Source organism: Mesorhizobium sp. WSM4810 (genome assembly GCF_055811235.1).
The window spans coordinates 1-40,801 of the sequence record NZ_JBVVQV010000042.1; the positions used below are offsets into that span (position 1 = coordinate 1).

Here is a 40,801-nt window from a genome sequence, read left to right on the forward strand (position 1 = left end):
AGAGAGCGATGCAGGAAGCTGCCTAGGTAATCGGCGCTTCGACGGAATCAATGAGCACGTCATGAACAATAGAGAGACCGCGCCTCCGGACGACGGTGGCGCGCCTTTGTCGCCGGTGCCGGCCGGCCAGGCGCCAAGCCTGCGGCAACTCCTGTTCGAGCCTAACATCTCGGTCAACGGTCTGATCGACGACGGCACTGTCGTCTTCTTTCTTGGTCGCCTGGAAGCCGTACGCCAGAGCGGCGACGACCTCATCATGGAGCTCAACACCAACGGCGGGGATGCCGATGCGGCCCGGCGGATTGCCCTCGAAATTCGGCTGTTTGGGCAGCATTCAGGCCGGAATGCGTACTGCGTCGGCAAGACGAAAGTGTATTCGGCGGGGGTGACTATCTTCGCGGCTTCCCGAAGCCGTTCCGCTTCCTCACCACGGACGCGGTTCTCCTGGTGCATGAGCGGTGTATGCAGACGAGTGTCGAACTGAATGGCCCGATGAAATCTTCCATTCAGATCGTGCGCGAGCAGCTTGCGCTACTTGAGACAGCGGAGCGACTGGAAATGGACCGGTTTTAAGGAACTCGTTGAGGGCAGTTCGCTTAGCATTGACGAACTCTACCGCCGAGCGACAACGAATTCCTACATCCACTCTGAAGAGGCCCTCGACCTGGGGATAGTCGCAGATCTGCTGCGCTAGCATAGCCGTTCAGGCGAGATATCCGCGGCGATATCCGGAGTATCGGATTGACAATGCAAATCCCGCGCTTCTTGGGAGAGAGCACGGGCCACGAGTATCGACTGCACTTGGCGGGCGATCGGAACCAACGGTGGGTGGCGACGTTGCGATGGCAGTAAAACTAATGCTGACCCAACGGAGACCAACATGACAGAGCCCAAGGAACGTCTGGTGCAGTGGCTTCGCGACGCTCACGCCATGGAAGAACAGGCCGAGACCATTTTGAGCGGCCAAATCGAGCGTCTGGAAAACTATCCCGAGATTCGTGACCGGATGAACACGCATCTCGAAGAAACGAGGCAACAGGCGAAACGTCTCGAACAATGCCTCGACCGGATTGGCGATGGATCTTCGACCCTGAAGGATGCCGGGGGTAAGATAATCGCCTTCGGACAGAATATCAGCGGCATTTTTGCAGGCGACGAGGTGATGAAAGGATCGCTAGCCAGCTACACGTTCGAGCATATGGAAATCGCCAGCTACAAGATGCTCATTGCCGCAGCCGACGAGGTCGGCGACCTCGAGACCCAAAGCGCGTGCAAAGCAAATTTGCGCGAAGAAGAGGCGATGGCCGACTGGTTGGAAAACAGGCTCGGCACAGTCACCAGCGAGTTTCTCAGACGCGACGAGCGGGACTCTGACACCGCGAAACGATGACGTGCAGAGGCGCCGCTCTATTTGCGCTTAAGGGCGAGCTGTCGCGACCCATACGCGGGGGAATGGCGAGCCCTTCACCTGCTACGAGCCTATTGCTCCGGAACCGCGGAGGTCTGCGGATGATTTCGCGCGGCCTCGGCAATCTCGGGGATGTATTTGGTCGCGGTGCAGCTTCGGTTCGTGTTCGAGCGCGCATCGAACACCTCTTTTTCGCAGACCCGCTCAGCGAGCTCGATGGGAACATGCACAGCCAGAGGCACCTCAGTCTCAGAGATTCCGAGCTTGGCTGCGATTTTCTGTTTCACCTCTTGCCTACCGAGCGAAACGTCAACGCCGACGTCTTGCGGGTCCTGAGAATCTTCCGTCGTCGGCGATGCGCCTTGCCCGGGTAGATCGTCTCGCTGCCCAGTCTGAGCAAATGTCTGAACGGTAAAGAGCAGACATGTAATCACAGCCGGCAGCAATAATCGGTGGGGGAGTGTTTTCATGCCCAGCCTCCTGCAGGTGCCTTGAACAACGGGCAAAGTGGTCGAAGCGTTCCAGAGGAGCGGCGTGCGCTTTGGGGAGCCGATGCAGCCCGCCGTGCCGAAGAATGTGGCAATTTTTGTGCTGTGCTGTTGGAACCTGATTTGGCGACAATTTCAGTGCCGCAACACGCGCTGTGCTGTCGGATCGGGGAGAACAATGCGGCAAAAGGCAAGCATTCACCGACAAAGAAAAACAAGACAGAAAGGAGCGCACGCCGGATGCTGCGCGGGAATTGATCGAGGTCGAGCGCGCGGCACGAAATGCAAAGACGGCTCGGCTCCGGCAACAACGACTGAGAATTGAAACCGCTCTTGCTGGGGCACCGGCACCGCAACCGAAGAGGGATTGGAAGGTGAAGAGGTGGTAGTAGGCACGCTGCACGTGGCGCTCTCCAATCATCCGCGGCGGTGCCGGAAGGCGCCGGCTTCCTGCGCCGCCTGGCCGGCGGCGAGATTCGGCGTGCGCCAAAAGAAGGGCTTGGTGCAGCTCACGCAAGCTTTGCCGCCTCAGACCTCAGCATAGGAATTAATGTACGGGAATTACCAAGCCGTAGCCGCCACGGAACTAACAATCCGGCTCAAACTTACTTTAGCGATCCGGGTCCCTCACTCGGATCACCGGTCACCTCGATCGGATTGGCCCGTCCTCGTACCTGGGCGGGCCATTGTCGCCGGGCGACCTGACTGACAGGAGTGAACAACAATGTTTGCAGATGAGATTGCGGCAGGGCGTCTGAAATCCCTAGTCGACCACTATATGGAGACCAGGAAAAGGCGGCACGATGTGGTTTCCACATCGAGGGCTGAAACCGCCATACGGGAAGTCCTCCCCAATTGCCCTGTGTCCGGCAAAGCCCTTGATGACATGATTGCCGCCTGTGCCGTCGAGCATGGTCTCGGCGTGCTGTTCGACAGGTCAGAAGTCACCGACAGCGTCAGATGACCGCTGGCCTGCGAAGGCGCTCAAGGCAGTCCGACACGTCGAGTGTCCGGTTCATATATCCCCCGGTTGGTACGTTTCCGACACTATCCGTGAGCCTCCATGCATCTAGATAGCCATGGAGGTGGAGTGAGCATGCCGAGATATTTTTTCCATATCCGGAGCGAGGACGGGCACCTGGTGGAGGACCTCGAGGGGCAGGAATTCGCGGATATGGCGCAGGCTGAGGAGAACGCGATGGCCTCCGCCAAGGAGATCCTGGCGGAAGGACTGCTCAGCGGGAAGCCAGTGCTGACAGGCGCGGTCTTTGAGATATGCAACGACAAACACGCATTGGTGTTGCGATTTCCTTTCTCGGATGCCGCTACAAAGCCCGGTGCCCGCCCTTAATGCCTAAGTGACTGGCTTTCGGACTTTAGCACCCCATATGTAGTTTCATCGTTCGCACGTTGTCACGGGCGCGAACGGCTGGGAGATCGGAAAGCTCTTGCCCTACCGAGGGTGGAGTCATGTTTAACCAGCCCAATACGCTCTATCAAAATAATTTACTGCGGCGACTTTTCCCTAGCGATCTGGCATTGCTCGAACCCCACATGGAACGGGTAGCGCTGCCGATGCGGACCCAGCTTGAGTCGGCGAAGTCCGTTATCGGACACGTGTATTTCCTAGAAGAGGGCATCGCGTCGGTCGTCGCCAAAATACCTAAGGGCCGGGATACCGAGGTCGGCCTGATCGGCTTGGAAGGCATGACCGGAGCCTTACTGGCCCTAGGTGGCGATCGCGCCGCACATGACACCTATATGCAACTGGCGGGAAGCGGCTTGCGAGTTCCAGCCCCGGCACTGTCGTCTGCTCTGTCTGAGAGCACTACGCTGAAGGCTCTTCTGCTTCTCTATGTCCAGACCCTCTATATTCAGACCAGCTACACCGCCCTGGTAAACGCACGGTCGAAGTTGGACGAACGTTTGGCTCGCTGGCATCGTCATCAGGGATCGTGATGGTCTGTTCCAGTTGGCCGATGGCACCTACAGCGAGCCGGAGCGGGAATATGAGCGGTTGCTGGGGAAAACCGACTAGCCCCTATAATCGGCGGCTTCGGCGAAAGTCGCGGTAGCGACGAGCGCCACCGTCATCGGCAATTCAACCGACGCCTCGCGCTGGCGCTCCCCACCGCCTAACCCTTTCGCCATCCATATTCTTCACGGCATAAATCGCTTTCGCGAACCGGCACTTGCATGATCTGGGACTTCGCTACCCAGCGGCAGTTTGCGTGTGCACTTCGCCGAAGTTGGACCCAGGAAGGTGCCCATCCGGCGTCCAGGCAGCCTTGTGTTCTCAAGTTACATTCTTATCAATATTGTGGGAGCGCTCAGAGACCGGCGGCTCGCTGTTTCCGCTCGAAAGTTCTCATGGCCCGATGGATGTTCCGGAGAGCTTGGCTGGAATCGTGCCACCCTTCGAATTCGATCTGCTTGTCGGTGCCGGACACCGACGCCAGGAAAAACTGCTCGATCTCGGATCGCAAACGATCCGGAATATTCTCGCCAAGGAGAGACTCGCTATGCGCATCTTGCTTGTGCGGGAAAAATACATAGCGATCGTTTCTCACGGTCTCGCCGTTCTCCGTTTGCATGACACGAAGGGCCGCCAGCAGATCGCACTTGATGACAACACCGGGAGCGCTGGCTGCCTCATGGATGACTAGACCGTCGAGGGCGTCGCCATCGTCGCCCAGCGTAGAAGGCAGAAAGCCCCAGTCGTAGGGGTAGGCTAGGCCTGCTGGAAGCGGCCGCGTATATTCGAAAAGCTTCTTCTTGGGTTTGTAAGTCAACTTTGCTTCGGTGCCACGCGGTGTTTCCACGACTACCCTGATCCGACCCTTCGATGTAGTCGTAGGCAGTGTCAGATAATTCGCCACGTTTGGTCCTCGCCAGTCCATCCCAATGGCCCTAGACTTCTCTAAGCGGCGGATGGCGGATTTGTTCCGAACGTGCCTATCCGCGTCTTCACAAAAACCGGTGCGGATTGGACGCGCAAATACACTGGGCTCATCGAAGCCGCCAGAGAGCTTGAGGTCGAGAATGCGATCATCGACGGCAAGGCTTCAGGGACACGCCGGTCCACTGCCCAAAGAGTTGAAGAAACGGCCGGCGAAGCAGTGGGCCAGAGGCGGTGAAGCTGCATATCGAGCACCTCCGCGGCGAGCACGGTTATATCCGACACGGTTCCGTGCTGGGAATCAGCGACGAATGGGAACCGAGGTAGTTGGGAGCATTGGCTGGCTGAAAAGGTGCGGCAGCTCTACATACGTCCTTGGCCCATAGCTTCACGTATTCGGCGGCTGCTGCCGATGGCGCTCAGCTTCGGCTGCATGCCATTCTCGGTCGATGGAGCCTTCCTCAGCCTTGTGGAAGTACTGCGAGCAAACAAGCCAGCCTTTGAGCGGTCTTAGCAATGCAACACACGCGCCAACGGTGAGGGGTAAGGTTGTGATCACATGCATCCAATAGGACGGCTCATACGTGAACTGAAACCATAGTGCGAAAGCCAGCGCCGGGAATGCCACAATCGACATGGAAAAGAAGGCCGGGCCATCAGCCGGATCGGCGAACGAGAAATCCAATCCGCATACATCGCAATTCTGCGCCAGCTTGAGATAGCTGCTGAACAGATGCCCCTGTTGGCAGCGTGGGCAACGCCCCTTGATACCGGTTAGGACGGGGTTGGTCGTTTCATTGTAGTAGGTAGGCATCCTGCAAAACCACATCGCCCCGGCATTGGTTCCGAGGCAGGCTGCGTCCTTGTTGGGGTTTCGGCGTCGAGGAGTAACTGGTTTTGCTCGCGCCAATGTCGCGTAGATAGCGCAGCTTAAGGAATCTAGCAAAACCCCTAGCTCCGCTCGCCGAACTCTGTCCCGTTCCAGGCGTCCAGCGACGATCGTCGGGTGGAATCTGGATGCCTGGTGCGGCCGAACTCACGGCCAATTTGAAATCCCGCGTAAATGAACAGCCGCTGGGTTCGAACAGCGCGTAATAACCGATGGCAGGCGTCGAACGTGCGAACATTTTGGCGCGGCAAGCTTCCGTTCCTATAGGCGGGAAATTCAATCAATTGCAGGAATCGAGCGGTAGCTGTTCGCCTACCTCAGTGGACGCAGACAGTGGCCACCAACAGCACTGCAGGATCCATGTTGAAACACTCTCCAGATCGCTGCCGAATAGCTGGAGCCAAGCGTCCTGCGCGCGGTAGGCGATAACTTCGCGCTGAGCTCGGCCGCTGAAATGCGAACGATGAACTCTGACGCCGATTCAGTGCGCCAAGCACGATCTGGGTGCTTTTGGTCTCAACGAGATTGCGATAGGCGGCAATACATGGGATCGCGGTTCTGGCGTCATTCCCTCATAGCGGTAGCAGCTCGTACATGAGCGCGGATGGCAGTGGCGTCTCTGATCTCCATTCGGAGTTGGGCGATCTCACCGCGCAAGACGACCATTCGCACCCGATGATGCGTAAGGCTGGCACGCAGAACCCGCGCTAGCTCGGTCTCGTTAAATGGGTAAATTTCGCCCATGTAGCACGGCTTGTCGGGTATCTGCTAATTGGGTCTGTCAAAGGCGGCGCTCGTCAGCTTTGTTTTCATCGCGTCGCCTTCCGCCAGCGGCCGATCGCGCCCCGGCCTCGCTGCAAAACCACCGTTCACCTTTTGCTCGAGGTAATCAGCGTCTCATTGTAATATTCTTGGCCTGGTACACGGTAGATATGCTCACCAGAGTTCACGCCGATGTTGCCTTTAAAGTTGCAACCTGAACCGAGAAGGCTGACGCCCGTCGATGACTCGCGGACCGTCTGCAGGAATAAAGCTTCGGCCCTAGATCACGGCGCAAGAGACGCGCTTCTCTCAGGATCGAGGCACGATCAAGTCCGATCAGCGATACAATGCCGCGTATTTGCTGCTCGGTGGCACCTGTTTCCTGCGCAAGTGAGCGTACATAGTCGTCTGTCAGGCGGGCCCGCCCTGCTTCTTCTGCCATCAGACAATGCCTTGCGTTCGGGGCAGGAGTCCGATGGTCGCTCCCAAGCGTCAGCGCCCATTGTGTGTGGCTGGCGATCTCACACTGTACCGACTTGCCTAGGTTTTATCCAGATGGAAGCGTGCTCGCCAGCCGCGGATGCCCTGGCCATCGAACTCGCCAAAGCTACGAGCACGGAATCGTCGGCAGGTTTCTCGACAAAAGTTCCGGCCTTGAAGGCCTCACCTCGGCCCTCGATGTCCGTGGCACTATAAATCACAAAGGGGATGTTGCGGGCCACGAGTTCTTCAGCAACCGAAGAGCTGACGCCGTCCTGCAAGAGCACGTCCAGTATAACGACGTCCGGCTCAACCAGGGCCAAAATTTGTCTTGCACGAACGCAACTCGGCTCCGAGGCTACCGCAAAGCCAGCCTGTTTAAGGGAGGCCTCGATCTCAACGACGATCATCGGCTCGTCCTCAACAATCAGTGCTAGTGGCTTTCTCATGTGCTCCTCCTGCTGGGCAGGAGCACGACGTGCGCTGAGACCACGGCAATCAGTTCATAAGCCTGTCCGGACCAGAGTGCATGCTCATTTGTTAAAGCGAGCGAAAACACATCGCGCCAAGAGACATGGAGCCAGGCTGTCATGCGATCGTCGACTGCATGCTGGATGCCGGACGGGTACGTCGGGAGATCATGCGCTCGCTCCGGCCGATCGCCGCAGTGCAATGATCACTGCCGGGCCGGCCTATTTGAGTCACGACCGGTCTCAAAAGGCGTACACTTCACAGGTCGCCCACACTTCCGCGGCAAAGGGGCCGGAGATCGACAACCCGACTATTCGTCTTTCTTCAACTCTTCAGCTTCGTCCTTCAGCCGCTGCCAGTCCGCGCCGTGCTTGCGAAGCAATGCCCGCGCCTGTTTGGGCGTCACATCTGTCACCTCCGCCAGGTGCTCAACTTCGAGTTCTGCACCCTTCTTAACTCGGCTCGTGTCGCTCGTCCTCTTGTGCGCCATCTGTTGCGTCCTCCTGACCCACGGTCAGTGCAACGGATGTTCAACGTTGTGGTTCCGCCCCTGTGGAACTAACTGCCGGCCGTGTAGTTTTACCGCCGAATGAGATCCCAAATGCTTCGGTTCTTAATCGGTCTTGGCGCGCTGTATGCGGCATTTCAAATCGGCCGGGAGTTTGGCCGCACAGACGCGGAGGTCATCCAGACTCCACCCGACGATCGTCGCACGACGCCTGGAAACGGGGCAGAGTTCGGCGAGCGGAAATAGGGGTCTGGTAACTCCTCAAGCTTGCGCTATCTACGCGCGACATTGGCGCGATTACGCACTTATTCGGTTCTCGGCGATCGGCTTACATTAGCCAGAGTGAACGGAACGGGTTCCGCTGGGCCGCGGCAACGAAAGTTGGTCGTCGGCGTTGCGCTTGTTCGCCCGAGGAGGAAATAACTTGTGCCAAGCCTGGATGCGAAGCCCCGCCAGTTTCCCACGCTCGCAGGCATTCTGTTTGGCCTTGGTTTGGGCGGCTTTTTCGACGGCATCGTCTTTCATCAGCTGCTCCAGTGGCACCACATGCTAACCAGCGCCGGCTATCCCGCCGACAGCGTCGAAAACCTACGATTCAACACGCTCCTCGATGGCCTGTTCCACGCCGCCACCTATCTGTTCGTTGTGCTTGGGCTGCTCCTGCTCTGGCGCGCCGCGCATCAATCGCACCTTTGGTGGTCGGGAAAGATGCTGGTCGGCACAATGCTCATCGGATTTGGCTTGTTCAACCTCGTCGAAGGGCTGGTGGATCACCAGATCCTGGCCATCCACCATGTCAACGAGACCGTCCCGCGGGAGCAATGGATCTACTGGGATTTGGGTTTCCTGCTTTGGGGTGCGCTGATGTTGGTCGGCGGGTGGAGGCTGTGGAGGCAGGGCAGGCGTGCCTCGCGAGGCTAGTTGCGTTGAGGTGCCTGCCTAGTAGCGCGATCGCCGCGCAGATGCCAGATGCGCAGCTTCATCTCGGGCGTGTCCACCTCTTATCCGCATCAGCAGCGTGGAACATCTGAGGCGAATGCAAGTTCGGCCGGTAACACCCACGGAGGTAACCAAGTCCTTGTGTCCAGCTTTCTCCTCGGACGTGCTCATCCGCAAGCTGCGTGGCATCGCTGAGATCAGCGATGATGACGCCGCAGCCTTAGGAGGCCTCACGATTCAGGAGAAGGATGTTCCGGCTAACAGGGATATCCTCATAGAAGGCGATCGGCCAACCAACTCATTTGTCGTCTTGGACGGCGTGGCATGCTCATACAAGCACACTGGTGCGGGAAAGCGGCAGATCACCAGCTTCTTTGTCGCAGGCGATCTCCCGGATCTGCACGGCATCCATCTGGCAGTCATGGATTGCAGCTTCTCCAGCATGACGCCGGGCAGATTGGGGTTAATCCGCCACAGCGCTCTTCGCTCGATTTGCGAACAGCGCCCGCGCGTTGCAGCCGCGTTCTGGCGATCGACCCTGATTGACGCTGCAATCTACCGGGAATGGGTCACCAACGTCGGGAGACGGGACGCCTACGCTCGTATGGCCCACATGTTATGCGAACTCATTGTGCGGTTAAGGTTTGCTGGACGCATTGAGGACCACGTCGCGGATCTGCCGATCACCCAGGCAGCATTTGGTGATGCGGTGGGTTTGTCCGTGGTTCACGTGAACCGCACGCTTCAGGCGCTACGAGGCAACGGGCTGATCGCGATGTCAGGTACAAAGTTCCGTGCCGTCGATTGGCCGGGTTTGGTTCAGGCAGGGGACTTTGATCCGACTTACCTGCACCAGAAGGACCCGGACGTGGCATTCTAATGACGGAAGCCAATATGCCAAGGTATTTCTTTGATAGCGGCGATCGCCAGCATCTCGTGGAAGACAATACGGGTCTGGAATGCGAGGGGATTGAGGCAGCGCGCAATGCAGCCGTCGAAGGATTGACCGAGCTGGCAAAGGACGAACTGAAAGGTCTCGATGGGCAGCAACTCATCATGGATATCAGGGACGAGAGTGGCAGAAAGGTTCTGAGGCTTAGCCTGTCGCTGGTGATCGAACCGCTTGAGTAAATGCCGTCTCGCCGACATCCAACAAAGATGAACCTCGACGTCGCGGTTGAACATGCGGCGCACCAGCCGCTCGTAGCTGTGCAGTGAACGAGGACCGGGCTTTTAGCCGACCTCGCGGATCAAGGCGGTGCGGGCTTTGCCGAGCGATACGAACAGCCGATCTAAAAGGCCTTCGTCCACTTCGGAAGCCAGGCCGAACCGCCGGTCGTGCTCAACGATCCTGTCTTGGATCGACACGAGGATTTCATACCGAGCGACAAGGCTCGTCAGGACTTCCTGATGTTGGGAGGTCAACGCTTTTCTTTCCGCGCTACAATCGGGCATAGAGTCGAAGGCGTTCATAAAGAACTGCCGTCTCGTCAAATTCGCCATCTGAGAAGAGTTCCATTGCGCTAACGCTCAGGCGCTCAGCCTGCTCGCTACCGACGGGAACACCTTCCTCAACGCAAACACGATCAAAGACCTGCTTCAACAAAGTCAGGTCACTAGGAAAGGCAATGCCACTCTTTGCAGACTTAAGGCCGACCATATGCCTTTCCTCTCATTGGGGCGGAATCGCGTTAGTCGCTAACCGCGGGCGGTACCCGAGAGTGATTAGCGCCGATCGGAAGAGGGTAAGGCAATGGGCGCAGAGAGTCTTGAAAAACGTTTGTACGTTTTTATCAAATGCCGTGGCTCTTAGAAACCAAGTGCGACCTTCCGATGTCTCGGCATACAGGAGACGGCCGCCGTGACCGTTGCCCTGAGATCATGTGGATGCCGGATCACCGATCAAGCGGGCATACTCTGCCTCCGGCTGCCCATATGAGCCGTCTGCCAAGGCGATGAGCCCATCTCGGTCGCGGACAATAACCTCTCCACGATTTGACCTGATCAGGCCGCGGCCCTCCAGCAACTGAAGTGCCACGGTGACGCCCGGCCGTCGTACTCCCAACATGACTGACAGGAACTCATGGGTAACCGGCAGCCGTTCGCCTTCGATGCGGTCGTCGCACATGACCAGCCAACGTGCCAGCCGTTCTTCTATTTTCAAGCGCGCATTGACCAGGGCGGTGTAGCTCGCCTGGATATGCGCGTAATGCACATAGCGCAGCAGAAACAGCCGCAGCGTCGGGCTGTCGGAAAGCGCTTCATTGAATGGCTCGGCGTCCATGCTGAGAACCTCGGCCTCCACCTGAATGTAGCAGTCGTGCGGGGATCGATCGCTACCCATGATCAGCGCCGAGCCAGTCATGCCCTCGAAGCCGATGAGGCGAACCTCGGCATCAATCACCGGACGAAGCTTCGCCACCACCGAGCCGATTCCAGCCTCAAAGAAGTGGACGGCCTCGATCGCGGCGTTTGCGGTTTCGAGCTGAGTTCTCAGAGGCAGAAAGCTGCTTTGAAGGTGAGGCCTCAGCAATCGCAGGTCGGCCGGAGCCATGCGTCGCAGCAAATGATTTCTATATGCAGTTTCTGGGCGGCGAGTTGGCTGCGGGCGGGCGCGGTCCTTTGAAAGGACGAGGCCAATTTTTGAGGTGTTGGGGCTGCTCATAGCTCCCTCCCGAATTGGGGCGGAAGCACGATGCTCGCTCACAGCCAGCGATGCCCGTGAAATCTATCGCCGATAAGAGAAACCTACGCCGATCGGCGCGGAGAGTCGATGCTGTCTGACTGGTCGACACCGATGGCTTTCGTGGATGCCTCATGCTGCCGGGAAACGGCACGATGAACCTTTAACTGTCCAGGCAAGCAGTGCGACGCCGATGGCTAGGAAACCAGAACAACCGCCAACCCGGCCCAAGGCCTGTGTCTGCCAAAGCGGCCACTCGCTGAGAAGTCGCTTCATGCCGGCGAACGCACACGCCTGGTGTTCCGTGCGGGCAATAAAGCCCGCGCCCCTGGAGGGAGAGGACGCGGGCCGATCGGTGCATCGGGCCGATCTGCAGCCGTTCATTGGGAGGGAACAATAGCTGCACGTGCCGAACTTTCGTGTCGAGCATGTGTTCCTGAAGTAGGGCAAAAAACTTGCGAATAATTAGGATCGCAACGTACAATACTCGCGAGGCCGGCACACACCGCGTCCGCAAAAGTATTGGAACCGTTACAGGGATTGCGCATTACAACCGTAGCGGTCGATCCCTCGCCAGGATATAGCCGCGAAGGTGCTCCTCAAAGGCCCGCTGCGGTCCCCTCCCGCGGCGGGCTTTCTTGTTGCCGATCGGGTGCCTCTTCGGTTTGCCACTATTGCAGCAGGACGATCGGATTTAGCCTTAAGTCGTTGCTCTCGCAACCGAGTCGCCTTCGCATCTCTTGCGCCGCGCTCAACCTGTGAATGCCCGTGCAGCATCCGTGGTGCGCTCCTGTCTGTCGTGTTTTTCTTTGTCCGTTACGCCTCTTCTTTCCCGCTGGTTTGTCCTCCGATCTGTCGGTACAGGCGCCTTTTGGCGAGCGGTTAGGCCGCACTTGCTGAGCCGGCGGATGGCGCATTGTCGGAGGCCCTCGCTCTTGACAGCGCCTCCTGAAGCCGAGCTTCCTGTTCGGGTGAGAGTGAGGAGCGGATGATGCGCCCTTTGAACCGGGAGAGCTCCCGGCGCACCGGAACTGCGCCCGCACCAAGCGCCGTGACCATGGCTGACAATCCGGGAAATCCGATTTGGTAGCCTCTTATCGAGGCTCTTCCCGCTGCATAGAACGGATGTCGGCCGCAAGATCGTTGCACTCTGCGCTCGCAGCATGCGAAGCAGCCTCCGCCAGGGCTTCGTTCCAGACTGGACGTGCGACGCGATCCGTTTTGAGCAACTCCTGAACATCGACTGCACCGATCCGAAGCGGCGGGCGGATCGCTCGCCGGAAAGGACTCCAGGCTTGCCTCGTAGACGGGATCGTCGACAAACTGCTCGCTATCTTTTCCTGCCATCTCGCATCCTCTTCTTGTGCGTTAGCTCAACAAGGGCCGGAGGTTCCTCGCCTTACCTACGGGTGCGTTGCATCTGCTCGGATCGGCAATGGTGCGACCCGATTTCTATGCTGCGCGGTCATGGTTGGGATCCCTTTCGGTGCCAAACGTCTTAACCTGCGTCCCACTCAAAGTTCCCCTTTGAAAGCTCAGACGAGCGGAAAACTAGCTGAACCTCTTCAGGAGGAACAACTGACGATCAGGTGGGTTAGGCTGCCGCCGAGAAATCGGAGCTATTCAATCAGAGAGCAAAGATGCACTTGGTAAGCGGCGCGCCGACATGCGCGGCAGTTCGGCAACAGCAAGGCATGTCGAGAGTGGTAACGTCTGTTCACATTGCGCGCGGTGGCCGCTAGTGGTCCGCGGCACTCATAAGGCAACAGCAGCCGCCATGCTGCTTGGCGCCGGGTTGGCTGGCCTGGCGTTGTACAACGGCGCGCGCGCCAAACGCGCGCTTTTCTCGCATCTGTCGGGGCGCTTCGTCGAGGCGGCAGGAGTACGCCTGCACGTCCTTGAGCAGGGCAGCGGGATGCCGTTGATCCTGCTGCACGGAAACGGCTCGTCGGCGGAGGATTTCAAGACCAGCGGCATCTTCGACGCGGCGGCTAGGAAATACCGGGTACTCGCCTTTGACCGGCCGGGCTTCGGCAGGAGCGCGCGGCCGCGAGGCAAATGGTGGACGGCGGCCGCGCAAGCCGATCTCATTCATGCCGCCGTCGCACAGCTTGGGATCGAAAGATATCTCGTTCTAGGACATTCCTGGGGTGCGTCGGTGGCTATCCAGCTGGCGCGCCTTCGTCCCGCCTCGGTCGCCGGCATCGTGCTTGTTTCCGGCTCCTATCATCCACCGCCGCGCCTGGGCCTCGCACTGGCGGCGCTGCCGGCCTTGCCTGTCGCCGGTGGTGTTGTCCGCCACACTTTGCTGCCGCTGCTTGTGCGGCTTACCTGGCCGCTGGCCATGGCCAAGATATTCCGCCCCGGCATAATCTCTGCAGAGTATGCTTCATCGGCAAAGGACGTCGCCAGCCGTCCCTCGCAACTGCGCTCGATCGCTACGGAGTCGGCATTGATGCTGGTCGCAGCACTGGCCGGCGGCCGCTCCGCCCGGTACAATGAGCTGTCGCTGCCCACCGGTATTGTTGCCGGCGCTGGCGACCGGCTGTTCGACGCCCAGGCCGAGGCTGTTCGACTGCAAGCCGAGATTCACGGTTCCTTTGCCGATATCATCCCGCAGGCCGGCCACATGGTCCACCACGCTGCACCGCAAGCTATTCTCGCCATGATTGACAAGGTCGCCGCTGCGGGCGGCGGGGACCCTGCATGATCTACTTCACCGCCGACACGCATTTCAGCCACCCGCGCGCGGACCACGCCGGCAAGATGCGCAGGAGGTTTTCGGCGAAGTTCAGGCTGGCGTCGGGGAAGAAGCGAGCGTGGAGCATAACATCGCCGTTGATGAGATCGCGTGGCCCGGGCTGTCCAATCACGCCGCAATAATCCCAGACGGCAGACCAGAAAGTGCCGCGTTCATCGATTGACCATTGATGAAACGCATCATGGTCGGGTAGATCAGCCTTGTAGGTACAGGTGCAGAATTCGCGAAACCTCGTGATTGCGCTCGTGCGAATCTCGTCTGTGCTGGGCTGAAATAAGGGTGAGTCGATCATCGACGAGTTCCTTTGAACCAAATGTTATGCGGCCGCGGTGTAGATAACAGGCCGATGCGTCGCAGGCGCCCAACACCACCAGATTTCGCCTTAGTGCCACTAGGTGCCTTCTCGGCGTTTAACCGAACAGATTAACGCCCGCGTCCCGCGGCTCGCCGCTTCCCACAGCTGATGCGCGACCATCTCCCTTGCAATCCTTCGGCCGATAATCCGCTTTGTCGGCTACCTCGAGGCGGCGCCCGGCGCGAACGGGGGTGCTGAAGGCGGCCGGACACCACCGCACTGAGCTGGGCCAGCTCTCATCGACCTCATGCTGATCGAGTAGCCTGCTCATCCATCGGGGCGCGCATCGCTTCGGCGAGTTCAAAACCCGCCGCGAACAATCTCATACTCCTGAATGATTCTTCCAATTTTAATTGGTTTTCTGCGCGATCAGAACATTATTACGGCTCTATTAGCTCAATTCATAATATCCAGCAGTAAACAATGAAAGTACATTTCAGCCGCTGTTCGTTAATATCCATGCCATCCTGCGCCTTCGCGGCGGCAGGAGAGACGTCCGTGTGGTCAGATCGACGGGCTCAGTCGATGAAGGAGAAATGAAATGGACAAAGATGAAACCTCGAAGAAAGCTGCAATGACCCGACGCGAGGCGATGCTGGCCGGAGTAACTGCCTCCGCCGCGGTGCTGACCGCCAGCATAGCTGCGAACGCACAAGAAAAAGCCGCTGCGCCCAAGCTGGTTGGCAAATATCTGGCGGTCGAACCTGGTGTCGATCTCTACTACGAAGAGGCAGGCGAAGGCCCTGTGATCGTCTTCGTGCCGGGCTGGACGTTAACCACCAGGGTCTTCGAGCATCAGTTCGCACATTTCGCCGCGACCAACCGGGTGATCTCATTCGACCCGCGCAGCCACGGCCGTTCGACCGTAACGCTGCAAGGCAACAACTATGCGACCCACGCACAGGATCTGGCTGCGCTGCTCGATCAGTTGAAAGTTGAGAAACCCGTCCTCGTCGGCTGGTCCGCCGGCGTGCTGGCTGCATGGCACTATGTGAGGAACAACGGCACCGACAAGCTCGCCGGCTTCGTCAACATCGACATGCCGCCGGTCGGCACGACGACCGAACCCGGCGTCTGGATCGAAGGCGGCTTCAAGGATCTCGCTGGCTTCTTTGGTGGCGTTCAATCCCAGAAGGGATTGCGTGACGTCATCGTGTGGTATGCCGACAACGTAATGATCCAGAAGGATCTCACGCCGGAAGTCACGGCATGGCTGCTCGAGCAGTCAAATGCAGTGCCGGCTCTGATCGCGGCGAACCTCATCGCCGATGTGTCCTTCGCCAACTACCTGGCCGAGGCCAAGCTGGTGGACAGCAAGATCCCCTCGCTGCATGTCGCCGCTGAGCACTGGTCGGCGGTCGCCAAGCCGTTCATCGCCGCGAACTGCCCGAAGTCAACGTTCGAGTCATTCGGCGGCCACATGATGTTCTGGGAGTATCCCGAGAAATTCAACGCAATCCTGTCGAAGTTTGTGAAAAAGACCTGATCGGTCTCATCGTACCTCCTGGTCAAGTCAGAACGAAAGGCGGGCGTTCTCCTTGACCTCCTTCATGACGAAGAAGGTGCGCGTCTGCCGGACGCCCGGCAGCGCGATCAGCTTCTGGCCGTGCAGCTTGTTGAAGTCCGCCATGTCGCGGACTCTGATCTTCAGGAGGTAGTCAAAATCGCCAGCGACGAGGTTGCAGTCCAGTACGTCCTTCATCTCGAGCACGGCGCCTTCGAAGGCGGCGAAACTCTCCGGCGTCGAGCGATCGAGCACCACGCCGACCATGACCAGAGCGCCGAGACCGACCGCCGCGGGCGCGATATCGGCGCGCACACCGGTGATGTAGCCGTCTTCGAAAAGTCGCTGCGTGCGCCGGTGGCAGGTGGCCGCGCTGACGTTGACGCGCGTCGCGAGCTCGGCATTCGTCAGACGGCCATCATTGTGCAGCGCGCGCAGGATTTTGACGTCGATACGGTCCAAAGCGCCTGAGACAGAATCTTCCACTTTCAGGCCCATCGCTAAGGTGAACTTTCGGACAATCTATCAGAGCGCTGGTAAATATGGAATACAGAAGCCAAATTTCGAGAGCACCTTCCGCGAAGAAATGTCTACAGTTTGCTCACAAATTCACGGAGACGAGCCGATGTCCCTTCTCGACAGATTCGATCGCTATCCTCTGACTTTCGGCGCGACGCCGATCGAGCATCTACCACGCTTGACAGCGGCGCTGGGCGGCAAGGTCGAGATATATGCCAAGCGCGAAGACTGCAACTCCGGTCTCGCCATGGGCGGCAACAAGTTGCGCAAGCTGGAATACATCGTGCCGGATGCCATCGAATCGGGAGCCGACACACTCGTGTCCATCGGCGGCGTGCAGTCGAATCATACCCGTATGGTGGCCGCGACCGCGGCGAAGATCGGCATGAAGTGCGTCGTTATCCAGGAGAAGTGGGTGCCCCACTACGACGCCGTCTACGACCGCGTCGGCAACATTCTGATGACCCGCCTGATGGGCGCTGACAGCCGCCTCGTCGACGACGGCTTTGACATCGGCATCCGCAAGAGCTGGGAAGACGCCATCCAGTCGGTGAAGGATGCCGGCGGCAAGCCCTATCCTATCCCGGCCGGCGCCTCTGTGCACAAATACGGCGCGCTGGGCTATGTCGGTTTCGCCGAGGAAGTGGCCGAGCAGGAAAAGGAACTCGGCATCAAGTTCGACTACATCGTCGTATGCGTCGTCACCGGCTCGACCCAGGGCGGCATGATTGTCGGCTTCGCCGCGCAGGACAGGGCCGACCGCGTCATCGGCATCGATGCGTCGGGCACGCTTGATCAGACCCGCGCGCAGGTTCGCTCGATCGTCGACAAAACGGCTGACCTGATCAGTCTCGGCCGCAAGGTCCGGGAAGACGAGATCGTCATCAACCCCGACTATGCCTATCCGGCCTATGGCGTGCCGTCCGAAGAGACTAACGAGGCGATCCGGCTTGCCGCGCGCACCGAGGCGATGATCACCGACCCGGTCTATGAGGGCAAATCGATGCAGGGCATGATCGATCTCACCCGCAAGGGCTTCTTCCCGGAGGGCTCGAAGGTGCTCTACGCGCATCTCGGCGGCGCCCCGGCGATCAACGGTTACAGCTATTATTACAAGGAAGGCTGACCCCCCGCCCTGGGAATCGCCCATACCGGTATCGCAGTTGGCATCGGAGTACAGATGACGTCTTCTCAGCGACAGCACCTCAAGACCATCGAGCAGCGGCATCTGTGGCTGTCGCATTGGATGATCCACAACGCCAATCATATCCGCCCCAAGGTGGATGGCATCAAGATCGGCGGCCATCAGGCGAGTTCGGCCTCGATGGTGTCGATCATGACGGCGCTCTACTTCTCAGCACTCAAGCCTGATGACCGCGTCGCGGTGAAGCCGCATGCATCGCCGATCTTCCATGCGATCCACTATCTGATGGGCAACCAGACGCGGGAGAAGATGGAGAACTTCCGCGGCTATGGCGGCGTTCAGAGCTATCCGAGCCGGACCAAGGACATTGACGATGTCGATTTCTCCACCGGCTCGGTCGGGCTCGGGGTCGGCATCACGGCGCTGGCCTCCATCGTGCAGGACTTCGTGAAGGCGAAAGAGTGGGGCGCGGACTTAAAGCTCGGCCGCATGGTCTCGCTGATGGGCGATGCCGAACTGGACGAAGGCAACATCTACGAGACGCTGCAGGAAGGCTGGAATAACGACCTGCGTAATTGCTGGTGGATCATCGACTATAACCGCCAGTCACTCGACGGCATTGTGCGCGAAGGCCTGTTCGAGCGCATCGAGAAGATTTTCGACGCCTTCGGCTGGGATGTCGTGAGGGTAAAATACGGTGCCTTGCAAAGCGCGGCGTTCGACGAGCCGGGCGGAAACAAACTGCGCGACTGGATCGACCGCTGTCCCAACCAGGAATACGCAGCGCTGACCTTCATGGGTGGCGCCATCTGGCGCAAGCGCCTAATGGACGACCTCGGCGACCAGGGCGACGTGTCGGCGCTCATCGATCACCGCAGCGACGCCGAACTCGCCGCGCTGATGGAAAACCTCGGCGGAAACTGCGTGGAGAGCATGGCCGACGTGTTCGCCTCAATCGACCACGACCGGCCGACCTGTTTCCTGGCCTACACCATCAAGGGCTGGGGTACGCCTATCGCCGGTCACAAGGACAATCACGGCGGTCTAATGAACAACAAGCAGTTCGCTGACTGGCAAGCCCATATGGGCATCGCCCCGGGCCAGGAATGGGAGCCATTCGCCGGCGTCAAGGATGTCGCCGGGCTGAAATCCTTCCTGGCCGACGTTCCGTTCTTCTCGAAACGACGCCGCCGCTATGACGACGCCCGTCTCGACGTGCCGTTGATCGAAGTCGACACGTCGCGCGAAGTGTCCACTCAGACCGCCTTTGGCAAGATCCTCGACGACCTCGCCAAGGGAAAGAGCGTGCTGGCCGAACGCATTATGACGACGTCGCCAGACGTGACCGGCACGACGAGCCTCGGGCCATGGGTCAATCGGCGCAAGCTGTTCGCACGCCAAGCAATGGCCGACGCCTTCATCGAGCATCGCATTCCTTCGACCGCAAAATGGGAATTCACGCCGACGGGCCAGCATGTCGAGCTCGGCATCGCCGAGATGAACTTGTTCCTGCTGCTCGGCGCCGCCGGCCTCAGCCATTCCCTCTTCGGCAAACGACTGATCCCCATCGGCACGGTTTACGACCCGTTCGTGTGCCGTGGTCTAGATGCTCTCAACTATGCCTGCTACCAGGATGCGCGTTTCATTATCGTTGGGACGCCTTCCGGCGTGACGCTGGCACCAGAAGGCGGCGCGCACCAATCCATCGGCACGCCGCTTATCGGCATGAGCCAGGACGGCCTTGCCGCCTTCGAGCCGGCCTTCGCCGACGAGCTTGCCGTCATCATGGAATGGGCCTTTGACTATCTGCAGCGCGACGGTGAAGGCAACCGCGATGAGCGCACCTGGTTGCGCGACGAGACCGGCGGCTCCGTCTATCTGCGGCTGACCACCAAGCCGTTGGAGCAGCCGGTGAAACGCGTCGACGATGCGTTCCGTCAGGGTGCAGTCGATGGCGCTTACTGGCTGCGCAAGCCAGGGCCGAACTGCTCAGTCGTCATCGCCTACCAGGGTGCGGTTGCCGATGAGGCCATCGCCGCCGCCGGCATGATCGGCGAGACGAGGCGCGACATCGGGGTGCTGGCGGTGACATCGGCTGACCGGCTCAACGCCGGCTGGACCGCTGCGCAGCGCGAGCGGGCGCGCGGCAATGCCAATGCGAAGAGCCATATCGAGACGCTGCTCGACCCGCTCCCAGGCAATTGCGCAATCGTCACCGTCATTGACGGCCACCCGGCGACACTGTCATGGCTTGGCGCTGTCGTCGGCCGCAAGACGATCCCACATGGCGTGGAGCATTTTGGCCAGACAGGCACGATCGGCGACCTCTATAGCCACTTTCGCATCGATCGCAACGCGATCATCGCATCGGTCAATGCACTCACTGAGGGGCGACCAGCGAAATTTGATCCGTTGGTGCTGTCTTTTCCATAAAACTTTACAATGTCGAAAACGGCCTAGAGCTGCCGGTGCGGGGCTATCTGCTGTCCAGCATCATCGGCGTATCCAGCCAGATAATAAGGCAGGATCGGTGATGCGAGAAGCGGAACCACAGCGATTGCCGGTATGTTTGCCGGCCGTTGCCAACGAGCTTCTGTCGTCCTGGATCGGTCGGCACGCTGCCTTTCACGCGGTTCCACCACTCGCGATGCTTCGACATTGCTTGCCGGAGGTCTCCTCATTGCAAGCAACCGATCTCCATCTGAACGGTGATCAGGAAATCCGCCTCGCCAACATGTTCGCCACCGAGCCGGCCGTGGTGCGTCGAATGACCTCCACAAATGTCGCGCAATCATCGCATCGGCTCATCAAGCACGGTCCCCAAGACGCGCTGATCTTCCGTGGTGGTGAGGACAAGATGAGCTATCGCTGGAGCTGGGATCAGCTCCATTCCACCGTATCCAAGCTACAGCAAGCCTTCCGCGCGATGGGCATAGGCAAGGGCGACCGTATCTCGGCCATGATGCCGAACATGCCGGAGACAATCGCCTGCATGCTGGCCACCGCCTCGATTGGTGCCATCTGGTCGTCCTGCTCGCCCGATTTCGGCGAGCAGGGCGTGCTCGACCGCTTCGGCCAGATCGAGCCGGGGCTATTCATCACCTGCGATGCCTACTGGTAAAACGGCAAGCTGCAGGACGTCTCCGACAAGGTCCGGAACGTCGCGCCCAAGCTCGGCTGCCCCGTCATGGTCTGGGTTACGCCGGCGACGCCGAATCGCTGGCCGCATCGCTCCGCCGATGGCCGCATGATGGATGCCGCGACCATCCCCTTCACCGCGAGGCCCGTGGAATACGAGCCGCTGCCATTCGCCCACCCGCTTTATATCCTGTTCTCCTCGGGCACGACCGGAGTGCCGAAATGCATCGTTCATTCTGCTGGCGGCACGCTGCTGCAACACCTCAAGGAATACCGCTTCCATTCCGGCGTCGGCGATGGTGATCGCCTCTTCTAGTTCACGACCTGCGGCTGGATGATGAGGAATTGGCTGGCCTCGGGTCTGGCGAGCGGCGCCACGCTCGGCTCGCCCTTCGCGCCCTCGGGCAATATCCTGTGGGACTATGCAGCCGAGGAACGCTTCGCCATCTTCGGCACCTCGGCCAAGTATATCGATGCGGTGCGCAAGGGCGGCATCGAGCCGCTCAAGACACACGATCTCTCCGACTTGCGCCTGATCACCTCCACTGGCTCGCCGCTTTCGCCGGAAGGTTTTTCATTCGTCTATGAAGGCATCAAGCCGGACGTCCAGCTCGCCTCCATCTCCGGCGGCACCGACATCGTCTCCTGCTTCGTGCTCGGCAATCCGATCAAGCCGGTCTGGAAGGGCGAGATCCAGGGGCCGGGCCTCGGCCTCGCAGTCGACATCTGGGACGATGAAGCAAACCGGTCCGTGGCGAGAAGGGCGAACTGGTCTGCACCAAAGCCTTCCCCTCCATGCCAGTGGGTTTCTGGAACGACCCTGATGGCGCCAAATACCGCGGCTTATTTCGAGCGCTTCGACAATATCTGGTGCCAGGGCGATTTCGCCGAATGGACCGAACACGGCGGCCTGATCATCCCGGCCGCTCGGATGCGACCCTCAATCCCGGCGGCGTGCGCATCGGTACCGCCGAGATCTACAACCAGGTCGAACAGCTCGATGAAGTCGCCGAGGCCATCTGCATCGGCCAGGACTGGGACGACGACGTCCGGGTTATCCTCTTCGTCCGTTTGGAACCGGGCCTGACGCTCGACGCCGATCTCGCAAACAAGATCAAGACCAAGATCCGTATCGGTGCGTCACCGCGTCATGTACCGGCCAAAGTGATCCAGGTCGCCGACATTCCGCGCACCAAGTCCGGCAAGATCGTCGAGCTCGCCGTGCGCGAAGTCGTCCACGGCCGGTCGGTGAAGACCAAGGAGGCGCTGGCCAACCCGGAAGCGCTGGAGCTCTATTCCGGGCTGGAAGCACTCTGCAGTGATTAATAAGCGGTCTGGCGCAAACATCATGGCCACTCGAATGTATTTCGGCATCACGAAGCAAGTAACGACGGGGTTGTAGCAGCGGAGTGGCGCCCGCCTACGAATTCCGTTTCCTTATCAGAAGCAATCTCACTTTGCAGATTGCAAAGCCTATGCCCGCGTCTCGACCATCGGCCAGACGGTTTGACAACCAGATCTTGGAATCCCAGTCGGCGGGGCTTCCATGTCGAATCCCGTCGCATCGTCTCCGAAACCACCTCCGGCAGCACTGCCATTGCCCAGCGGTCAGGCTTCCGCCGCCTGATTGATCGTTTGGAGCATGGCGATGTTCTGGTCGTCACCAAGCTTGATCGTCTCGGTCGCAACGCGATTGAAGTCAGCACCACCGTCGCTCAGCTCGAGGAGATGGGCGTGAAGGTTCACTGCCTCGCACTTGGCCGCGTCGATCTGACAAGCTCAGCCGGTAAGATGACGATGAACGTCCTCAACGCTGTCGCCCAGTTCGAGCGGGATCTTCTCGTCGAACGCACCCAGACCGGCCTCGATCGCGCCAAGGCTGAAGAAAAAACACTCGGGCCGTCCCGTCCGCCTCAACGCAAAACAACGCGCCGCAGTGTTCGACGGACTTGCCAACGGAAAAGGCGTGTCAGCCCTTTGCCAGGGAATCCAAACTAGCAGGCAAACGATCATGCGGGTCAGGGACCTGTGCTTGTCGTTTCGCCCTCCCGCAAACGACCCCAGGATCCGGAACTGCTGCTCGAGGTTTGGGAGCAGTTCAGAACGACGATCGTCTTCGTTACGCATGATATCGACGAAGCCTTGCTGCTTTCGGATCGAATGTCGTCATGCAGGCACAGCCAGGTCGCATCCACGAAGAAATCACTGTGGCCTTCGAGAGGCCGAGGACCACGGACATCATCGCGTTCCGCGAGTTCTTGCGTTTGAAGCAACGTTTCCTACAGCTGCTTCGTAGCGACAGGCGGGGGGATACCCTGGCCAGGCTGTCGCCGCTTGGTGATTTGAGCTGTGCTTCGCGGATTCCCCTTCTCGGCTAAATTTCCAACTGCGAGCGCGCCGCCGCTGATCCGGCGTGCGTTTGGCGCCGCATCCCGCTCCTAAACCGTCAACCCCTTTGCCATGCGGCTAACGCGCCGTTTTTCCCACTGACGTGAAAACATCAGAATAAAGTACCTTATCTCTACAGATTTTATAGAATATCGTTTGCCTTGATTTGGTGCTGGCCTAGCGCGCATGCAAAGTGTGGGAGATTGATGACTTGGCACGATTATCGGTTCTCGGAATATCGGGCGGCGTAAGCACGCCTTCCCGCACTACGGCGGTGGTGAATGCGCTGGTCAAGGCGGTCGCGTTGCGTGTGCCTGCAGACACCGGTCTGATCGAGATCACGGAGGCAGCACCCTCGCTATTCGCCGGGCTATCGCGCGGCGCACTTGGCGCATCCGGCGAAGCGATCATCCAGCGCGTCGAGAAGGCCGATTTGCTCGTGGTCGGAACGCCTGTTTATAGGGCTTCCTACACCGGCGCCCTAAAGCATCTGTTCGACCTCGTCGACTATCGTGCGCTGACCGGCAAGACCGTGCTTCTCGCGGCGACCGGCGGCAGCCCATATCATGGCCTGGTGCTCGAACATCAGCTCCGGCCATTGTTCGGCTTTTTCGGTGCCGTCACCGTCCCGACCGGCGTCTACGGCGCGCCCGACGATTTCATCCATGCCGAAATCGTCGGCGCCGCGATCACCGAGCGCATTTCACGCGCCGCTACTGAAGCGGTTTCCTTGCTCAATTCCAGTCATGCAAACGCTGCCGTCGCCACGCGCGTCGGCTGAGCCAATCAAAGGGGAAACGACGACATGACCTCGCATTCCGACAGCCTCAAATTCGCCTACTGGGTGCCGAATGTCTCCGGCGGACTGGTCATCTCCAATATCGAGCAGCGGACAGGCTGGGATATCGATTACAACCGCAAGCTTGCCCAAATCGCCGAGGCCAACGGCTTCGATTACGCGCTGAGCCAGATCCGCTTCACGGCCGGCTATGGGGCCGACAACCAGCACGAATCGGTGTCGTTCAGCCACGCCTTGCTCGCCGCCACCACAACGCTGAAGGTCATCGCCGCGATCCTGCCCGGCCCGTGGAACCCTGCGCTGGCGGCCAAGCAGATCGCTACCATCAACCACCTGACCAATGGCCGCGTCTCCGTCAATGTGGTGAGCGGCTGGTTCCGTGGCGAGTTCGCCGCGATTGGCGAACTCTGGCTCGACCATGACGAGCGCTATCGCCGGTCAGAAGAATTTATCCGAGCGCTGCGTGGCATCTGGACGGAGGACAGTTTCACTCTGAAGGGGGATTTCTACCGCTTCACCAACTATTCGATGAAGCCCAAGCCGATCGAGCCCTTGCCCGAGATCTTCCAGGGCGGCTCGTCGCGCGCCGCGCGCGACATGGCTTCGCGGGTCTCCGACTGGTATTTCACCAACGGCAACACGCCGGAGGAGATCCGGAAGCAGGTCGACGACATCCGCGCCAAGGCGAAAGCAAATGGCCACAAGGTCAAGATCGGCGTCAATGCCTTCGCCATCGCGCGAGACAGCGAGCAGGGAGCGCGCGCAGTGCTCGACGAGATCATCGCCAAGGCCAATCCTGAGGCAGTCCAGGGTTTTGCCGATCAGGTCAAGAATGCCGGCAAGGCCTCGCCGGAAGGCGAAGGCAATTGGGCGAAATCCTCCTTCGAGGATCTGGTGCAATACAATGACGGTTTCCGCAGCGATCTCATCGGCACGCCGGAACAGATCGCTGAACGCATCCTCAAGCTCAAAGACGCCGGCGCCGACCTGATCCTGCTCGGCTTCCTGCATTTCCAGGAAGAGGTCGAGTTCTTCGGCAAGCGCGTCATTCCGCTGGTGCGCGAACTGGAAGCGGCTCGCGACAGGGAGCTTGTCGCCGCGGAATAGGTCAGGCGCGGCCCTTGGGCCGCTGCCAGCTCTCCTTCAAATCAGGGACGTTTCATGATTGGTGCTTCGCTGGGAGCCGCCGCATACGAGCGCGCGCCCGAAATTTCCGCCATCCTCGCGGTGACAAACCCCGTCGGCGACAGGCGTCCGGCATGCCTCTCGTCACGGCCGGATGCGGTTCTCGCACTGAGCGGGATCGGCATATCCTTTGGCGGCGTCAAGGCGCTGAGCGACATTGATCTCCAGGTCAAAGGCGGTGAGATCCGTGCCATGATCGGCCCCAACGGCGCCGGCAAGTCGTCGCTGATCAACATCATCAGCGGCCTCTATCACGCCGACCACGGCACGATCGCGATTGACGGCCAGTCCATCTCCCGGGTGCCGGCGAGCCGCCTGGCACGCCTCGGTGTCGCCCGCACCTTCCAGAACCTGGCGCTGTTTTCCGGTCTTTCGGTTCGCGACAACATCGCTTCGGGCCGCGTCCACACCAGACGCGCCAACTTCGTCGAGCATATTGCCGGTCTGCCACGCGCCCGGCTTGAAGATGCGGGAATCGCCGAAAAGGTCGATCAGACAATCGCGTTCCTGCATCTCGAGGCCGTTGCCAATCGTCTGGTCGCGACGCTGCCCTACGGCCTGCAGAAGCGGGTCGAGCTGGCACGAGCGCTGGTCGCCGAGCCCAAGATCCTGCTGCTTGACGAGCCGATGGCCGGCATGACGGCGACAGAGAAGGCCGAGATGGCCGGGTTTGTGCGCGCCGCGCGCGACCGACACGGCGTCACCATCATCCTGATCGAGCACGATATCGGCGTGGTCATGGGGCTCTCCGACCGGGTCGCCGTGCTCGACTACGGCCGCAAGATCGCAGACGGGACGCCAGCCGAGGTCAGGGCCGATCCGGCAGTGATCCGGGCCTATATCGGCACCGCCGAGGGCGGGAATGGCGAGGACATCTAATGAGCTACCATGATTTCCTCTTCGTCATCGAAGTGCTGGTCGGCGGCCTGCTCTCTGGCGTCATGTATTCGCTTGTCGCCATCGGTTTCGTGCTGATCTACAAGACGTCGGGCGTGCTGAACTTCGCGCAGGGGTCGATGGTGCTGTTCGCAGCGCTCACCTTTGTCAGCCTCGTCGAACGCGGCATCCCCTTCGCGCTTTCGCTGCTCATCACCTTCGCGGTCATGGTCGCGCTGGGCTTCACCATCGAGCGGACTGTGCTCAGGCCGCTGGTCAATCGCTCGCCGATGACGCTGTTCATGGCTACGCTTGGGCTGTCCTACATCATTGAGGGCGCTGCTCAGCTGATGTGGGGCACGCAGGTGCACGGGCTCGATCTCGGCATAGACGACACACCCTTTGAGGTCGGCGGCATCCTGATCTCGTCGTTTGACGTTCTCGCCGCGGGCATTGCCGCGGCGATGGTGGCGGGCTTGAGCGCATTTTTCTATTGGACCCGGATCGGGCTGGCGTTTCGCGCCGTCGCCGACGACCAGTTTGCGGCGCTCGCCGTCGGGCTGCGGCTGCCCCGGATATGGGGAACGGTGTGGACGGCCGCGGGGTTCGTGGCGCTGGTCGCGGGGCTGCTGTGGGGCGCTCGTCTCGGTGTCCAGTTCTCTCTGTCGCTGATCGTTTTGAAGGCGCTGCCGGTGCTGGTGCTTGGCGGCTTCGATTCCATTCTCGGCGCCATTGTCGGCGGCCTCATCATCGGCGCCAGCGAAAAGCTCGCAGAGGTCTATCTCGGTGCCTTCGTCGGCGGCGGCATCGAAGGCTGGTTCGCCTATGCGCTGGCGCTGGTGGTCCTGCTGGTGCGCCCCTCCGGCCTGTTCGGCCAGAAAACCGTCGAAAGGGTCTGACCGATGGCCGTGCAAGCGCTCGATGCCGCAAGGCTTCCAATCGACTGGCAGAGATTAGCTCTGCCGGCCGTGCTGGTCGTCGTCGCCTACGGCCTGATCCCCGCCTATGCGTCGAGCTATCTCGTCGAGGCAATCCTGCTGCCTTTTCTGGCGCTCAGCCTGGCGGCGGTCGGCCTCAACCTTTTGACCGGCTACTGCGGCCAGCTTTCGCTCGGCTCTTCCGCCTTCATGGCGGTCGGCGCTTTCGCCGCCTACAATTTCAACCTGCGGATCGAAGGACTGCCGCTGCCAGCGACCATGATCCTGGCCGGGATTTCGGCCGCCGGGATCGGGGTCGTGTTCGGCCTGCCGAGCCTGCGGCTGCGCGGCTTCTATCTCGCCGTCTCGACGCTCGCCGCCCAATTCTTCGTGCAATGGGCGCTGACCAAGTTCGGCTGGTTCTCCAACGACAACCCATCGGGCGTGATTTCGGCACCGCATCTCATCGTCGCTGGGTTCCCGCTCGACGGCGCCACCGGCCGCTACCTGCTTTCGGTCACTACGGTCACCGTGCTGACCGCCGTCGTCTGGCGTCTCGTCAACAGCGCGACCGGCCGCAACTTTATTGCCGTGCGCGACAACGAAACCGCGGCGCGCGTCATCGGCGTGCCGGTGCTGCGAACCAAGCTGCTGGCCTTCGCCATCTCGTCCTTCATCATCGGTGTCGCCGGTGTGCTGTGGGCCTTCACCTATCTGCGCACCGTCGAGCCGGCCGGCTTCAATCTCGACCGCTCGTTCCAGATCCTGTGCATCATCATCATCGGCGGGCTGGCCTCGATGCGCGGCGCGTTTCTGGGCGCGGCCTTCATCGTCGTCTTCCCGCTCGTTCTGTCCCGCATCGGCGCCTTCGCGTTTGGCGGCCTGTTCGATTCGGGCGTGCTCGACATGAGCCAGCGCATCGTGCTCGGCGCCCTCATCATCATCTTCCTCATCGCGGAACCGAACGGCCTGTCGGCCCTCCTGGACCGCCTCAAACGACGGATCGGCTCAAGGTCCAGCTGGAGTGCCGCTCGACATTCTCCCCTCACGGACCACAACCTCAGGAGACGCAACCCATGACCTTCTTCAGTCACCTACGGAAGGCGGCGATCGCCACGGTCTTCGTGCTCGGCGCGACGGCTGTCCACGCCGACGAACAGTATTTCCCCCTGCAGAGCTATCGCGTCGGCCCCTATGCCGCCGGCGGCACCGGCTTCTTCGGCGGCTTCATCGACTACCTCAACCTGATCAACATCCGTGACGGTGGCGTCAACGGCGTCAAGCTGACCTGGAGCGAAGGCGAGACCCAGTATGAGGTCGAGAAGGGCGTCGAGGTCTATGAACGATTGAAGAACAATCCGGGTATCGCCGCCTGGAACCCGCTTTCGGTCGGCATCGCCTACGCCATGATCGACCGCATCACTGACGACAAGGTGCCGCTGATCACCATCAACCACGGCCGCACCGACACCACGGACGGGCGCGTGTTCCCTTACGTCTTCCCGCTGCTGCTCAATCCCTACAGTGAGACTTCCGGCATCGTGAACTACATCGCTTCCAAGGAAGGCAGTCTGGACAAGCTCAAGGGCAAGAAGATCGTGGTGCTCTATCACGGCTCGCCCTACGGCAAGGAGACGATCCCGATCTACGAGCTGCTGGCGCAGAAATACGGCTTCGAACTGTCGCAGATCGAGGTTCCGCATCCGGGCAACGAGCAGCAGGCACAATGGCTGACGATCCGTCGCGAGCGTCCCGACTATGTGGTGCTGCGCGGCTGGGGCGTGATGAACCCCGTAGCGTTGAAGACTGCGCAGAAGACCGGGTTCCCAGCCGATCACATTGTCGGCAATGTCTGGTCGAATTCCGAAGAGGACGTCATCCCCGCGGGCGATGCCGCCAAGGGCTATACGGCCATCACCACCCAGGCCTCGGGCGAGCAGTATCCGGTGGTCCAGGAGATCGTGAAAACGGTCTACGGCGACGGCAAAGGCAATCTCGAGGACAAGAGCCGCATCGGCTCGGTCTACCACAATCTCGGCATCGTCAATGGCATCCTTAATGTCGAGGCGGTCCGCCTCGCGCAGGCCAAGTTCGGCAACCGCACACTGACCGGCGACGAAGTGCGCTGGGGCTTCGAGCATCTCAAGCTCGATCCGGCGCGCGTCGAGGCGCTCGGCGCCGAGGATCTGTTCCACTCGATCAATGTCTCCTGGGACAATCACGAGGGTGACGGCTACGTGACCTTCCAGCAGTGGGACGGCACGAAGTGGAACGTCGTGTCCGACTGGATCGCGCCCGACTGGAAGCTGCTGCGCCCGATCATCGAGAAGTCGTCCGAGGCTTATGCCAAGGAGAAGGGCATCAAGATTCGCACGGTCGAGGACGCCGACGCAGTGGTCAGCAACTGAGTTTGCAATGGCGCGGCCGACAAACTGGCCAGTCGCGCTATCCAGCTTCCCAACGGAGTCATCGATGTCCAGCCCGCAATATCCGATACTGTCAGTCAGCAGCGTGGAAGCTGTCTACAACGGCTCCATTGCCGCCCTGCACGGCGTCGACCTGTCGGTTGGGAGGGGCGAGATCGTCGCGCTGCTCGGCTCCAACGGCGCCGGCAAGACCACCCTGCTGCGCGCCGTATCCAATCTCCTCCCGGCCGAGCGCGGCGCTGTTACCGCCGGTCGGATCACCTTCGATGGTGAGGATGTTTCAAGAGCAAGCCCCTCGCAGCTCGTCCGCAGCGGCCTCGTTCAGGTCCTCGAGGGCCGGCATTGCTTCCGTTCGCTGACGGTCGAAGAGAACCTCTTCACCGGCGCGCTCGGACGCTCGTCCTCTCGCACCGGCGTCAAGGCCGACCTCGATCGTGTCTATTCACTTTTCCCGAAGCTCGCCGAGAAGCGGCGAACCCGGTCCGGCCTCACTTCCGGGGGCGAGCAGCAGATGACGGCAATCGGCCGCGGTCTGATGTCGCGGCCGAAACTCTTTGTTCTGGACGAGCCGTCGATGGGGCTCGCGCCGCTGATCGTCGACGAGATCTTCAACGCCCTGAAACGGCTAAACCGCGACGAAAGCCTTTCGATCCTGGTTGCCGAACAGAATTCGGCGGTCGCGCTGAAATACGCCGACCGCGCGACCGTGCTCGAGAACGGCGTCAGCGTCCTCGAAGGACCAGCTGCCGACCTGCGCCAGCGCGCTGACATCAAAACCTACTATCTCGGCGGCTCGCCGCTTCCATCCGACCATTTCCCCAAGGAGACCGCAGCATGACCATCCAATCGAAGCAGCCGTCCGAAATCCGCAGCGCCGTGCCACCGGTCGAGCGTCCGTCAGCCAAAGCGCATGTTATCAGGACCGACGCCGAGGCGATCGCTGTCGCCGAAAAACTGGCCGCCGAATTCGCCAAGGATGCCTCCAAGCGGGACCGTGAACGCATCTGGCCGACGGAAGAGCTCGATGCGTTTTCGCAGAGCGGCCTGTGGTCGATCAACGTGCCGAAAGCCTATGGCGGGCCGGAGCTCTCCTATGTGACGCTGTCGAAAGTGATCACCATCATCTCGGCGGCCGATCCGTCGCTGGGCCAGATTCCGCAGAACCATCTTGGCGTTGTTGCCGCCATCCGCACCGTCTCCGACGAGGCGCAGAAGAAGCTGCTGTTCGCCGAAGTGTTGTCCGGCACGCGCTTCGGCAACGCGTTCTCCGAATTCGGCTCCAAGCGGGCGGCCGACTTCGAAACCAAGTTCGTCGATGCCGGTGACCATGTCGTCGTCAACGGCCAGAAATTCTATTCGAGCGGCGCGCTACTCGCGCATCTGGTCCCGATTGTGGCGCTCGATGACGAGGGCCGCGCCTGGTATGCCATCGCCGATCGCGGCGCGCCCGGACTGACGGTCATCGACGACTGGTCGAGCTTCGGCCAGAAGACGACGTTGTCTGGCACGGTCCTGCTCGACAATGTGAAGGTGCCGAAGACGCATCTGGTTCCCGGCTATAAGGGCTACGACCGACCGACGGCCGATGGAGCCATCTTCCAGATTATCCAGGCCGCGGTCGATCTTGGCATCGCCAAGGCGGCGATCGACGAGACGGTCGATTTCGTGCGCACCAAATCGCGCGCCTGGATCGACAGCGGCGTCGATCATGCCTGGCAGGATCCTTATACGATCCAGTCGATCGGCGACCTTCGTCTGCGCGCCAATGCGGCAGAGGCGGTTCTGGAAAAGGCCGGGCTTGCCGTCGATCGCGCCGTCGCCGAGCCGAACGAGAAGACCGTTGCTGAAGCGCAGATCGCTGTGGCGGAATCCAAGATCCTCACCACCGAGATCGCCATCAATGCCACCAACAAGCTGTTTGAGCTCGCCGGCACGCGCTCGACGCTGGCCGAGCACAATCTCGACCGGCATTGGCGCAACGCCCGCACCCACACGCTGCACGATCCGGTGCGCTGGAAATACGCGATCCTCGGCAACTACTACCTCAACGATGTCAATCCGCCGCTCCATGCCTGGAGCTGAGCGAGGCGCGTCAAGTCACAGAGGACCATTCATGAGCACTGCCACCCCCGACAGGATCAAGGTCCTGTGGTTTCTTCCGACCCATGGCGACAGCCGCTATCTCGGCACCTCCGAGGGGGGCAGGGCGGTCGACTTGCCCTACCTCACCCAGGTCGCCAAGGCGGCCGATGCGATCGGTTACTATGGCGCGCTGCTGCCGACCGGTCGCAGTTGCGAGGACAGCTGGGTCGTGGCTTCGGCGCTGGCGCCGCTGACCCAGCGGCTTCGCTTCCTTGTCGCCGTCCGGCCGGGCCTGCAATCGCCGACGCTCGCCGCGCGCATGACCTCGACGCTCGACCGCATTTCCGGCGGACGCCTGCTGATCAATGTTGTCACGGGCGGCGACCCGGTCGAGAACAAGGGCGACGGCATCTTCCTCAGCCATGACGAGCGCTATGAGGTGACGCGGGAATTCCTCGACATCTACAAGGCCGTGCTGCGCGGCGAAACCGTCGCTTTCGAAGGCAAGCATTTCCGCATCGAGGACGGCCGCCTGCTGTTTCCACCTATTCAGTCGCCACACCCGCCGCTCTATTTCGGCGGCTCGTCAGAGGCAGCCAATGCGGTTGCCGCCGAGCAGATCGAGAAATATTTGACCTGGGGCGAACCACCTGGAGACGTCGCCGCCAAGCTCGACCATGTGCGCGGCCTTGCTGAGAAAGCTGGACGCCAGGTGAGCTTCGGCATCCGGCTGCATGTCATCGTTCGTGAAACCAACGACGAAGCCTGGGCCGATGCCGACCGGCTGATCAGCCGGCTGAACGACAAAACGATAGCCGAGGCGCAGAAGGTGTTCGCGCGCATGGATTCTGTTGGCCAGTCGCGCATGAGTCGCCTGCATGGCGGTCGTCGCGACAAGCTCGAAATCAGTCCCAACCTGTGGGCGGGCGTCGGCCTGGTTCGCGGCGGCGCCGGCACCGCCCTGGTCGGCGATGCGGCCACGGTGGCGGAACGGATCGACGAATACCGGCGTATCGGCATCGATACCTTCATCCTCTCCGGTTATCCGCATCTGGAGGAGGCCTATCGCTTCGGCGAACTGGTGTTGCCGTTGCTGCCGCTCGATCACGAAATCTCGACGCGACCGACGGCCGTGAACATGGGGCCCTTCGGCGAAACGGTGGCCGGAGACCATCGACCGTCGGCACTGCAAGCGAGTCAATCTTGAGCGCCAGAGAATCGGGCAGAGGGCCGGTCGTAGTCATCATCGGCGGCGGCTTTTCCGGTGCGGCGACTGCGTTTCATCTTGCGCGGCTTCTGCCCGCCGGAGCTGCCGATATCGTGGTCGTCGAGCCCCGCGAGGGGCTCGGCTATGGTCTGGCCTATTCGACGCCCGATCCTTCACACCGCATCAATGTGCCGGCGTCGAGGATGACGCTGATCTCCGGCCAGGACAGCCACTTTGCCGACTGGCTGGAGCAAACTGGCGCCACTGCGGACGACCCCGAGGCCATTGCCGCCAATGGAGCGCTCTACCCGCAGCGTCGCGTTTTCGGGCGCTACGTGCAATCCCATCTTCAGCCCTTTCTATTCGGCAAAACGATCCGCCATGTCAGATCCGCGGTCGCGTCAGCCGAACTCAGGGGCGAGGGCTACCACCTGATCCTCGCTGATGGAGGAACGCTCGCAGCGGACGCCCTGGTGATTGCGACGACGCATCCGCCACCGACCTTGCCATTGCCCCTGCAGTCCGTAGCTGGTGCAGCCGGGCTGGTAGCCAATCCCTATGATCTCGAAAAGCTGGAAGCGATAGGACGCTACGACCATGTGCTTGTCGTCGGCACTGGACTGACGTCGGCGGATGTCATCGCAACGCTCGACCGCAATGGCCATCGCGGTCGCATCACAGCACTTTCGCGCCATGGCTACCGGTCGCGAGGCCATGCGGCTACGCATGCCGATCCGATCGGCGACTTCACCGGCCTGCCTTCACGCAGCGCCACCGTGCTGCTCAGGCGTATCAGGTCGACCATCACAACCGCCGCGCAGCAGGGCGAAGGCTGGCACCCGGTGCTCGACGCAGTCCGGCGACAAGGGCAAATCATCTGGCAGGCCCTGCCGCTCGCTGAGCAACGCCGCGTCGTGCGCCATTTGCGCGCGCTGTGGGATGTGCATCGCTTCCGCATAGCTCCGCAGGTCGCAGTCGTGCTCGATCGCCGGCTTGCTGAAGGCACGCTCGCCTATCGCGCTGCATCGATGACTGGCGCCGAGCGGGTCCACGGGCGCGTTGGTGTCACGCTGCGGCCAAGGCGCCAACACACCCAGACGATCGAGACGTTCGACAGAGTGATCGTCACAACCGGGCCGGCGCATGCCGATATTTTCCGGACCAACGCGGCAATAGCCGCTCTCGGGCGAATGGGACTGGTCCGGCTAGACCCGATTGGTCTTGGCTTGGCGACCGACAGCCAAGGCCGTGCGGTCGGGACATCCGGCCGACCGTCCGACAGCATTTTCGTCAGCGGGCCTCTGGCGCGCGGCAGCGTCGGTGAATTGATGGGAATTCCCGAGGTCACCGCGCACGCCGAGCGCATCGCCGATGAAATTCACCAATGGCTAGGATACAGACTGCGTTGCCTCGCAAGGCGTCGTGAAGCTGCAGACACGATGAGCCTGTTCAGATGGCAGTGACGGAACGCATTGCGAAGATGGAAAGCGCTTTCGAGTTGATAAATAGGCCACTGGTCGCGTGGCGCTCCTGGCGCTGTTGGGTTTCTCGCGGATAGGACTTGACGTTGCGAGGTCTGGGGCGGGTCCGTTTGACACTCCCGTCCAGATCCGCTCGACCTCCGAGGTGCCGATCTCCTTCCCAGACTTCGTATCGGCCGCCTGCTTGGCGGCAACCGCAATGATGACGACGACCAGAGACGATCAGCCCATCGCGGCGGGTCGAGAAAGCACTGGGCGGGAAGACGCCTACATCGAGGCCCCCCGCCTTGTGACCGCAGCAAGGGAAAGAATCTGCCGCCGGACATCGACGTCAGTGGTTTAGAGAAGGCGGCTCGGCAGCGAGCTCTGCGTAAACCCAGACGCCTTGAAAATTTGCCGATACACGTGCGTCCGGATTTTGGCGGTGATCTTCACGATGAGCTACAATTTCTAGCGACAGCCGCGCTAGGGGCGAGCCTCCAGCACCATGTTGAACGGCGTCTCCGCGGCGCGACGGAATCGCTTGAAGCCGCCGGCGGTCACCACCTTGCGCAACCTCGCCTCGCCGGCCTGGGCGCCAAGCCCAAGTCCGACTTCCTGCGACAGCGAAGCGGGCGTGCACACGAATGTGGAAGCGGCATAATAGACGCGTCCGACGGAATTGAGGTTCGCCGCTAGATGGTCATGCGCCAACGGCTCGACGATCATCCAGGTGCCATTCGGCTTGAGCGACCCGCGGACATGGGCGGCGGCGCCCTCTGGATCGCCCATGTCGTGAAGGCAATCAAAGAAAGCGACGAGGTCATAAGTGCCGGGATAGGTCTTGGCGGCCGCGACCTCGAAGCGCGTGTTGGCGCCGACGCCGGCTTCCTCGGCCGCCTTTCGGGCACGCTCGATCGAAGCGGAGTGATAATCGAAGCCGACGAAGCGCGAATTGGGGAAAGCACGCGCCATGAGCACGGTCGATGCGCCGTGACCGCATCCGACATCCCCGACCTCCGCGCCGCGTTCGAGCTTCTCGACTACGCCCTCCAGCGCCGGCAGCCAGGAGTCGATCAGGTTGGCATTATAGCCTGGACGGAAGAACCGCTCCGTACCGCGAAACAGACACGCGCTATGATCGTGCCATGCAACGCCCTTGCCGGACTGAAATGCCTGCCTCACCTTTTCTTCATCGAGCCACAGCGCGGACAGGAACTCGAATGCGCCAGCCATGAAGGCCGAGCTATCTTCATCGGCGAACACCGACTCCTGCTCGGCGTTGAGATAGAACTCGTCATTGGCTTCATCGTAGTCGACGTAGCCCGCCGCTGCCTGCCCGGAAAGCCATTCCCTTACAAGGCGTTCCTGGGTGCCGGTCCGTGCCGAAAGTTCGGCGGCCGTCATCTTGCCGCCTTCGCGCAATGCCTTGAACAGGCCGAGCCTGTCCCCCAGCACGACTCCCGCGCCCGTAGCAATCGCGCCGAGATCGCCGACCAATTTCCCCAAGAAGGCGTCCAACTTTTCCTGACTCGCTTCGGGCATCGGAATCTCTCCTTGTGGGCGCGATGTTGCCGACCTTGCACCCCATCATATGGGCAACGATCGGCGCAGGTGATCGCGGATGACGACCACCTCCATGCCGTCGTCGAGCAGGAAATCCGTCACTTTTCCTCGTCGGTAACGGGCGGAGCCGGAGCGGTCGAAGGGCAAACGAGATCGCAGCAGGTATCCTGGGCAGCCCGTCAGACATCGATGGCTCCGGTTGTGGTGACGGGCGATAAGCAAGTTCGCGGCGAAGTGATTGTTCCGCGGCGGCTATATGTTTCGGTGAGGTGATCATGCGTCTTCTTGTTGGTCGGTCGTGCTTGCGGACGACGTGCATGTACTGTGCCAAACGAGGAAACGATTTAAACGCAATCCAGTAGATCTGACTTTGTATCCGACATTGTCGGAAATTGGACACCGCCGAACGCGAAGCGCTCGGGGCTTGTGACGATACTTGCGCGTGCTCCTTCGGAGGAGGATATGATGCGCCTCGAACCGGCCGCGAGGCCTTCCTGCCCTTTAAGGCGCCAGATCAAGTTGAGCGCCCATACCAGTGAGCCGTCCCGTCGCTTAGTCCAACACGTTTTTAGCTTAGCGTCGCGGTCCAGCTCACCGCGCTCTCGCCATCCACCTTCTGCGCGACCCCAGCTAAACACGCTCTGCGATGATTAAGATACCAACCTGGTCCCGGCCGGCCTTGCTTGCCCGCGAAACTTGAGGCGTTCGTCGATCGGATAGAGGCTTCGATTCAGGAGACCTGCTTCGTGATGCGGCCATGATAGGCCGGTCCCTCACCGACTGCCGCGCGCTCGGAAGAGATCGTCAGCATGCCTCGCGGCTTCATGAAGAGGGCAGCGGCGACTACCGGCGAGATAATATGGCCGGTCGCCGGAGCCCGTATCGGGACAGCATCGCCGGCTGGTTGGTGGCGTATGATCGGAGGGCGACCGATGTCCCTGACCTTTCGACGCGGCTCCAGCTTTGCGAGCAGTCGCTCGAGATTCGAGAAACTACCCGTGTAGCCGCGCTGTTTGATACCGTGAAACAGCTGCTCCAGCACTGGCTGAGAAACGCCTCGAAATGTAAGGTGACATCGTGTTCAACGCCGTCCTGCGTCAGTCGGGTGGCGTGTCGAAGAGTCAGCCATTTAGCGATGCTGCGCCAACCATAGCCGGTATGACCGGCGTCGGCACGGGACAAGCTCATCCTTCCGGAGGGCATGAACATTTCGAACACCATCTGCCGCGATTGTCGATGAGCGTGGCGCACCTGGCGCCTGTGCCTTACCTCAATATGCGGACCATCCTGAAATCAGATTGACTTGCGGGCTCCCGATGTCGGGCGAATTGAGAAACTGCACCCCTATTGCCTCATCGACGAATGTTACCAAACGATTTGGCTGGTTGAAGAGCCGGCGTCGTCCAGTCGCCAGGGCCGACCTGCCGCCAGGCTTTTACCGCCATCTGCACCGTCCGCAGGCTTTTGTTCGTGAACCGTGTCTGATCGACCGCGCATGAAAACGTGCGAACTTTCATGGTGGCGCACCACGAAACGCTACTGCAGAGCCAACCGAGCCCGGCCGGCGACGTCAGCAAGGGGCTCTCGTATAAGACAAGCCGGGGTCCGGATTTCTCCCAGATCATCCACGAATTAAATCAAATTCGCCTTTGGATATTGACGATTGCGCGACCCTCACCTCGTAGATGGCCAGCGCGGGCGGCAACTGAGAGGTCATATGACAAGCGATTTTTCCGCCGCGCGAGTGCATCTAGATCGAGCGTATCATTACCTGCGAGGCGATGACCCGATGAGCCAGAGGGGGCGCGAAGCCTTGGATTTGCTGATCGAGGCGGTTGCTGTCGAAGAGTTCAAGCAGCCGCGCCAAAACGCGGAGGTGCTAACGTTTCCGATTAAGCGCCGCTTCTGAGGCGATCTCCATTGTGGCAACCCATCAACATGGTGTGCAAACACCCTCAGAACACTGCCCGTCCGGCTGGAGCCGAGCCTGTCCTCACAACCATCCGAATTGAGCTGCCGTTAGTGTAGGTTTCATCATCGATGTCAGCGGCAGCTATTCCGGAATGGTCGCCGCCCTGCAGTTCCGCCGCGCCGGCGCCAGGTTCCAGTGATCGACGCCGGGCTGCGGCGGACGCTTTTTGCCAGTCATTCGCCTGCTTCCTGCCCCAGGACGACGTCGATCCGGCCAAAATCGCGAACGGTCGCCTGAGCAGCTTTCGCGCTGCGAGACGCTCGCCTGGCACGACGGAACGGCCGAACGGGTGAGGGGAGCCGCGACTCTTTCGGCTTCCGACTCGCCGACGGGCCTCGGCGGAGGGCCGTTGTAATGGACGCCCATGTTTGCCCGCTGCAAAGGCTGCAGAGAACTCTGCCCTGGAGCAGGCGGATCCTTCGCGGACTGTCCCGGCGCGGCGCTGCATTCCATAAGCTTGTTCGTTGGTGGCGACACGCTCCGGGTTGGCCTTGAAGCGCTCCCAGTCGATATAACCCGGATGCAGGTCGGCATCCGCCACTCGGCCATATTATTCACCTTGATCTGCGAGAGGCCGCCGCCCGGCCGGGGACGACCACGCGTTCGACCGTAGAAGAAGGCGCCGGCATATCTCGGTTATGCAGGACCCGGATGCGGCCGTGCTGTGGCGGCGCCCACATGCGTTCGCTGCGGTTCCTGCGCAGTCGTCGCGGGAACAGGATGCCGTTGTCGAGTGTCACCTGCCGCTGACGAGCCTCTCGCCGCTCGGTGTCACCCAGCACTCCCAGCGATAGCGCATCACCCCGGCCGACAAAACCAGATCGCGCACAAGGATCGTCTTGTATCCCTTGAAGCGTGAGTCCGCAGGAGCGCTCTCCGCAACCGTCACCTCGCGGCTCACGCGACCGGCCGTCGCGCTTGGCGCCGCGACGGCGTCGCTTCCCCTCCGGCTGCGTTGCCCATTCCGACGGCTTGGTCGGCTTGTCCGGAGGGCGATCCTTGAGGGTCTGGATCTCGGCGCGCAGCGCCTGGTTCCCGATCTCAAGGCTCTCGACTCGGCCTTGAAGACCGCGCACTAAGCCGATCAGCGCAGCGAACGGCCCGCGGAGCTGAGCAAGCGACAGGCCTTCAAGCGGATTAGTCGGTGGTGGCGTCCGCAAATGGTGAATCACGAACGCGCTCGCCGCAAACCCCCTCCGCCAAATCTGATCCGGTTACGGCTCTCGACGTGACCCAGAGAGCTGGAAGAAGCCTCTGCGAGACTACAAGTGTAACACCATATTGGTTTAGCAGATCAAGCTTCGGTGGTAACCTACGTGGGGTAGAGAAACGACTTTGGAAGCTGAGCAACGGATCGCGATAGCAAACGGACACGTGCAACTGGAAGTTCATCCCGCGACTGGAGGAGCGCTGGCCGAGGAACCCCGTAACCACCTTGACCTTCCAGACGGGCCATTGACCAATGTTGCAGAACGGTTAGTAACCGCTAACCCGCGCGATACAGCACGCGATCTTGAGAGCTTCAAACCTGCGGAGAGGACTGCTTGGCGCGAGTCCCCGAAAAAACCTTTGTCGAAGGAACCATGATGTCCGCTTCCATTGCCCCGCAACCATTTAATCAGCGGAAGAGACTTTTGGTCGTCCAGGCCCTGAGCATAGCGGCGATTGGGTCGCTGCTATTCTCTCGCCCCGGTTGGGATGAAGCATCTAGCCTTCACGAGGTCGTCGAGATGATCGGTTTTGTTCTGATCCTCGTCTGCATATTCGGGAGGTTGTGGAGCATCCTCTATGTCGGGGGGCGGAAGAACAGCGAGTTGGCAGTCAGCGGGCCGTACTCGATCACCCGCAATCCCCTATATCTGTTTTCGACGATCGGAGCATTCGGCATCGGCCTCATGTTCGGATCGCTCATCGTTGCATCCGCTCTGGGGGGGTGCACCTATGCGGTTTTCGGAATGACTGCCCGAAAGGAAGAGACGTTTCTTCGTGACAAATTTGGTCCGGAGTTCGAAGCATATGTGGCAAGGACGCCGCGGTTCTGGCCCAAGCCGTGGCTGCATCAGGACAAGCATCAGCACACGTTCTCCACAAACGCATTAAGAAGCACATTCTTCGATGCCCTCTATTTTCTGGCGATCTTTCCAGCCATCGAAGGCATCGAATACCTCCAGGTAGCTGGCTACCTGCCCACCTTTTTTTGGCTGTTCTGATCCTAAAGACGGAGCAATAAGCTTTGTAGCGTACCAGAACCGCGCCTGTTGCGATTAAGGCAACCCCTGCCCAGTTCGACGACGATGTTGGTTGAGGAATGTCACTACGAACACCGCCACCAGCACGAGGCTCAGTTTGTCGACAGGGGCAACGCGTGCTGCGCCTCCCAAAGTGGAGCGCGCGAAAGTAGCAGATCCACGATGCACCTGTCGCCACCCCGGATTGTCCTGCGTCACGTAATCCTCCAGGCACTCGGGAAGCAGTGCCGCTTGCCGGCAATCCTCGCCCTCGACAAACCGCTTTAGCCCGACTCACCTCGCTGATCGGGAATCACGTTATCAAATCAACGTATTTCCACGACAGGCTGGACCCGTTCCGGCCATTGCCGTTGCCACCACGAAGGGTCTTGCAAGGGATTGTTAAGGTCCTCACACCTCTTGGCGATCACCGGAGCAGACCTGGCATTCCTAAGACGTTGTGGCACGGTGGCTTTGTTAGCGCACAGGTATGGTGGGTGTGGTCCTGGACGGAGGCGCGCGTCGCTTCGGGTTTGGCAGGCGATGCACACCGAACCGGCCGAGTGCCAGCGTGCCGTTGTCAAGAACACTTGGAATGCGGCGTGAAATATCGCGCCAGTGCGAGGCATATTGATAGACGGCTACGGTATCTTCGACCGCGTTGTGGTCCACGGCGCTTTCAGGTTGCACCTCCTCACCCTTCATCTGGACGATTTGCTTCTTGGGCTCAAGGATCGTCGTGCGGCC

The 40,801-nt window shown here is 60.6% G+C and carries 40 protein-coding genes and 3 pseudogenes; 28 read left to right on the plus strand and 15 right to left on the minus strand.

Annotated elements, in window-relative coordinates:
• Together AC0L3O_RS32910 and AC0L3O_RS32915 are read left to right on the plus strand one after the other, a co-directional pair.
• On the plus strand, positions 1–484 hold a 484-nt coding region (locus AC0L3O_RS32910; protein WP_473617760.1), incomplete at its 5' end, for a hypothetical protein.
• Positions 485–880: 396 nt separating this feature from the next.
• Complete coding sequence (locus AC0L3O_RS32915) at positions 881–1,390, plus strand: ferritin-like domain-containing protein (protein ID WP_065008846.1); 510 nt, start codon at positions 881–883, stop codon at positions 1,388–1,390.
• Positions 1,391–1,479: 89 nt separating this feature from the next.
• On the opposite strand, the gene AC0L3O_RS32920 is transcribed toward AC0L3O_RS32915, so the two are convergent.
• Positions 1,480–1,878 (minus strand): YdbL family probable chaperone protein, encoded by a 399-nt coding sequence (locus AC0L3O_RS32920; protein WP_473617761.1) that lies wholly within the window; start codon positions 1,876–1,878, stop codon positions 1,480–1,482.
• 21 nt (positions 1,879–1,899) lie between these two features.
• On the opposite strand from AC0L3O_RS32920, the gene AC0L3O_RS32925 reads away from it, so the two are divergent.
• The 4 genes from AC0L3O_RS32925 (at position 1,900) to AC0L3O_RS32940 (ending at position 3,855) form a co-directional block, all read left to right on the plus strand.
• Positions 1,900–2,154 carry a hypothetical protein gene (locus AC0L3O_RS32925; RefSeq protein WP_473617763.1) on the plus strand — a complete coding sequence of 85 codons (255 nt, stop codon included), beginning with the start codon at positions 1,900–1,902 and terminating at the stop codon, positions 2,152–2,154.
• A gap of 466 nt (positions 2,155–2,620) precedes the next feature.
• Complete coding sequence (locus AC0L3O_RS32930) at positions 2,621–2,860, plus strand: hypothetical protein (RefSeq protein WP_473617764.1); 240 nt, start codon at positions 2,621–2,623, stop codon at positions 2,858–2,860.
• Between the two features lie 132 nt (positions 2,861–2,992).
• Complete coding sequence (locus AC0L3O_RS32935; RefSeq protein WP_473537224.1) at positions 2,993–3,247, plus strand: DUF6894 family protein; 255 nt, start codon at positions 2,993–2,995, stop codon at positions 3,245–3,247.
• 119 nt (positions 3,248–3,366) lie between these two features.
• A complete protein-coding gene (locus tag AC0L3O_RS32940) occupies positions 3,367–3,855 on the plus strand; it encodes a Crp/Fnr family transcriptional regulator (RefSeq protein ID WP_473617765.1) in 489 nt (162 codons plus the stop codon).
• A 371-nt stretch (positions 3,856–4,226) separates the two neighbouring features.
• On the opposite strand, the gene AC0L3O_RS32945 is transcribed toward AC0L3O_RS32940, so the two are convergent.
• The 4 genes from AC0L3O_RS32945 to AC0L3O_RS32960 form a co-directional block, all read right to left on the minus strand.
• Positions 4,227–4,718, minus strand: a complete 492-nt coding sequence (locus AC0L3O_RS32945; RefSeq protein WP_473617767.1) for an inorganic diphosphatase — start codon at positions 4,716–4,718, stop codon at positions 4,227–4,229.
• A 465-nt stretch (positions 4,719–5,183) separates the two neighbouring features.
• On the minus strand, positions 5,184–5,609 hold the full coding sequence (locus tag AC0L3O_RS32950; protein WP_473617768.1) for a DUF983 domain-containing protein: 426 nt from the start codon (positions 5,607–5,609) through the stop codon (positions 5,184–5,186).
• Between the two features lie 1,358 nt (positions 5,610–6,967).
• Positions 6,968–7,375 (minus strand): response regulator, encoded by a 408-nt coding sequence (locus AC0L3O_RS32955; protein WP_082982428.1) that lies wholly within the window; start codon positions 7,373–7,375, stop codon positions 6,968–6,970.
• A gap of 332 nt (positions 7,376–7,707) precedes the next feature.
• Positions 7,708–7,887, minus strand: a complete 180-nt coding sequence (locus tag AC0L3O_RS32960; RefSeq protein WP_473617770.1) for a DUF3606 domain-containing protein — start codon at positions 7,885–7,887, stop codon at positions 7,708–7,710.
• A gap of 444 nt (positions 7,888–8,331) precedes the next feature.
• Here AC0L3O_RS32960 and AC0L3O_RS32965 point away from each other — a divergent pair, with 444 nt between their 5' ends.
• From AC0L3O_RS32965 to AC0L3O_RS32975, 3 genes are all read left to right on the plus strand, one after another.
• Positions 8,332–8,826 carry a DUF2243 domain-containing protein gene (locus tag AC0L3O_RS32965; protein WP_473513624.1) on the plus strand — a complete coding sequence of 165 codons (495 nt, stop codon included), beginning with the start codon at positions 8,332–8,334 and terminating at the stop codon, positions 8,824–8,826.
• Between the two features lie 181 nt (positions 8,827–9,007).
• Positions 9,008–9,724: a Crp/Fnr family transcriptional regulator gene (locus tag AC0L3O_RS32970; RefSeq protein ID WP_473617771.1), complete on the plus strand. Its 717-nt coding sequence runs from the start codon at positions 9,008–9,010 to the stop codon at positions 9,722–9,724.
• On the plus strand, positions 9,724–9,975 hold the full coding sequence (locus tag AC0L3O_RS32975; protein ID WP_473513621.1) for a DUF6894 family protein: 252 nt from the start codon (positions 9,724–9,726) through the stop codon (positions 9,973–9,975). Before AC0L3O_RS32970 ends, AC0L3O_RS32975 begins: the two co-directional genes overlap by 1 nt.
• A gap of 102 nt (positions 9,976–10,077) precedes the next feature.
• On the opposite strand, the gene AC0L3O_RS32980 is transcribed toward AC0L3O_RS32975, so the two are convergent.
• The 3 genes from AC0L3O_RS32980 to AC0L3O_RS32990 all read right to left on the minus strand — a co-directional run bounded on the left by AC0L3O_RS32980 (position 10,078) and on the right by AC0L3O_RS32990 (position 11,398).
• Positions 10,078–10,317, minus strand: coding sequence for a hypothetical protein (locus AC0L3O_RS32980; RefSeq protein ID WP_473494795.1), 240 nt, complete (start codon positions 10,315–10,317; stop codon positions 10,078–10,080).
• Positions 10,286–10,504, minus strand: a complete 219-nt coding sequence (locus tag AC0L3O_RS32985) for a hypothetical protein (RefSeq protein WP_473617773.1) — start codon at positions 10,502–10,504, stop codon at positions 10,286–10,288. Before AC0L3O_RS32985 ends, AC0L3O_RS32980 begins: the two co-directional genes overlap by 32 nt.
• A gap of 219 nt (positions 10,505–10,723) precedes the next feature.
• Entirely contained in the window at positions 10,724–11,398 is a 675-nt protein-coding gene (locus tag AC0L3O_RS32990) for a Crp/Fnr family transcriptional regulator (protein WP_473617791.1), read from the minus strand.
• Between the two features lie 1,906 nt (positions 11,399–13,304).
• Here AC0L3O_RS32990 and AC0L3O_RS32995 point away from each other — a divergent pair.
• Positions 13,305–14,237: an alpha/beta fold hydrolase gene (locus AC0L3O_RS32995; protein WP_473617774.1), complete on the plus strand. Its 933-nt coding sequence runs from the start codon at positions 13,305–13,307 to the stop codon at positions 14,235–14,237.
• A gap of 1 nt (position 14,238) precedes the next feature.
• Here AC0L3O_RS32995 and AC0L3O_RS33000 read toward each other — a convergent pair whose 3' ends face one another.
• The gene (locus AC0L3O_RS33000) at positions 14,239–14,580 is read right to left on the minus strand and encodes an acetyl-coenzyme A synthetase N-terminal domain-containing protein (protein WP_065008838.1); all 342 of its coding nucleotides are present in this window, start codon (positions 14,578–14,580) and stop codon (positions 14,239–14,241) included.
• 604 nt (positions 14,581–15,184) lie between these two features.
• Between AC0L3O_RS33000 and AC0L3O_RS33005 the strand changes: the two genes are divergently transcribed.
• The gene (locus tag AC0L3O_RS33005) at positions 15,185–16,129 is read left to right on the plus strand and encodes an alpha/beta fold hydrolase (RefSeq protein ID WP_473617775.1); all 945 of its coding nucleotides are present in this window, start codon (positions 15,185–15,187) and stop codon (positions 16,127–16,129) included.
• 27 nt (positions 16,130–16,156) lie between these two features.
• Here the strand turns inward: AC0L3O_RS33005 and AC0L3O_RS33010 are convergent, their stop codons facing one another.
• Positions 16,157–16,645, minus strand: coding sequence for an Lrp/AsnC family transcriptional regulator (locus AC0L3O_RS33010; RefSeq protein WP_473535661.1), 489 nt, complete (start codon positions 16,643–16,645; stop codon positions 16,157–16,159).
• A 127-nt stretch (positions 16,646–16,772) separates the two neighbouring features.
• On the opposite strand from AC0L3O_RS33010, the gene AC0L3O_RS33015 reads away from it, so the two are divergent.
• Together AC0L3O_RS33015 and AC0L3O_RS33020 are read left to right on the plus strand one after the other, a co-directional pair.
• On the plus strand, positions 16,773–17,792 hold the full coding sequence (locus AC0L3O_RS33015) for a 1-aminocyclopropane-1-carboxylate deaminase (protein WP_473617777.1): 1,020 nt from the start codon (positions 16,773–16,775) through the stop codon (positions 17,790–17,792).
• A 54-nt stretch (positions 17,793–17,846) separates the two neighbouring features.
• On the plus strand, positions 17,847–20,243 hold the full coding sequence (locus AC0L3O_RS33020; RefSeq protein WP_473617778.1) for a transketolase: 2,397 nt from the start codon (positions 17,847–17,849) through the stop codon (positions 20,241–20,243).
• Positions 20,244–20,286: 43 nt separating this feature from the next.
• On the opposite strand, the gene AC0L3O_RS33025 is transcribed toward AC0L3O_RS33020, so the two are convergent.
• Positions 20,287–20,469 carry a hypothetical protein gene (locus AC0L3O_RS33025; RefSeq protein WP_473617792.1) on the minus strand — a complete coding sequence of 61 codons (183 nt, stop codon included), beginning with the start codon at positions 20,467–20,469 and terminating at the stop codon, positions 20,287–20,289.
• On the opposite strand from AC0L3O_RS33025, the pseudogene AC0L3O_RS33030 reads away from it, so the two are divergent.
• The 12 genes and pseudogenes from AC0L3O_RS33030 to AC0L3O_RS33085 all read left to right on the plus strand — a co-directional run bounded on the left by AC0L3O_RS33030 (position 20,416) and on the right by AC0L3O_RS33085 (position 34,291).
• A pseudogene (locus tag AC0L3O_RS33030) lies at positions 20,416–22,274 on the plus strand (acetoacetate--CoA ligase). The gene AC0L3O_RS33025 and the pseudogene AC0L3O_RS33030 overlap by 54 nt on opposite strands.
• Before the next feature lie 100 nt (positions 22,275–22,374).
• Positions 22,375–22,974, plus strand: a pseudogene (locus AC0L3O_RS33035) (recombinase family protein); the annotation flags it as partial.
• A 573-nt stretch (positions 22,975–23,547) separates the two neighbouring features.
• Positions 23,548–24,117: an FMN reductase gene (msuE, locus tag AC0L3O_RS33040; protein ID WP_473513610.1), complete on the plus strand. Its 570-nt coding sequence runs from the start codon at positions 23,548–23,550 to the stop codon at positions 24,115–24,117.
• Positions 24,118–24,141: 24 nt separating this feature from the next.
• Positions 24,142–25,242 (plus strand): dimethylsulfone monooxygenase SfnG, encoded by a 1,101-nt coding sequence (gene sfnG / locus AC0L3O_RS33045; RefSeq protein WP_065008835.1) that lies wholly within the window; start codon positions 24,142–24,144, stop codon positions 25,240–25,242.
• Positions 25,243–25,296: 54 nt separating this feature from the next.
• On the plus strand, positions 25,297–26,199 hold the full coding sequence (locus tag AC0L3O_RS33050) for an ABC transporter ATP-binding protein (RefSeq protein ID WP_473617780.1): 903 nt from the start codon (positions 25,297–25,299) through the stop codon (positions 26,197–26,199).
• Entirely contained in the window at positions 26,199–27,095 is an 897-nt protein-coding gene (locus tag AC0L3O_RS33055) for a branched-chain amino acid ABC transporter permease (protein ID WP_473535655.1), read from the plus strand. The genes AC0L3O_RS33050 and AC0L3O_RS33055 overlap by 1 nt, the downstream gene beginning before the upstream one ends.
• 3 nt (positions 27,096–27,098) lie before the next feature.
• On the plus strand, positions 27,099–28,193 hold the full coding sequence (locus tag AC0L3O_RS33060) for a branched-chain amino acid ABC transporter permease (protein WP_473513602.1): 1,095 nt from the start codon (positions 27,099–27,101) through the stop codon (positions 28,191–28,193).
• Positions 28,190–29,521, plus strand: coding sequence for an ABC transporter substrate-binding protein (locus AC0L3O_RS33065; protein ID WP_473617781.1), 1,332 nt, complete (start codon positions 28,190–28,192; stop codon positions 29,519–29,521). The genes AC0L3O_RS33060 and AC0L3O_RS33065 overlap by 4 nt, the downstream gene beginning before the upstream one ends.
• Before the next feature lie 64 nt (positions 29,522–29,585).
• Complete coding sequence (locus AC0L3O_RS33070; RefSeq protein WP_473617783.1) at positions 29,586–30,377, plus strand: ABC transporter ATP-binding protein; 792 nt, start codon at positions 29,586–29,588, stop codon at positions 30,375–30,377.
• Positions 30,374–31,621 carry an SfnB family sulfur acquisition oxidoreductase gene (locus AC0L3O_RS33075; protein ID WP_473617784.1) on the plus strand — a complete coding sequence of 416 codons (1,248 nt, stop codon included), beginning with the start codon at positions 30,374–30,376 and terminating at the stop codon, positions 31,619–31,621. Before AC0L3O_RS33070 ends, AC0L3O_RS33075 begins: the two co-directional genes overlap by 4 nt.
• Before the next feature lie 31 nt (positions 31,622–31,652).
• Positions 31,653–32,828 (plus strand): FMNH2-dependent alkanesulfonate monooxygenase, encoded by a 1,176-nt coding sequence (gene ssuD / locus AC0L3O_RS33080; protein WP_473617786.1) that lies wholly within the window; start codon positions 31,653–31,655, stop codon positions 32,826–32,828.
• Positions 32,825–34,291 carry an FAD/NAD(P)-binding protein gene (locus tag AC0L3O_RS33085; protein ID WP_473535650.1) on the plus strand — a complete coding sequence of 489 codons (1,467 nt, stop codon included), beginning with the start codon at positions 32,825–32,827 and terminating at the stop codon, positions 34,289–34,291. The genes ssuD and AC0L3O_RS33085 overlap by 4 nt, the downstream gene beginning before the upstream one ends.
• Positions 34,292–34,774: 483 nt before the next feature.
• Here AC0L3O_RS33085 and AC0L3O_RS33090 read toward each other — a convergent pair whose 3' ends face one another.
• Together AC0L3O_RS33090 and AC0L3O_RS33095 are read right to left on the minus strand one after the other, a co-directional pair.
• Positions 34,775–35,833 (minus strand): class I SAM-dependent methyltransferase, encoded by a 1,059-nt coding sequence (locus tag AC0L3O_RS33090; protein WP_473617787.1) that lies wholly within the window; start codon positions 35,831–35,833, stop codon positions 34,775–34,777.
• A gap of 751 nt (positions 35,834–36,584) precedes the next feature.
• Entirely contained in the window at positions 36,585–36,896 is a 312-nt protein-coding gene (locus AC0L3O_RS33095) for a hypothetical protein (RefSeq protein WP_065008825.1), read from the minus strand.
• Between the two features lie 35 nt (positions 36,897–36,931).
• Here AC0L3O_RS33095 and AC0L3O_RS33100 point away from each other — a divergent pair, with 35 nt between their 5' ends.
• The 3 genes from AC0L3O_RS33100 to AC0L3O_RS33110 all read left to right on the plus strand — a co-directional run bounded on the left by AC0L3O_RS33100 (position 36,932) and on the right by AC0L3O_RS33110 (position 40,036).
• Positions 36,932–37,156, plus strand: coding sequence for a hypothetical protein (locus AC0L3O_RS33100; protein ID WP_141246629.1), 225 nt, complete (start codon positions 36,932–36,934; stop codon positions 37,154–37,156).
• Positions 37,157–37,571: 415 nt separating this feature from the next.
• On the plus strand, positions 37,572–37,763 hold the full coding sequence (locus AC0L3O_RS33105; RefSeq protein ID WP_473513595.1) for a hypothetical protein: 192 nt from the start codon (positions 37,572–37,574) through the stop codon (positions 37,761–37,763).
• 1,607 nt (positions 37,764–39,370) lie between these two features.
• Positions 39,371–40,036 carry a methyltransferase family protein gene (locus AC0L3O_RS33110; RefSeq protein WP_473617788.1) on the plus strand — a complete coding sequence of 222 codons (666 nt, stop codon included), beginning with the start codon at positions 39,371–39,373 and terminating at the stop codon, positions 40,034–40,036.
• 22 nt (positions 40,037–40,058) lie between these two features.
• Here the strand turns inward: AC0L3O_RS33110 and AC0L3O_RS33115 are convergent.
• Both AC0L3O_RS33115 and AC0L3O_RS33120 read right to left on the minus strand, forming a co-directional pair.
• Positions 40,059–40,259, minus strand: a pseudogene (locus AC0L3O_RS33115) (EamA family transporter); the annotation flags it as partial.
• Positions 40,260–40,531: 272 nt separating this feature from the next.
• Positions 40,532–40,801, minus strand: a 270-nt coding sequence (locus tag AC0L3O_RS33120; RefSeq protein ID WP_473617790.1) for a hypothetical protein, incomplete at its 5' end; no start/stop codon positions are given.

Coding starts and splice junctions, on each gene's coding strand:
- AC0L3O_RS32915 (WP_065008846.1), top strand. CDS start 881: ATGACAGAGCCCAAGGAACGTCTGGTGCAGTGGCTTCGCGACGCTCAC.
- AC0L3O_RS32920 (WP_473617761.1), bottom strand. CDS start 1,878: ATGAAAACACTCCCCCACCGATTATTGCTGCCGGCTGTGATTACATGT.
- AC0L3O_RS32930 (WP_473617764.1), top strand. CDS start 2,621: ATGTTTGCAGATGAGATTGCGGCAGGGCGTCTGAAATCCCTAGTCGAC.
- AC0L3O_RS32935 (WP_473537224.1), top strand. CDS start 2,993: ATGCCGAGATATTTTTTCCATATCCGGAGCGAGGACGGGCACCTGGTG.
- AC0L3O_RS32940 (WP_473617765.1), top strand. CDS start 3,367: ATGTTTAACCAGCCCAATACGCTCTATCAAAATAATTTACTGCGGCGA.
- AC0L3O_RS32950 (WP_473617768.1), bottom strand. CDS start 5,609: ATGCCTACCTACTACAATGAAACGACCAACCCCGTCCTAACCGGTATC.
- AC0L3O_RS32955 (WP_082982428.1), bottom strand. CDS start 7,375: ATGAGAAAGCCACTAGCACTGATTGTTGAGGACGAGCCGATGATCGTC.
- AC0L3O_RS32960 (WP_473617770.1), bottom strand. CDS start 7,887: ATGGCGCACAAGAGGACGAGCGACACGAGCCGAGTTAAGAAGGGTGCA.
- AC0L3O_RS32975 (WP_473513621.1), top strand. CDS start 9,724: ATGACGGAAGCCAATATGCCAAGGTATTTCTTTGATAGCGGCGATCGC.
- AC0L3O_RS32980 (WP_473494795.1), bottom strand. CDS start 10,317: ATGAACGCCTTCGACTCTATGCCCGATTGTAGCGCGGAAAGAAAAGCG.
- AC0L3O_RS32985 (WP_473617773.1), bottom strand. CDS start 10,504: ATGGTCGGCCTTAAGTCTGCAAAGAGTGGCATTGCCTTTCCTAGTGAC.
- AC0L3O_RS32990 (WP_473617791.1), bottom strand. CDS start 11,398: ATGGCTCCGGCCGACCTGCGATTGCTGAGGCCTCACCTTCAAAGCAGC.
- AC0L3O_RS32995 (WP_473617774.1), top strand. CDS start 13,305: ATGCTGCTTGGCGCCGGGTTGGCTGGCCTGGCGTTGTACAACGGCGCG.
- AC0L3O_RS33000 (WP_065008838.1), bottom strand. CDS start 14,580: ATGATCGACTCACCCTTATTTCAGCCCAGCACAGACGAGATTCGCACG.
- AC0L3O_RS33005 (WP_473617775.1), top strand. CDS start 15,185: ATGGACAAAGATGAAACCTCGAAGAAAGCTGCAATGACCCGACGCGAG.
- AC0L3O_RS33010 (WP_473535661.1), bottom strand. CDS start 16,645: ATGGGCCTGAAAGTGGAAGATTCTGTCTCAGGCGCTTTGGACCGTATC.
- AC0L3O_RS33015 (WP_473617777.1), top strand. CDS start 16,773: ATGTCCCTTCTCGACAGATTCGATCGCTATCCTCTGACTTTCGGCGCG.
- AC0L3O_RS33020 (WP_473617778.1), top strand. CDS start 17,847: ATGACGTCTTCTCAGCGACAGCACCTCAAGACCATCGAGCAGCGGCAT.
- AC0L3O_RS33025 (WP_473617792.1), bottom strand. CDS start 20,469: ATGTCGAAGCATCGCGAGTGGTGGAACCGCGTGAAAGGCAGCGTGCCG.
- sfnG (WP_065008835.1), top strand. CDS start 24,142: ATGACCTCGCATTCCGACAGCCTCAAATTCGCCTACTGGGTGCCGAAT.
- AC0L3O_RS33050 (WP_473617780.1), top strand. CDS start 25,297: ATGATTGGTGCTTCGCTGGGAGCCGCCGCATACGAGCGCGCGCCCGAA.
- AC0L3O_RS33055 (WP_473535655.1), top strand. CDS start 26,199: ATGAGCTACCATGATTTCCTCTTCGTCATCGAAGTGCTGGTCGGCGGC.
- AC0L3O_RS33060 (WP_473513602.1), top strand. CDS start 27,099: ATGGCCGTGCAAGCGCTCGATGCCGCAAGGCTTCCAATCGACTGGCAG.
- AC0L3O_RS33065 (WP_473617781.1), top strand. CDS start 28,190: ATGACCTTCTTCAGTCACCTACGGAAGGCGGCGATCGCCACGGTCTTC.
- AC0L3O_RS33070 (WP_473617783.1), top strand. CDS start 29,586: ATGTCCAGCCCGCAATATCCGATACTGTCAGTCAGCAGCGTGGAAGCT.
- AC0L3O_RS33075 (WP_473617784.1), top strand. CDS start 30,374: ATGACCATCCAATCGAAGCAGCCGTCCGAAATCCGCAGCGCCGTGCCA.
- ssuD (WP_473617786.1), top strand. CDS start 31,653: ATGAGCACTGCCACCCCCGACAGGATCAAGGTCCTGTGGTTTCTTCCG.
- AC0L3O_RS33090 (WP_473617787.1), bottom strand. CDS start 35,833: ATGCCCGAAGCGAGTCAGGAAAAGTTGGACGCCTTCTTGGGGAAATTG.
- AC0L3O_RS33105 (WP_473513595.1), top strand. CDS start 37,572: ATGACAAGCGATTTTTCCGCCGCGCGAGTGCATCTAGATCGAGCGTAT.